The following is a 57,671-nucleotide window of genomic DNA, read 5'->3' on the forward strand; positions in this document are numbered from 1 at the left end:
GAATCCACAACGTGCTCAACGCGGTCGCGACGCTCGCGATCGCCCGGCGCCGCGGTCTCGAGGCGGAGGTTCTTCAGGAGGGGCTGGAAACATTTCGCGGAATCAAGCGGCGAATGGAGGTTCGGGGGATCGTGCGCGGCGTGACCGTCATCGACGATTTCGCCCACCACCCGACCGCGATCGCGACGACGCTCGAGGGAGCGAGAAAAACCTACCCGAACCGCCGCATCTGGGCTCTCTACGAGCCCCGGTCGGCAACTTCCGCGAGAAAACAGTTCGAAGAAGGCTATCGCGAGTCGTTCCGGAAAGCCGATCGCTTCATCCTCGGGCCGATCTTCCACAAGAAACGTTACGGCGTGAGCTACCCGGCAGAGAGTCTGATGTCGGTCGATTCGATACTCGAGGATCTCAACTCCGCCGGAGTCGATGCGCGTCAGATCGAAGATTTCGACGAAATCGCACGGCACGTCGGACGCACCGCGGAAGAGGGTGACGTCGTGATCGCCATGTCGTCCGGAGCGTTCGGAGGCATCCACGAAAAGATCCTGAAAGAGCTCGAGTCTGCGAAGGGATGACCGCGCCCTCTGCAATTCGCCCGGTCAGGAATTTATCGAGCCCTGAAGTGGTGAATCTACGTCCAGACCCTTTGACGTATCGGAGGTTTCATTGAATCTGTCTAAAACCGTTCGTGGCCTCGTGGATGCTGGCGAGACCGACAAGGTGGAATCCGCCTGGATGGAGGCCGTCGAGCGCGATCCCTCACCAACCGCAGACTTTCTCGAAGCGGGAAAGATTCTCCGCAAAGCAGGTGAACGAGCGTTGTCGGAGACCCTGCTCGAGCTTCTGGCCGAAGCACAGAAGGAAAAGGAGCTCTGGCACGAACGGCTGGAGACGCTCAAGGAGCTCGCCCGGCTCTCGAAACGACCGGCATCGTTGCGTGATGACATCGTCGAGACCCTCGAAAAGGGATGGGGGGCTCGAAAGAATTACGAGCGGGTCGTGAAGGTCGTCGGTCTCGACGGCGACAACCCGGCAGACAAGGCCGCGAAGATCGAGAGCTGGCTCAACTACGAGCCCGGAGAGACATTTTTCATGACGGGTCGGGGGGTTGGAATCGTGACCGAGCTCAATCCGGAGCTCGGCGTCGCGCGGCTCGACTTCGAGAGCGAGAAGAATTTTCCGGTACCGCTCGGCGCTGCCCCGAGGTTCCTCGAACCGGTCTCGGAATCCCACGTTCTGCGGCGCCGGTTCACCGACGAGGAAGCGGTCCGGCGCGAGGCAGCCGATTCGCCCCGGGAGTTCATCGGGAGAGTCCTTTCCGATTTTGGCCGACCGATGACCCAGTCCGAGCTCAAGGACGCGATGCTCTCCGTGCTTCCGGCGAGCAAATGGACCTCGTGGTGGGCAACCGCGAAAAAAAATCCGCGCGTGGTCATGTCGGGAAAGGGAGCGAAGGCGACCTACGCGTGGGCAGCCTCGACCGAGGCAGCCGACGAGCGGGTCCTGGCGCGGTTCGCCCAGGCAAAACCCGCTCAGAAGATGAAGATCGCCCGGAGGGAAAGCGGCCGTAACGCCGAGGTCGCCGACAAGATGGCAGACATTCTGGCCAGGGATGCGGAGAAACTGGCGGAACGAGATCCTGCAGCTGCCTGGGAGATTCTGGCGACGCTGGAAAAGCTTCCCGGTCAGCACGACACCGAGCTCGATCCCGACCAGCTTCTCCTCGATATCCCCCCCGCTCGCATCACCTCCGGAATCACCGACCGCAGCCTGCGGGAAAAGGCGATCGGACGCATCGCCGAGATTTCGGAGAACCCCGCACGCGCCCTCGAGGAGATCTTCTTCAGCGAGACCGACTCGAGAGTTCTCACACTGATCTTCACGCTCCTCGACGAAGGGGGCCATGAGGCGGTCGCACGTCGGGTAGTCGAGCAGACGCTACGCTACCCTCGCCGGTTTCCCCGCGCCTTCATGTGGTTTGCAAATCGCGCGGATTCCGCTTCGAAACTCCCCGAGCGTGCCGACTACAACATGATCTATCAGCTCAACGAGCTGCTCAGCTCCGAGATGCCGCCGGCGGAAAGACTCAAGGTCAAGGAATTCTTCGACAAGGGCCGGCTCGCAATGCGAATCGTCGGAGAACGGGATCAGCCGGACGAAGCGCGGCGCCTGCACGCGGCGCTCGACCGGTTCGGTCAGCTCGAGCCCTTCCGTCGCGACGGGCTGAAAGCGGCGATCGAGATGAAGCATCCTTCAGTCCGCGACGTCCCAGACGACGAGCCGATCGTCGCTCTCGCCTCTTCGATCGCCCAGAAACGCGACGAGCTCGAACGGATCCGAAACGTCGAGATCCCCGCAACTCTCAAACAGATCAAGGAAGCGCGCGAGATGGGCGACCTCCGGGAGAATTTCGAGTACAAGGCCGCCCGCGATCGCCAGGAGTATCTCGCATCCCGTGTCGCCGCGCTCACAGCCGAGCTCAGCCGAGTGCGTGTCCTCGACCCCGCGACCATCGATACGCGCGTGGCGCGACCCGGCACCAGCCTTCTTCTGAAGGACCCCGCCGGCGAAGAGCGCCGCATCTCGATACTCGGGCCGTGGGAGTCGGATCCGGACAAAGCGATCTACTCGCTCGAGTCGGAGGCGGCCAAAAAGCTGCTGGGACAACCGGTCGGCTCCCGGGTCTCTCTGTTCGGCATCGACTACGAGATCGTCTCGATCGACCCGTGGCAGCAATCCGCCTGACGCGGTAGAATCTGCGCGCGGAAAATTTTGGAGGACCTCGACCCCAGATGACCTACATCATCGCCGAACCATGCATCGGCACCAAGGACACATCCTGTGTCGATGTCTGTCCCGTGGACTGCATCCACCCGAGAAAGGATGAAGACGGCTTCGCGGAGACGGAAATGCTCTATATCGATCCCGAGGTCTGTATCGACTGCGGCGCGTGCGAGCCCGCCTGCCCGGTCCAGGCAATCTTCCCGGAAGATCTCCTTCCCGAGAAGTGGGAGAAGTACCGGGAGATCAACACCGATTGGTATAAGAAGTAACCAATCCAGATCTTGCTTTTCTATTCTCTCTGTGAGAGCCTTACCAGTAAGGACAAACGTTGGACGTGAGAGCGAGGGGCGTACCGCCCCTTTTTTTGTGTCCGGCGAACGGCGGATTCTTTGAAAGCGAATCGCGGCAGCATGGAGCTCCCTGGGTTCATTCCTATCGCTCAGTACCAACCCACGAGCCTCTGAGCACGCCTGTCGCCCCCAGGGAGCTTCATCCTGCTGCGATCCGTTTCCCTCCTGTATCATCCGCCTTCGAGGGCGGATACTTCCACATGACCATCACTTTCATCGGCCCCGGCGCCATGGGGCGTCCGATGGCTGCCAATCTTTCGTGCCGGTTCCCGACGCGGATCTGGAATCGGACGACCAGATACGTCGCTCATCTCAATCGCACGGAGTGGAACTGAACCGAATGCCGGACCAGTCGCATATCAGAAACTTTTCGATCGTGGCGCATATCGACCACGGAAAGACCACGCTGTCCGATCGGATTCTCGAGACCACCGGCGCGGTGACTCAACGCGAGCTGGGCGCTCAGATGCTCGACGACATGGACCTCGAGCGAGAACGCGGAATCACGATCAAGGCTCGCGCGGTCACGATCAAATACAAAGCCGACGACGGAGAGATTTACTCGTTCAACCTGATCGACACGCCAGGCCACGTCGACTTCACCTACGAGGTCAGCCGAAGCCTGGCCGCGTGCGAGGGTGCCATCCTGGTCGTCGATGCGACCCAGGGGCCCGAGGCGCAGACGCTCGCCAACGCCTACCTCGCAATCGATAACGATCTCACCCTCATCCCGGTGATCAACAAGATCGATCTTCCGTCCGCCGAACCGGATCGCGTCCGTGAACAGATCTCCAACGTAGTCGGCATCGACGGAAATCGCGCCATCCTCGCTTCGGCGAAGGCAGGCACCGGAATCCACGAGATCCTCGAGCGAATCATCGAAGAGATCCCCGCTCCGTCCGGAATCCCCGACGCTCCGCCACGCGCACTTCTGTTCGACTCCTGGTACGACTCCTATCGCGGAGTCATGATCCTGGTCCGTGTCGTCGACGGAGAGCTCCGGAAGGGAATGAAGATCCGCTTCGTCTCGACCGGCCGCAGCTACGAGATCTCGACGCTCGGCATGTTTGCTCCCAAGCCGATCGAAGTCGATCGGCTCGGTACCGGCGAGGTCGGATTCATCGGCGCGAACATCAAGGACATCGTCCAGGCGCGCATCGGTGACACGATCACCGAGGTCAAGGCGGAGGTCGTGCCGCTGCCCGGGTTCGAGGACGTCAAACCGATGGTCTTCGCCGGAATCTTTCCGATCGACAGCGACGACTACCCCGATCTCAGGGATGCCGTCGAGAAACTGCGGCTCAACGATGCGTCCTTCAGCTTCGAGCCCGAGACCTCGGGTGCGCTCGGATTCGGATTCCGGTGCGGCTTTCTCGGACTCCTCCACATGGAGATCATCCAGGAGCGCCTCGAACGCGAATTCGATCTCGAGCTGATCACGTCCGCCCCCGGCGTCCGCTACGAGGTCACCACGACCTCCGGCGACCTGGTCGTCGTCGAGAATCCTCAAAAGCTTCCCGATGCGGGATCGATCGCGAAAACGGAAGAGCCCTACATCGAGGCGACCATCATGACCTCCGATGAGTTCGTCGGACCGATTCTCGCTCTCGCAACCGAGCGCCGCGGCATCCAGAAGAAGCTCGAGTACGTCTCCTCCAATCGCGTCATGATCGTCTACGAAATGCCCCTCGGTGAAGTCATCCTCGACTTCTTCGACAAGCTCAAGTCCGTGTCGCGCGGCTACGCATCGCTCGATTACCACTTCGTCGGCTACCGCGAGAGCGATCTCGTCAAGCTCGACATCCTCGTCAACGGAGAGCCCCTCGACGCGCTCAGCCTCATCGTTCACAAGGACAAGGCCTACGAACGAGGCAAGCAACTCGTCGACAAGATGAAGGAGTTCATTCCACGCCAGATGTTCGAGGTGGCTCTTCAGGCCGCGATCGGAAATCGAATCGTCGCACGCGTTTCGGTCAAAGCCCTCCGAAAGAACGTCATCGCGAAGTGTTACGGCGGTGACATCACCCGGAAGCGGAAGCTCCTCGAGAAGCAGAAGGAAGGGAAGAAGCGGATGAAGCGGGTGGGGAAAGTCGAGATTCCGCAGGAAGCCTTCCTCGCGGTTCTCGAGATCGACTGATGATCGCATCGCTGAACGGCCCGATTGCCCGTCTCGAGCCCGACCGGGTCGTCGTAATGGCCGGCGGCGTCGGCTATCTCGTCCACATTCCGCTGTCGACGTTCTACGTGATCGAGGGGAAAAAGGAAGCCAGTCTCGAGATCTACACGCACGTCAGAGAGGACATCCTCGCGCTTTACGGTTTCGCGACCAGCCGCGAGAAGCAGGTCTTCGAGAAACTCATCACGATTTCCGGAATCGGTCCGAAGCTCGCCCAGTCGATCCTCTCCGGCATCGACGTCAACGAACTGATCGACGCCGTGGTGAGCAACGACAGCAAGCGGCTCAACGCGATCCCGGGGGTCGGCAAGAAAACCGCCGATCGAATCTGTCTCGAACTGAAGGACAAGCTCGACCTTCCGGGTCTGCCGGAGGGCCGGACAACGTCGTCAGGCGTCGGGCGCTCCTCGCTCGCCGAAGACGTCGTCTCCGCACTGGTCAACCTCGGTTACAAGGACACCCTCTCGAGAAAGGCGGTCGAGGCCGCTGCCGCGGATCTCGATTCCGAGCCGGAGTTCTCCGAGCTCCTCCGCTCTTCGCTCCGCCACCTCTCTGGCTAGTCCGTACCATCGGTTCTCGCCTGCCTTCGACCGTTCCTTCGCTTGCCCCTCGCCTCTCGCCTCTTCTTCGATTGTGACACCCGTCACATTGCGTCCGGCAGGCTTTCGGGATAATTTCACTCCCGAATCGTCGTGAACCAACATTCACCAGAACGGGTACGGCCACGTATGGAGAACCAGAGGACGCTGGAGCGCCACCCGATCGATCCGCCGATCGATGCCCTGCTCGGGGCGAACGCCGTCCAGATCGGCGACCTGTCGTCGATCGGCGCCAGGCTGCGCCACCCGCAAAAGCTCCAGCCCGGCCTCCGCGCACAGCTCCACCTCGAAGGTGGCGTTTCCTGCGAAACGGAGCTCGTCTGGTGCCACCCGTCGGTCTCGACCGTCGCGTTCGAGAGCGGCGTCAGGATCCTCAACGATTCGAACAAGGTCGAGGCTCTTCTCGACAAGCTCGTACGCGAGGGGAGAACAAGCCGGGTCGAGGATCTTCGGGGCTCTGCACGGTACGGAGTGACAGGCGGAGTTCATGGTCATTTCGGCGATGTCCAGGTGCGTATCGTCGACATCTCCTCGAAAGGAACCCGGGTGGAGACGGCCGCGAGGCTCGACCCTGGAACCGAAGCCCGCCTCAGGTTCGTCCCCGAGGGGAGCGATCTCTCAATCGAGGTCAACTCGGTCGTGGTCTGGCGAAGGCTTTCAGCGGTCTGGGGGAAGGACAACTACCGCTACGACGCCGGGATCTTCGTCAAGGAAATGCACGGCATGATGCGCGCCGCGATCGGCCTTCTGGCCGAGATGGACCGCTGCTCGAAAGACACGACCTCGCTGCTGCTGAAAAGCCGTTTCGCACGATTCGAACTTCCGGAGCCGAAACCGGGTCTCGATCAGGAGTCGGGCGGACGTCTGACGCTGATCCGCTGCATCCGCGACATGTTGCGATCCAACCCGGTCGAAAAGTCGCGGTGGATGGAACGGTCGAAGACCGCGATGGGTCATCCGATGATCAAGGGCGTCGCGGGCCCGATCGCCGAGGACGCGGAAGCTCTCGCCGTGTGGGAGTTCGTCGAGCGCTCGATCGATCCCTCGATCGTTGCCGCAGCAATGGCCGACTGAGGTGGGTGGCGCCGAGTTGGTAGCCCGTACGGGATTCGAACCCGTGTTACCGCCGTGAGAGCGGGGGATCCATTCGGGACTTCTGAGGCCAGAAGGGCTGATACGGCGGTTGTCTCAGATCATCTCAGTGAATCCGTCGCAGTACTGGAATGAATCCGACGGGACGGCGAGTTAACCGTCACCGTTGCAGGCGCACGAATGGCCCGTTCGTCTAGGGGTCTAGGACGCCGCCCTCTCACGGCGGTAACACGGGTTCGAATCCCGTACGGGCTACCAACTCTTTGCCGACATCGACGCAAAGCACCCGACACCTTGCCTTTGGGGGCATCAGGCTGTATCTTGAAATGTCAAGATGAGCGCGATCAAGATCAGCTCGGTCGTTCAGAAGCAGACCTGGGAAGACCTCAAGGAGCTTGCGGACGAGTCGCACCAGAACCTCTCGGGTCTGCTCGACGAGGCGATCCGCGATTACGTCCGGCGTCGCCGCGTCCGGCCGGTGGTGCTCGATCATCTCGAAGACTCGATCGCCGAGAACGAGGAGCTCGGGAAACTCCTTGCCCGCTGACCGGGTCGAGTTCCTCTCCGTCGACGAAGTCCTCACGATCCACGAGCGCGTCATCGAAGTCTTCGGAGGACGAGCCGGGATCCGCGATCCGGGAATGCTGGAAAGCGCGCTCCATCGCCCCCGCACGGGCTACTACCGCGATCTCGCAGAAATGGCCGCTGCGCTCTTCGAGTCGCTTCTGATGAACCATCCGTTCATCGACGGCAACAAACGAGTCGCATTCTTTGCCACGGATGTCTTTCTCCGTCTCAATGGCTGGAAGATCTCGATCGATCCGCATGAGGCAAACGATTTCCTGATCGGCCTTCTCGAGGATCATTCCGCGGACTTCGAACATCTGCTGCCCTGGCTTCGCGACCATCTGATGCAGGCGTAACCGCTAGCGGCGCGTGGGAAAGGAGGCTCCGTCGCCGGTATCGACTGCGAAGCGTCCTCAATCGAAGGACAGCGCGACCACCCACCGGTTCATTTCAAACTGGTGCGCCCAAAGGAGTTTCGCGCTACCGGGTCTTCTGCTCCCCGGCCGCAACGTACACCGGAGCGATGTCCACCGGAAGATCGGCGAGCCGCGCGATGACCGACTCGATCTCCGAGGTCGTGACGCCGTACCGCCCCAGCAGTCGCTGCGCGCGGTCGTAGTCGCCCGTAGCCTCGATCATCAGCAGTTCGTTCGCGAGCGACCGGATGGCGCTCTCCATCACCTCGTTCACCACCCTGAAGCGGCCACGCGACTCGAGAATCGCCCCCTTCTCCCGCAGCCAGTTCCACTGGATGGCATTTCCGCGCCCGTGAGCGGAATCCAGACCGAAGCGCATGCTCCGGAACATCATCCCGGCATACGTCGCGAAGAGCTCTTCGCGGCCGAAATCATTCTGGAGGTCGTTGTCCATCGCGTACATCAGATTCCAGACCCCGAGGACGTCCGCCTTGCACTCCTCGATCGGCGAGTAGGCATCCTTGAGCAGGAGACGCGCTTCGACCCGACCGTCCGGCCCGTCGATGATCCCCGGTCCGAGTCCATGCGACAGCTCGTGAAAGAGGACGTGGTTGAAGAACGCATCGAAACCGACCAGGCGCACCTGCTCCTGATCGAGGATCCGTTCCGCGATCGGGAAGCCCGCCTGCGCGTATTTCGCCTCCATCACATTCTTCAGGAGAACCTTCTTCGAGCCCTTCGCCTCGCGGACCCGCTCGTCGTTCGGAAGGTTGAACGCGGCCGTCTGCACGCCCGCCCGCGTGTCGCCAGCCGTGAAGGCTTCCTGGACAACCTTGATCGGAGACTCCGCCCCTCGGTTTGGATTTCGGTGCTCGGCGGGAATCGGCAGATTGGCCTCCATCCGCGGGAGGTGTGAGACGTAGCGCCGCAGCCTTTCGCTCTCCTCTCTGTCGACAACCGTAATGAACGTTTCGAACGCCGCCTTGTAATTGTTCAGGTTGTCCTCGTACACCTCGTACGGTCCGATGACCACCTCGAGCGCCGAATCGAGATCCATCCACGCGAGATCGCTCTCGTAATAGTCATCGGTCAGAAGCGCATCGGCTCGTCTCTCGAGATACTCACGGAGTGACGCATTCGCGGTGATGGCCGCCGCTTCCCTCATCTTTTCGGCCGCCGGCACGAGGTAGTTCGCGAACTTTTGCGAGTACGGTACGGCGACGAGCCGCCCGTCACGCCTCTCGATCATCGTGAAGAGTCCCTGCACGTTTGCCTGGTTCGCCGGAACGTTGCGGACCCATTCTTCGAGCTCTTCCGTGGTGATGTCCGGGGGATAGAAGCCCGCACCGTCCGGCTTGGGCCCCACGCCCGCGATGAACGGTTCCCCCCCGGCCAGCCGGTCCCAGGGGCCGTACATGATCCGGAAGTAGTCGTACACATCGCGCCATTTCGCCGAGGTCTTCGCTTTTTCGTAAAGCTCGGAGCGCAATTCGAGATTCTCGTCGGAGACCTGAATGAGAAAGATTTCGTCGATCAACTTCGAGGCCTCGATCAGCTTCTGCAACACCCGCGTCTCCCGCTCGTCGAGCAGATCGCGATCGTAATCGATGACTACCTGCGGAAGTTGCTCGAGCCGCGCCGAGACGTCGACGGTCGTCCGCAACGACGAGTCGTCCGACGGATCAGGAGCGTCGATCGTTCCGGTCGTGCATGCGGCTGCTGCCAGAAGTGCCAGTCCGGTAATTAAAGTTCGATTCATCTCGTCCCTCCAGGTTTGCTTTCCCGGATCATATCGGATGGAAGCAGGATTCAGGAGTCAGGAGTCAGGAGTCAGGAGTGAGGAGTCAGGAGTCAGGGTCGAGCGCAGAGAGGAAGCATGACAGGAACGTGCCGGAGATGACGATTCGACATTCCCTCGTTTTCCCCCACTCCTCATCCTGAGCCGCCGAAGGACGGCGAAGGATCTGGCGGCAGGCTCGTGAATATAGGGTGAGAGCATGCAGAGGTTTACCTTCGCGTTGTCTCTTCTTTCACTCTTCAACCCTTCACTCTTCACTCCTGCCTTACAGCACTCCCTGCTTCTCGAGAAGCTCGGTCATCTGCGGAACCGACTCGAACTGGTAGGCCTCGATACCCGCCTCCCTCGCCGCCCTCACGTTCTCGAGCATGTCGTCGATGAAGATGACGTCGCCGGCACGCGCTCCGAGCATCTCCAGCATCCTCTGGTAGATCTGGCGATCCGGCTTCGATGAGCCGCAATGATGGGAATAGACGATGCGCTCGTCTTCGAGGAACAGGTTACGAAACCGCCGCGCGATCTCCTCTTCATGAACTTCGTTGCAGTTCGAAAGGAACGCAACACGATACTGCTGCCTCGCGCGGGTTAGCAGCTCGTCGATGCCCTCGACCGGTCTCGCGAGAAATCCGTTCCATATCTCGCGAAGCTCGCGGGAACCGCCGAGGTAGCCTGCACGGTCGCGCAGGAAATCGTGAACCTCGTCGAACCCGACCCTCCCGCGCTCGAAATCGGCCAGAATCCGGCTGAACACCGTGACCAGCTCCGGTCCCTTGGCCCGCGCGCTCTCCTCGACGCGACGCATCGTCCGATCGTAGTCGAGCGTGATCAGAACGTTGCCGATGTCGAAAACGAACCACTCCTTCTTCATCATCACATCCTGAGAATGCCGAACTTGGCGGGCTTCATCGGAGCGTTCATCGCCGAAGAGAGTCCGAGCCCGAGGTAGGTTCGAGTCTCGGAGGGATCGATGACCCCGTCGTCCCAGAGGCGCGCCGTCGAGTAGTAGGGGCTTCCCTCCGTCTCGTATTTCTCGAGCACCGGGTCCCTGATTGCCGCTTCCTCTTTGGAGGAGAGCTCTTCACCTTTTCTCGCCAGCTGATCGCGCTTGACCGTCACGAGAACGCCGGCCGCCTGTTCGCCTCCCATCACGCTGATCCTGGCGCTCGGCCACATCCATAGATAGCGAGGGGAGTACGCTCGGCCGCACATCCCGTAATTTCCGGCGCCGAACGATCCCCCGATGATCACCGTGAACCGCGGCACGGTCGAGCTCGCGACGGCATGCACCATTTTGGCTCCGTCCTTCGCGATACCACCTCTCTCGTAATCGCGTCCGACCATGAATCCGGTGATGTTCTGGAGGAACACGAGCGGGATGCGCCGCTCGTTGCAGATCTCGATGAAGTGCGTCGCCTTGAGAGCGGACTCGCTGAACAGAACACCATTGTTCGCGAGGATGCCGACCAAGTAGCCGTGAATCCGTGCGAACCCGGTGACGATCGTCGGAGCGTAGCGGGCCTTGAACTCGTGAAACCGCGAGCCGTCGACGACCCGCGCGATCACTTCCCGAACATCCCACGGAGCGCGCGGATCGGAGGGGATCACGCCGTAGATGCTCTTCGGGTCGTGGAGTGGATCGACGCTGGCGAGCCGGTCGGCGTCGGTCTTCCGGTGCGAACCGAGGTTCTCGACGATCGACCTGACGATCTCGATTGCATGGGGATCGTCCTCCGCCATGTAGTCCGCGACGCCCGAGACTCGCGTGTGGACGTCGGCACCGCCGAGCTCCTCCGCGGTCACCTCCTCCCCCGTGGCGGCCTTCACGAGCGGGGGCCCCCCGAGAAAGATCGTCCCGGTCCCCTTCACGATCACCGCCTCATCCGACATCGCGGGAACGTATGCCCCACCCGCCGTGCACGAGCCCATGACCGCGGAGATCTGCGGAATGCCCGCCGCCGACATTCTCGCCTCGTTGTAGAAGATTCTTCCGAAGTGCTCGCGGTCGGGAAATACCTCGGCCTGGAGCGGAAGGAACGCGCCCCCCGAGTCGACCAGATAGATGCACGGGAGATGGTTCTCCTGCGCGATCTCCTGCGCGCGCAGGTGTTTCTTGACCGTCATCGGGAAGTAGGTGCCACCCTTCACCGTCGCGTCGTTGGCGACGATCATCACCTCCCGGCCCGAGACGCGCCCGACGCCCGTCACGATCCCGGCACCAGGAGCTTCGCCGTCGTACATTCCGAATGCTGCGAGTGGCGAGAGCTCGAGAAATGCGGTGTCGGGGTCGAGGAGGAGGTCCAGCCGTTCACGGACCGGAAGCTTTCCCTGTTCGCGATGGCGTGCGAGGTACTTCTCTCCCCCGCCCTCTCGCGCGACGTCCCGGCGTTCCCGGAGCTCGGCGACAAGCTTCTCCATCCGCTCCGCGCTCTTGCGGAACTCGTCGCTCGATTCATCCAGATGCGTCTCGAAAATCTCCATGTCGACGAGCGGCCGGTGACCCGGACCTTCGCCCGGAGACGGCTCGCGAGCAGGACTCTCGCAGATCTCGATGCTCACGTCCAGCCCGGGGAGCCCCGCCGCATCGCGCCCCTCGCTGTACCCACCCTTTCGGTTGCCACGGTGACCACACCCTTGGAATCTGGCCCACGATACCGGAGGAGTCGTCCGGACTCAGCGATAGACTTCTTTGCGATGCCCGATTCGTACGATCAGGATCACGAGCTCGCCGGCGGAAACCTCGTAAATCACGCGGTAGTCGGCGACTCTCAAGCGACGCAGCCCAGAAAATTCTCCCTTCAGAACTCCCCCGGCCGTCGGCTCATCGCGGAGCCGGTCGATGGCGTCGATGATGCGTAACCGATCTGTCCTGGAAATCTTCTTCAGTGATTTTGCCGCGCTCGCCTTAATCCGAAGTGAGTAAGTCATCTTTCACTTCGTCCCAATCGAGCAGGGGGTCCGAGGGGTCCTGCAGCCGCTCGAGCCCAAGCCGCAGGTCCTCCACGTCATCCATGAAGTACTCGACGGCAGATCGGATCATCTGTGCACGACTTCGCCTGAGCCTCCTGGCGGCCTCGTCCACGCGGCGTACGAGCTCATCCGGCAATCGTGCGCTGATCTGAGTCATAGAAACATCCGTAATTACAATGACATTAACTGGAGTCGCCTGGCCGGCATTCCTCGAAAAGGCCGGAGCAGCTCATGCGACTGAAGCCCTCGGCGGAGCTCACGATCGAGCAGCGAATCCGGATCATCCGTCACGTGCGTCAGAAGACCGAGATCCTTCGCCTGCTTCGCGCTGAATACGCGGTTCTCGAGAAAGAGCTTCGAGGCGGCGGAGGGCCGCGCGATTCTACGCCATCGGCTCGTTCCGCCGAAGCCGGTCACGATGCCGATGCGCGCTCCCGGGTGCGAGAACCGGGACTCCGGCGTCGCGATCCGGAGATCGAACGCCATCAGAAGATCGAGCGCGCCGCCGAAGCAGTCCCCGTCGACGAGCGCGATCGTAAGCGGCTCGAGATGCTCGATCGTCTCCATCAGCTCCTGCCCCGCCCGCGAGAACTCCCACGCATCGAACGGAGTGAACGCCAGCATCTCTTTCATGTCGGCACCAGCCGCGAAGATCTTCTCGCGGCCGCTGCGGAAGATCACCGCGTCGCTTCCGCGCAGGGATTCGAAGCGGGCGCGAAGGAGCCCGATGTTCGCCCGAGAGAGGAGGTTCATCCCCCCGTCGTCGAAAACGATCTCGGCGATGTCAGGCGTGGAAGGCACTTCGATCGGTCATGCAAGCGCGAGGCGGGGCGGCTCGGCAGGCGCCTCGCCCTCCCTGATTGCGCGGGGTCACCGCTCAGACCCGGACCGCGGTCCGAATGGCCTCGACCGCGGCCTGCGTCGTCGTTCCCGGGAGAAAGATGTCGCGGATTCCCATCTCCTTCAGCTTCGGGATGTCCTTTTCCGGAATGATCCCGCCGGCGAACACCGCGATATCGGAGGCGCCTTCCTCACCGAGTCGCTTCATGATCTCGGGAAAGAGGACGTTGTGAGCACCCGACAGAATCGAAAGTCCAATCGCGTCGACATCCTCCTGAACCGCGGCCGCCACAATCTGCGCGGGAGTCTGCCGCAGGCCGGTGTAAATGACCTCCATACCCGCGTCCCTGAGGGCTCGTGCGATCACTTTCGCTCCCCGGTCATGACCGTCCAGGCCGGGTTTGGCAATCAGCACTCTGATTTTTCGGTCAGCCATTCATCTCCTCCAGCGCCGGCTCTCCGCCCGTCTCACTCCTCGTCCCGGAAGGTCGAGATATCATGATAACTCCCTTCCCGGTAGAGCTCTGTCGCCAACTGCTTCGCCCGTCTTTGTAGTCGAACGCAGTCGAGCTCATGGCCGTCGATTATAAGCGCTGGCAGCGAACCGGCCGCATCGCGAGTCTGACCGCGCGGCGTTATACGATTCCCGCCATGCTTTACCGCAAACGTGTCACCTCATCCGCTTCACTCGACCGTCTGACCGACCTCATCGAGGCTCGCCTCGCCCCCGGCGCGGACAAGGAGACGATCGACCAGCGAATCACCGATCTGTTCCAGGAGACCTGGTGCGTGATGTTCACCGATCTGGCCGGATTCTCACGCAACGTGGCCGACTTCGGGATCATCCACTTCCTCCAGACGATCTACGAAGCGGAACGGCTGCTCACTCCCGTGATCGAGGAGCACGACGGCATTCTTCTCAAGGTCGAAGGCGACAGCCTGCTCATCATCTTTCGCAATCCGACCAAGGCGCTCGAGGCAGCGGTGGCAATGCAGAGGAGCACGTTCGAGTACAACGAGTCCCGCGAACCCGCCGAGAGAGTTCTTCTCTGTATCGGGATCGGGTGCGGCCTCGTCCTGCGAGTCGGCGAAGACGTTTTCGGCGCCGAGGTCAACGCGGCGTGCAAGCTCGGCGAGGACGTCGCGAAGGCGGGCGAGATCGTCGCAACCGAGCGATTCGTCTCCTCGGCGATCATCGATCAGGACGCACTGGAAGAGCTCGCCGGCCTCCCGGCCGGGATCGAAAAGGCCTACCGCCTCAACTACCAGCTTTCGAAGGAGTGATACTGTGAAATCTCATACGCGACATATCGTCATGAACGTTCCCTCCCGGATGGGTTTCGTCAACATCACCGGACGGGTCGAAGCCGAGCTCGCCGAAAGCCGGATCACCGAAGGGCTGTGTCTGGTCAACGCGATGCACATTACGGCGAGCGTCTTCATCAACGACGACGAACCGGGTCTGCATCGCGACTACGAGCGCTGGCTCGAATGGCTCGCGCCTTTCGACCCGAGCCCCGAGCGTTACCACCACAACCGTACGGGCGAGGACAACGGCGACGCTCATCACAAGCGCCAGGTCATGGGACGCGAGGTCGTCGTCGCGGTCACCGAAGGAAAGCTCGACTTCGGCCCATGGGAGCAGATTTTTTATGGGGAGTTCGACGGCCGGCGCGACAAACGGATCATGGTCAAGATCATCGGTGAGTGAGCCGGACTGGTGAACCTCCGCATCTTCGATTCGGACGAGGATCTCGTCGCGGGCCTCGCGGAGGCGATCCGGGCCGCTCTGGCAAGCGAGATCCGCCCGAGGATCGTGACGACGCTTCCCGAACAGCTCAACGAGACTCTCCACGCCCTGCTCTCCGATCTGGGTGCCGAATGGATCCGCGATCCCGCCGGTGCGCACGCGGAGCTTCTGGTCGCCCTCTGGAAACGGGGAGTGATCGCTGCATCGGCCCCGCGATGGTTCATCGTCGCCGGCAGCGACGCCGAGCTCGATCAGGAGGAAGCATTCCGTCTGCTCGAGGAAGCTCCGGAGGAAACCAGCATCTGGTGGTTCATCACACGGGACCGGTGGCAACGGCTCGGAGGACTCAACCGGCCGCTTTCGTCCGGCACCGACGCCTAGTGCTCGAACGACCAGGTAGGAGCCTGGCTGTGCCGGTGATGCTGGACATCGCGCAAGTTGTGACGGTGCGGCTCGGCAGGCGCCTCGCCCTCCCGCTCGTTGGGGGATGGCGTGGTTTCGGGAGGGTTTTTCGAGAGGCTTGCGGGCTGGAAGCCCGCAACACGGCAGGCTGGAAGCCTGCGCTACGGGGCACATTGTGGCAGGCATGTCGCGATCCGGCTCGCAAAGGATGTCTCCGGTCTGGATGTAAACGATGTCTCCGGTCTTGCCCTCCTGGATCCTGCCTCCTGGCTCCTGATTCCTGACTCCTGCTCCCTGATCCCTGCTCCCTGATCCTCTGATACTCTCGCTGCCGTGAACATCCTCGCGGTCGATGCCGGCGGAACCAAGACGCTCGTCCGCCTCGCCCGCCTCGATGGTGCCTCGAGGAAGACTCTCGCCGAGGAGGCGTTCGAATCGAAGGCGTGGGGGTCGTTCGACGATCTTCTGGCAGACTTCCTTTCGAGACATCTGGACGCGCGCCCGAAAGCTGCCTGTCTGGCCGTGGCGGGGCCAGTGCATGAAAGCACCGTTCAGCTGACCAACCTCACGTGGTCGATCGGAGCAGCGGAGCTCGGTGTCCGATTCGGCATCGAGCAGGTCCGGCTGCTCAACGATCTGCACGCGGCTGCCCTGGCAATCCCCGAGATCGACCCCGCCGATCTCGTGGTGCTGCAGCAGGGAACGGTCGATCTCGCGGCGCCTCGCATCGTCATCGGCGTCGGAACCGGTCTTGGAGTCGCGCACATCGTGCGCCACGAAGCCACCAACGTCTTCATTCCTGGTGAAGGAGGGCACGCTCTGTTGTCGCCGTTCGATGCCGAGACCGGCTCTTTCATCGCCGGGTTTGCCCCCGGGGGCGGCTGGCCATCGCGGGAGACCTTGATCTCAGGCCCCGGCCTCTCGAAAATCCACGGAAAACTCGCGGGAACCTCCATGCGCGGAAGCGAGGTGACGCGGCTTGCGAAAAATGGAGATCCGAGCGCCGTCCGTGCCGTCGAGATCCTCGCCACGCTGCTGGGCGCCACGGCCGGAGATCTCGCGATCACAACCCTCGCCTCCGGGGGCATTTTCCTTACCGGCGGAGTCGTCGTCGGTAACGGAGACCTTCTCCGTGCCCCGTTCATCCGTGCCTTCAATCAAAAGCCACCATTCGAGGAACGGATGAAATCGTTTCCGGTCTATCTCGTCCCGGGCAGGACTCTCGTCCTCGACGGGGCCATGGCCGTCGCGACATCTCTGGCAGCGGCAACGCCGGAATCCTGAGGAGAGCCGGGTCGTCCAGGGGATCGTGTTCGTCGCCGGTACGGAAATCGCACTCCGGTCGCGGATAATGGCGAAGCCGAAACTCCTCATCGTCGACGACGATCCCCATCTCCGGAAACTCCTCACGATCTATCTCCGTGACAAGTGGGATGTCTCGGTCGCCGGTGAGGGGGAGGAAGCCCTGGAAATCTGGAAACGGGAAAAGCCGAAAGTCGTCCTTCTCGACCTGATCCTCCCCTACTACGGCGGTTTCCGTCTCTGCCAGGATTTCAAGGGCGCGGATGGCTTCCGTTCATACGTGATCATGATGACCGGCGAAGAGGGAGCCGACACCCGTAACATCGCGACCGAGTGCGGCGCCGACGATTTCCTCCTGAAGCCATTCGATCCCGCCGAGATCGTTCAGAAGCTCGACAGTCTGCAAAGCTGATCGAGTTGTCGCGGATCCCGTGCGCACCATCTTCGAGCACTGTTGGAACTGGCTGAAGAGCGAATTGGAGCCCGAAGTTCAGCGCTAGCAGTGATTTCGCGTCGCTCCGGGCTCCGAGTGAAGATCTAGGTGACCGCGGGGGCGTGAGTTCTCGCCGGGGCAACGTGGGTCGCACCTTCGATCTCGAGCTCGATTCCTCCGACCCAGCCGGCCGCGACGTTGTAGATCAAGGCCGAGATGATCCCGGCGATGAAGCCGGTGATGCCATAAACGATCGGCGCGATGATGATCGCGCTGAAACCACCCATCATCATGCCTCCGAATGCCTCGGCACCTTCGGCGCCCCACATGAGTGAGACGAGAGCGAGGAGCACTCCGACGATCAGACCGAAGACCGCATAGATGATCCCCATGATTTTTCCGAGTGAAACGGCACCCACCTTGCGAACGACCATGAAATCCTCCTTGCTGCTTTTGTTGCGTTTGAACTCCTTAGACCGGTCAGGCCCGAAACGGGCAGGATCATATTAGCGCGAAGAGGGCGGAGAGGTCAGAATCCAGAACCGAGCACGGCGCGCGCCGCGGTGATGTCGTCATGAAGGAAGCGGTCACGCTCGAGTGGCGGAACGACCGCGCGGATCCCGGCATGGAGGCGCTCGATCGGCTCCGATGAGCGGAGCGGCCGCCGGAACTCGATCGCCTGCGCGGCACAGATCGCCTCGATCGCCAGAATCGACCGGACATTGTCGACGATTCTGGCGAACTTCCAGGCCGCGGTGGGACCCATCGACACATGGTCTTCTTTGTTCGCCGAGGTCGGTATCGAATCGACCGAGGCGGGGTGCGCGAGGGCACGACACTCGGCGACGAGCGCTGCCGCCGTCACCTGCGCGATCATCAATCCGCTGTTGAGGCCTCCCTCGGTCACGAGGAACCCCGGAAGCTCGGAAAGCTGCGGGTTGACCATCCGTTCGATGCGACGCTCACTGATCGATCCGAGATCGGTCATCGCGATCGCTCCGAGGTCGCAGGCCATCGCGACCGGAGCACCGTGGAAGTTGCCTCCCGAGAGGACTTCTCCCTCGTCGGCGAACACCAGCGGATTGTCGGTCGCCGAGTTGATCTCGATCCCGAAGGTCCGCTCGACGAAATCGAGCGCGTCGAGAACCGCACCGTGAACCTGCGGAATGCAGCGCAGCGAGTAGGCATCCTGCAGCTTCCCGCAATCCCTGTGCGACGCGCGGATCTCGCTCCCCTGCATCAACTCGCGCATCCGTGCCGCAACGCGGCGCTGTCCGGCGTGAGGCCTCGCTTCGTGAAGCCGCGGATCGAAAGCGACATCGGTTCCCTGCAGAGCGTCGAGCGTCATCGCGGCGATCTCCAGCGATCGCTCGAACAGTCCCCGCGCCTCGGCGATCGCCAGCCCTCCCACCGCGCAGATCGTCTGCGTTCCGTTGATCAGCGCCAGGCCTTCCTTCGCTTCGAGCTCGATCGGTTCGAGTCCGGCGTCCCGCAGCGCCTCTTTCGCCGGCCCGACGCCGTTCCGCGTGCGAACCCGACCTTCTCCGACCAGCGCGGCCGCCAGGTGAGACAGCGGAGCGAGATCACCGGACGCCCCGACCGAGCCCTGGGACGGGATCAGCGGCAGAAGCCCGCGTCTCCGCATCTCGAGAATCCGTTCGACCACTTCGATGCGGATGCCGGAAAAACCTTTGGCGAGAGCGTTCGCTCTCAGGACCATCATCACGCGGACGACGTCGTCACTGAAAGGCTCGCCCACACCGGTGCAGTGCGAAAGAACGAGGTTCCGCTGCAGCTCCCGGCTCTGACTCGGAGAGATGTGAACATCCGAAAAGACACCGAACCCGGTGGTGACGCCGTAGACCACCCTCCCGTCAGCCACCACCCCGTCGATGACCTTCCGGGACGCGTCCATCCGCCGCTTCGCCTCGTCCGAAAGAACGATCGATTCTTCCCCGGCTGCGATCGCCGGGAGATCGGCGACGTTGAGCGAAGCACCATCGAGCTCGATCGTTTCTCGCGCCATCCGTCCCTATTCTATGCGCGACCGTTTCACGGCCGGTTTTCGAGATCCGAATCGCCTGCCATGAGGAAATCGACGTAGCGCTCCCATCCGTAACGGTCGACGGCTCGAAGGGCTCCCTCCTCGAGCCAACCCTCGCCTCCGTCGAAGTAGCGGTTCACCGCGTTCGCGAGCGCCTGCGGGTCTCCCGCCGGCACGAGCAATCCGTTCTCCCCCTCCTCGACGACCTCCGCCAGCCCTCCGACATCGGTCGCGATCACCGGACGCCCGAACCAGAACGAAGTCATGACGACGCCACTCTGCGTCTCCCGCAGATACGGAACGAGAACGACGTTCGCGGCCGCAAAACGCGCCGCCACCTCCGTCTCCGGGATGAACTCGAAATCGAAACGGACGCGCGACTCGATCCCGAGCTTTGCGGCCAGCTCGCGATACTCCGTTCCGTCACCGAACCACACCTCCCCGGAAACGAAAAGGAGGACGTCCTTCTCGACCCGTTGCCACGCCCTGAGCGCCACGTCGAGCCCCTTGAAGGGACGGATATGGCCGAAAAAGAGTGCGACCTTCGAATGCGTGATCGAAAGGTCCGTCCTCGCCGTCTCACGCGAAGGAACGACACCCGGAATCTCGTGAATCGGGAGAAAGGCGCGGATGACGCGCGGCGCGCCCGCCCCGAGTCGCTCTTCGATCGCATCCCCTTCGGTATTCGCGTGAACGATCGCGATGTCGGCCCCGGCGATTGCTCGATTCGTGAGCCAGCTCTTCCACCAGGAAGGTTCCTTGTCCCGGACGTTATGACACTGAAACACGACCTCGGTCTCGTTCGGCAGCAGCAGACTCATCACGATGTAAGGGAGCGCCCATACCCAGATCCACCAGACGAAGATCACCCTCGCCGGCCTCTCACGCCTCAGTCTCAGTCCCTCACGAATCCAGGTAAACGGATTGAAGATGTCGAGGCTGAACCGCGCATTCGCCGGAGTCCTCGCGACGAGGGATGGATCGATCGGATCGCCACCCGGATAGAACCGGCGAGGATAGATCCGGGAGAACGACACGATCTCTACGCCCTCGCGCTGGCCGAGAGTCTCGGCGAGACGGGTGCTGCAGTACGCGACGCCCGATCGGAACGGATAGACCGGCCCGATGACGACGCTTCGCCGCTCCCCCATCAGCCCCCGACGATGATGCGGCAGAGGTGTCCGGTCAGGATCGCGAAGTAGTTGCCGACCGCGTACCCGATGAGCGCCATCAGAATCGAGACAGGGACGAGGCTTTCACGATGATAAGCGGCAACGACAGGAGCCGACGCCGCTCCGCCGATGTTGGCTGCCGACGCGATCGCTGCCGTATGGACGTCGACCTTGAAGATGTACGCGCCCATAAGACAGAAGAGGCCGTGAATGATGATCCATATCAGAGCGCCGAGAAGGAACCACGGGGCATCTCCGAGGTCGGCGAGATTCGCCCCCGCACCCATGACCGCCACGAAGAGGTAGACGATCGCCATCGCAACGTCGTGCGTGCTCGGTATCGCTCGCGCAGGTGTGAGGGAGAGCAGAATGCCGAATGTCGTGAAAAGCAGCACGCGCCACGTCGACGTCGACGTTACCTCGGTCACCGGCAGCATCGGTGCGATCCACTCCGAAATGCCGAGAACCGTCAGCGCGATCGCCGCCATGTAGAGAAAGTGGCGCATCTCGACCGGCGTTGCTTCGACCTTCTCGGACTCGATCTGCGCTTCCATCCTCTCGAGGCGGCTTTCGTCAACTCCCGTCCACCTGTTGAACTTTTCTGCGAATCCCTTTGATGCGAGCAGCAGCGGCAGCCAGATCACATAGATCGCGTTGTCCGCGATGATCGCGAGCCCGAAGATTCCATCCGGTGTCTCGAGAGCAGCCTTGGTCGCCGCCATGTTCCCCGTACCGCCGATCCACGAACCCGCCAGCGCTCCGAATCCCGTCCACGCGTCAGGACTGAGATTCGTGTGGACGATGAGATAGGCGATCGGCGCTCCGACGACGACGCCGAGCGTTCCCATCAGCATCACCAGCACACCCTTCCCCATGATCCTTACTGCCGCAGCGACATTGACTCCGACCAGAAGCAGCGTAATGAAGACCGGGAGACCGTACGTGCGCACGAGCCCGTAGCCGGGCGAGGAGCTCGGGATCACACCCGTATTGCTCAGCAGAACCGGGATCGAATAGATCCAGAGAAGCGGTGGAAGGAAATTGAACATCCTCCATCCGGATCGCTTTTCGAGCCAGAAGAAGAAGGCGCAGAGTCCCGCGAGAACCGCGAGGACAGCACCGGGGGACGTGATCAGGGCTGACGCCGCGGTCTCTTCCATCGGGCAATGATAAGGCAGGAGGCAGGAGGCAGGAATCAGGATTCAGTAGAACCGGGCATCGGGGGTCGGGGCTCCAGCCCGTGGGGGGTCGCGCAGAATCCAGGAAACTGACCTGAATCCAGACGGCTTCTCATCCGGAGCCATCGCTATATTCCGGTGAGGCGGAAATGACAACCGCAGCCCAGAAAAGTCGTCCATGCTCAAACGACGTCATCCCTGGTAGGTGGTCGGCGGGAAAGCGAGGGACCGCGCTTTCCTGAATCCTGAATCCTGAATCCTGTCTCCTGTCTCTCAAAGACGCCGGGCGATGGCAGCTGCCAGCTTTCTAACGACTTTCTCCGCTTCCCGGTCGGCGCTGAGTGAGGTGTACTCGATCGTTTCGGAGGCGGAAGCTCCGAGCGGCCGTCCGGTGGCCACGTCGTACACGGTGACGTTGATTCGCGAGCTGTACGCGGTGTCGGTACGCCCCATGTAGCGGAGCTGCCGTTCGCCCGCCGGATCGATCCGGACGACGATCATCCTTCTCAGCCCCCCCTTCTCGAAAGCGTCGAGAAGCTCTCCGGTCGACGCATCACGCCGCACCAGATCTTCGGTCGCCGGCAGCGTCGCCGCGTCGTAGATCGGCGCATCCGAGCTCGAAAGCCGCTGGGTCATCAGTGAGGAAACGACGGGGACCAGCGCGGCGTCGCCGGTCACGACGATTCCTGCGCCCTCGAGTGAACGAGGCGGCGGGGCCGGCTCCCGCTCGGCCACGCGCGGCTGAGAAGTCTGGCTCGCCGGTCGCGGCTCCCGCGGAGATGCGACCGCTGCAGCTTCGCCCCGATCATCGGACTCGCCACCGGCCCGAAGCGGTTCACTTCGAGTTTCAGCCGGTGCAATCTCTTCGATCCGGCTCGTCGCACCGTAGTCTGTGCCGCTCTCCACCGGCTGCGTTGCCGTCCCGGGGAGATCCGAGCCTGGTACCAGAACTCCTTCGGTCGAATCCGCAACGGTCTCCCGGGTCGCCGGATCATCGGCAGAGCTCCGTCCGCCGAGACCGTACCAGGCAGCCAGCCCGAGGGCACCGAAAAGAAGGAAGAGGAGAAGTGCGGCGATCCAGATCCCGCGTCGCGACCGGGCCGGCCGGCCCGTCGCTCCCGGTGGTGGAGGCGGCGGAAGATCGTGCCTCGTCGGCGCGGTCTCCGCGGTTCGCAGATCCGGCTGGGTCGTTGCCGCCGATCCCGCGACGACTCCGGGAGCCGTCGGAGCCAGCGAAGACTCGCCCTGCCCATGGGATCCGGCGTCCCCCTGCACGTCGAGATTCGTCGTCTCGCTCTCCGCTCCGAGGACGACGGTCGGATCGTTCGTACCGGCGGAAGCGCGAGGAACGGCGGCCAGCGTCGTCAGACCTTTCATCAGCGAGCGAACGCTCTGCCCCTCGAGATAGTCCTCGAGATCCTCGACGAGCTCATGCGCGCTCTGGTAGCGTTGATCGCGTTCCTTCTCGATCATCTTCGTGAGAATCGCGCGCGCCTTGTCGTCGACATCCGGGTTGAGAGTCGAGACGTCCGGAGGATCCTCGTCGAGGATCTGGCGGATCAGCATGATCGGACTCTCCGATCGAAATGGTGCGCGCCCGGTCAGCATCTCGTACCAGCTCACTCCGAGCGCGTAGATGTCGGTCCTGTGATCCGCCTGTTCGCCGCGACACTGTTCCGGCGCCAGGTATCCCGGCGTTCCCATCAGCATGCCGGTTGCGGTCAGCTTCGCGTCCGTTGAGGACGGAAGCGCCAGACCGAAGTCGGCGATCTTGACGGTGCCGCGCCGGTCGAGCATCAGATTCGCCGGCTTGATGTCGCGATGGATGATCCCCTCGTCGTGCGCTGCCGCCAGGCCTCTGGCCGCCTGCAGGATGATCTGCGCTCCCAGAGGATTGTCGATCTTCCCCTTCTCGTTGACGATCGAATCGATCGACTTCCCTTCTACGTACTCCATGACGAAGTAATGCGTCCCTTCGTCCTCGCCGATGAAGAAAATCTGAACGATGTTGGGGTGGGACAGTCTCGCCGCCGACTGCGCCTCACGCTTGAAGCGCGAGAGAAATGTCGGATCTTCGACCAGGTGGTCTCCGAGGACCTTGATAGCGACGAAGCGGTTGAGCGAAGCTTCGTGACCCTTGTAGACGACACCCATGCCACCGCGGCCGAGCTTCGAAACAACTTCGTAGTGTCCGATTCTCTTCTGCATTTTCATCCTCTCGGGGCCTCGTCGGTCGTCCATCGGGTGCCGGATCGAGCCGGGCTCGCCGTTGATGATACCGCGACGGTCCAGCCTCGACCGGTTCCGCACCGGTTCGAACTATCCGGGAAGGTTGGAGCCCGCTTCTCCGTTTGAAGTACTCGTCCGGAGTCACGCAAACCGATCGGAGGATTCGTCCATGAGAAAAACCATTCTGTCCGCCCTGTGCCTGTTGATCGCCTCATCCGTGCTCGCCGCCGACGACAAGGGCGGCCTCCGCTACACGGTGAGTGTCGCCAAGTTCGACAACCAGGCGGGTTATTCATCGCAGTGGGATCTCGGTGATGCATGGGCCGCGGTGCTGACCGACGCTCTCAACGAGACCGGACGCTTCATCGTCCTCGGGGAGACCGACATGCGGCAGGCCGCCATGGACGAGCAGGACTTTGCGGCTTCCGGCCGAACCGCCGGCGGCAACAAAGCACCAGCAACCGGCCAGATGACCCCCGCGCAGATCCTCGTCAAGGGAGCCATCACCCACGTCGAGGACAATTCCGCGGGCGGTGGCGGCGGAATCTCGATCAAGGGGATTCGAGTAGGCGCACGCGGCGGCAAGGCCGAGATCAACACGACGCTCTACATGGTCGATACCTCCACCGGCCAGGTGCTCGCCTCGAAGAGCGTCGTCGGTGAAGCAGGCTCACGCGGTCTCCGAGTCGGTGTCAACCGGCATTTCGCCGGTGATTTCGATGCCTTCAGCAACGACAACGTCGGCAAGGCGGTCCTCGCCTCCGTCGAAGACGCTGTCGACTGGATGATCTCCGAGCTTCCGAACATGAAGTGGAACGGCACCGTCGTCATGAACCGTGACGGGAAGATCTACATCAACCGTGGCGAGCGCGAGGGCGTGAAGGTGGGCCAGGAATTCGTCATCGGTGAATCCGAGGTCATCCGCGACCCCGACACCGGCGAGGTGCTCGACGAGATCATGGACGAGATCGCACGAATCCGCGTCGAAAGCGTCCGGGAAAAACTCTCGATCGCCTCGGTGATCTCCGGCAACGCCGACGAGATCGGTCAGGGAATGACGATACAGACACCGTAAGAAGCGGCGTCGGGTCGTAAGAAAAAGGGTCGAGTCGTAAGAAGCGAGACAGATTCGTAAGAAACGGAGTCTGGTCGTAAGAAAGTATGCTGGCGCCGCCTTTCGGCTCCCCATCTGCGTCAGATTCGAAGCGCGCCCGACACGATCTCCGGGCGTGTTCGATTCTGTCGCCCGCTGAAGCGGGCTCCACATTTTGAGGTGCCGCGCTCCTGTCCCCCGGCTGAAGCCGGGGGCTAAGACCTGGCGCCGCCTTTCGGCGGCTTGGCGGCTTCGTCGATTCAGCGAGTTGGAGACGATCTGCCCGATGCGTCAGGTTCTGTCACCCGCGCTCCGGCCGAAAACGTGCAGATCAGCCCGCGCCCCGGTCGAACGGCCGACCGGCCATCTTCGAGGTTGAATCTCCGCAGGAACGTTCTCTCCGATGAGCCCGCGTCAGCGGGCGAAAGACCTTAGCCCCCGGCTTCAGCCGGGGGATAGTTGTGCTCCATTAAGAAATGTCGAGCCCGCTTCAGCGGGCGAAAGAACCTCGACCCCCTCAAAGACGTTCAGTCTCGCGAGATCTCCACTTTGCATCAGCCCGCTCTGCGGGCGAAAGACCTTAGCCCCCGGCTTCAGCCGGGGGATAGTTGTGCTCCACTAAGAAATGTCGAGCCCGCTTCAGCGGGCGTCAGCAGGTCGACCGCTCGAAGAGGCTCATCTCGCGAGATCTCCACTTCGGTCAGCCCGCACCGCGGGCGAAAGACCTTAGCCCCCGGCTTCAGCCGGGGGATAGTTGTGCTCCATTAAGAAATGTCGAGCCCGCTTCAGCGGGCGACAGATTTTCGCTGACCCCGGGTGCCGCCCCGAAATTATCCCGCGCGCGAACCGGTAGCGGGCTACGTGCGCACCGGCGAACGAATACCCCGAAGGCTCCGATCGCAGGAAGAGAAGCGTCCGCTCGACCGCGGCGAGGTCTGGCGCGAGGCGAGAGCGATCATCTGGGAGCGGCGGGGGCGCCTCGCCATCGGTTTCGTCGTTCTCATCATTGGACGTCTCGCCGGACTGGTCCTTCCCGCCAGCTCGAAATGGATCATCGACGAGGTCATCGGCAGACAGCGCTTCGAGCTCCTCTACCCGATCGCAATCGCCGCCGGAGTCGCCACCATCATCCAGGCCCTCAGCGGATTCGGACTCTCCCAGATCCTCGGTGTCACCGCGCAACACTCGATCACCGAGATGCGGAAGGCGGTGCAGCGACACGTGATCCGGCTCCCCACGGCGACCTTCGACTCGACGAAGTCGGGCGTGCTGATCTCGCGCATCATGAGCGACGCGGAAGGGCTGCGAAATCTCGTCGGGACGGGTCTGGTGCAGCTCTTCGGCGGCTCGCTCACCGCGGCGATCGCCATCGGGGTCCTCTTCTGGCTGAACGCGCGGATCACCCTCGTGATGATCGTCACGATGGGGGCTTTCGCCGTTCTCATGGCCTTCGTCTTCCGAAGCGTCCGCCCGATCTTCCGGGAACGCGGCGCCATCAACGCCGATGTCACCGGAAGGCTCGCCGAAACGCTCGGAGGAATCCGGGTCGTCAAATCGTACGTCGCCGAGCCGCGGGAGGACGAGATCTTCTCCAGGGGAGTCGACAACCTCTTCGACAACGTGAAGAAGTCGATCACGGCGATCTCCGCGACCAACGCCGCCACGACCATCCTCTTCGGGATCGCCGGAATCATCATGATGGTGATGGGGAGCCGCGCCATTCTGGCAGGCGAGATGACACTCGGCGACCTGACGATGTTCATCATCTTCACCGGCATGGCAGCGGGACCGATCATCCAGATGGCGTCGATCGGCACGCAGATCACCGAGGCCTTCGCCGGGCTCGATCGGATCCGGGAGATCCGGCGCGAGCCTATCGAGCGTGACGCGGAGGATACCGTCACGGTCGACACGATCCGGGGCGACATCGAGTTCCGCAACGTCTGGTTCGAGTACGAACCGGACAAGCCGGTTCTGCGCGACGTATCGTTCGTCGCACCCGCCGGAACGACCACCGCGCTCGTCGGCCCGAGCGGCTCGGGCAAGAGCACGCTCATCGGTCTGGTCATGACGTTCAATCAGCCGAAGGAGGGGACGATCCTCGTCGACGGAATCGACCTTTCGACTCTCTCGCTCAGCCGTTATCGAAGCCGGCTCGGCATCGTCCTCCAGGAAAACTTCCTCTTCGACGGATCAGTGCTCGACAATATCCGCTACGGCAGACCGGATGCCTCGGTCGAAGAGGTGAAGCGGGTCGCCCGGATCGCCCACGTGGATGAATTCGTCGAACCCCTCGAAGAGGGCTACGACTCGATCGTCGGCGAGCGCGGCATCAAGCTCTCCGGCGGCCAGCGGCAGAGGATCGCGATCGCCCGCGCCATCCTCGCCGATCCGACGATTCTGATCCTCGACGAGGCAACCTCGAGCCTCGATTCGGAGAGCGAGGCGAAGATCCAGGATGGTCTCCGGTCGCTGCGACGGGGGCGGACGACCTTCGTCATCGCGCACCGGCTCTCCACGATCCGCAGCGCCGACCAGATTCTCGTCCTCGAGGAAGGCCGCGTCGTCGAACGGGGGACGCACGCCGAGCTGATGGCTCTCGACGGCCGCTACCGCACGCTGCACGATACGCAGTACTCGCTCGAGACCGATCGATTCGTTAACCCGGGCGAGGAGCTCGGCGAGCACGAGCCGGAGACCGAACCCATCCCCTCGAAGCTCGTCGGCGAACGCGACCTCTGAGCTGTAAGCCGAAGACCGACCTCGATCACTGGGCGTAGAAGGCTTCGAACCCCCGAAGCAGCTCCCACAGGTCACCTTCAAGGAAACCTCGAAAGGCGAATGCATGCTGACGATCCCGATCCCGACGCTGCGCGCCGCCGGGCTGCTCCGAATTCGTTATGATCATCATCAGCGCCATGAAAAAACTACTTCTTCCTCTCCTTTTTCTTTTTCTTGGCTGCACGGCGGACGCGCCCTCCTCGACTGCTTCGCCGTCCCCGGATGAAGGATCAGGCGTGCTGGCCATCCGCAATGTCTCGGTAATTCCGATGACCGACGAGGGGGAACGCCTCATCGAGAACCAGACCGTCATCGTGCGCGGTGACCGGATCGAGTCGGCAGGAGCTGATGTCGCGATCCCCGCGCGTGCGCAGGTGATCGACGGATCGGGACACTATCTGATTCCGGGGCTCGCTGAGATGCATGGGCACGTTCCACCTCCCACCGCGGAGCCGCACATGGTCGAGGACGTCCTCTTTCTCTATGTCGCCAACGGAATCACGACTGTACGAGGAATGCTCGGCGCCCCCGGCCAGCTCGCACTCCGCGAGGCGACGCGGTCGGGGTCATTGCTCGGCCCGACTCTCTATCTCGCCGGTCCGAGCTTCAACGGAAACTCGGTCTCCTCTCCCGAGCAGGCCCGGGAGATGGTGGAGGCACAGCACGCCGAAGGATGGAATCTTCTGAAGGTTCATCCCGGTCTGACGCGTCCCGAGTACGACGCGATGGCGGACACGGCGAACGAGCTCGGGATTCGTTTCGGCGGGCACGTCCCCTCGGAGGTCGGACTCCGCCACGCCCTCGAAAAGAACCAGGAGACGTTCGATCATCTCGACGGATACATCGAGGCTCTCGAAACGGTCCCCGTCAGCGACGACGCGATTCGCGAGCTCGCCGAGTCGACTCGGGAGGCGGGAGCGTGGGTGGTTCCGACGATGGCTTTGTGGGAGACGCTTCTCGGAACCGCTGAGCTCGAAGAGCTGCAGACGTACGACGAGCTTCGCTACGTCCCTTCGGAGGCGATCGATCAGTGGTCCCGCGCCTTCGAAAACCGGCGGGCGGCACCGGGATACGACGAGGCGGAAGCGCGGCGCATCGCCGCTGACCGCATCCGCGTGCTACGGATTCTCCACGAGGAGGACATTCTCGTTCTGATGGGAACCGATGCCCCACAGCAGTTCAGCGTTCCCGGATTCTCGCTCCACCGGGAGCTCGAGTGGATGGCGCGGGCCGGCATGACGCCGTACGACATCCTCCGAAGCGGCACCCTGAACGTCGGCCGCTACTTCTCGAACGAGGACGAGTTCGGCACCATCGCTCCGGGGCAGCGCGCGGATCTCGTCCTTCTCCGCTCGAATCCGCTCGAGGGCCACACGGCGCTGGCCGACATCGAGGGTGTCATGGTTCGCGGCCGGTGGCTCGACCGCGATTTCCTCGACGCGGGTCTCCGGGAGATCGACGCGCGTTACGAATGACGTTTCGAGATCTTCAGAACAGATCAGGTCGCAGCCGCTGCGTTTTGCTGCGCCTTCATCACCGAAAAGACGGCAGCCTCCGCGTCGCCTCCGCCCATCGAAATGAATCCGTGGCCCAGCCCCGAGAGCTTCTCGACCCACGCGATCGTTCCGGTTCGCCGGTCGAGCCCGTAGAGTTTCCCCGAATTCGCAGCCACGATGCGATCGGAGGAGACGACACGCGCGTGGCTCAGGTTCCCGAGCGACCCGAGGGTCGTCCGCCAGTTCTCCGATCCGGTTGAAGCGTGCAGGGAAACGACCCGGTTTCCGATCGTCAGAATCACGTCCGAGTCATCTCGTCCCGTGTCCGCGAAGAATATCGCTCCATATCCGGTGCCCTTCAGCGGATTCTCCCAGAGAACCGACCCGGTCGAAATCCCGATCGCGATCACCTCCCCGCGCGTACCCACCCAGACCCGATCACCGAGGTGCCTGACCGTAGCGATCGAGCTGCTCCGGATCTTCCGTCGCCAGAGCTCCCGACCAGTCGCCGGTTCGATGGATACGACGTGACCTTTGATTCCGATGATGATTGGACCGCTCGACATGATGACGACCTCCGGACCAAGTTTATCCCTGGAGAAGAGTGAAGAGTGAAGGGGGAAAAGAAGAGTGAAGAGTGAAGAGTGAAGAGTGAAAGAAATGCGGGACGCCGGGCGAGGGACGAGCTTGCGCGATGCGACATTCCACCGGGAGGGGTTGGGCGATTCACGATCCCACACCCAGATTCTTCGCCCGCGCTGCGCCGGGCTCAGAATGACGAGTGCTTCACTCTGATCCCTGATCCCTGACCCCTGATCCCTTCTTTTCACTCTTCACTCTTCACTCTTCACTCTTCTTTTCACTCTTCACTCTTCTCTCTTCACTCTTCTTTTCCGACCCGGGTTCGCCTCTTGAATACCGGAGGTGATCCCATGACCATCCGATCTCTGGTACTTTTCGCCGCTCTCGTTCTTCTCGTTTCCTCCTGCAGAACGCCGTCCGATCCCCCCGCACCCGATCCCGGCCCCACGCCGGCATCCGGGGAGGCTTCCGCGCGGGCGGACCAGATGGAGATCACTCCCGTACCGCCGCCCGAACCGAATCCGCAGACCGCTCCTTCTCCCCCGCCCGCCCCCCCGAACCCGATCATCGCGCGGCTTCGCGAGGAGATCGCGGGAAAGGAGCATCTCCCGGCCGAGCAGGTCTTCGAGAACATCCAGATCATGGAGGGGATCCCCGCCGGACGGCTCCTTTCGATCATGGAACGCGGCTTCGCGCCGGCTCTCGGCGTCCGCTGCAGCTTCTGCCACGAGCCCGGCAACTGGTCGTCCGACGAGAAGGAGCAGAAGAGAACCGCCCGGGAGATGTGGAAGATGGCTGCCGACATCAACACGCGCATCGAGGGGATCACCGGAGAGAAGGCGATGGTGAACTGCTCGACGTGCCATCAGGGGAACTCCAGCCCGCCGGGACACGGCGCCAGGCGCCCGGAACGATAGACACTGCCGGCTCGACCGAGTACGGCGCAATCGTTGAATATCCGCTTTCGCGAGAGGTGACTCGAAATGCGTCGATCGCTGATGACAGTTCTCGCTCTGCTCACTGCCGGGCCGCTCTCCGCCGCCGACTGGACGATCGGGTACGAGGGAAGCGACCAATGGGCTCACGGATTTCTCACGGTCTCTCAGCCGGTCTCGAGGCTCGGGGAGGGCGACCTGATCGCCTGGGGAACCGCCAGCTACATCCGCTACGACGTCATCGACGGTGGCGCGCGCCGCAACGTCTCGGCACCGGGCGTCGGCGCGGGCGTCCTCTGGCGATGGAGCAGCCGGCGCAGCTTGTTCGCGCTCGGGCCTGGTTACGAATTCCGCTGGATCAACCGTGAAGGTTTCGAACGGCGGACCGAGCACGGGCTCACGCTGAGAGCGGACGGGCATCACTGGTTCGGCGAATCTCTCATCCTCACAGCGAATACCACCTACTACGACGCGATCGAGTGGACGGCCGCACGGTCGTCGCTCGAGTACGCACTCGGGGAGAACAGTTTCCGAATCGGTCCCGAGATCGCGTATCAGGGGAATGACGACATCAGTGTCAGGGAAATCGGCGGCATCCTCCGCTATCCGGTCAGCGATCAGACCTCCGCGTGGGTGCGCGGCGGTACCGCCAGAACCGAGCTCAGCGACGGGACCCGACGGGACGATCCCTACTTCAGCGCCGGAGTCGGATACACGCTCCGATACTGAGACCGCCGCCCGGGGAAAGCCCCCGGATCGCCGGACTGTCGACATCGGTCATCCGGCTCGATTATCCTCCCCCCATCGTGGAATTCGTTCTGCTGCTGGCCGCGATGGCCTTTCTGATCGCGAACCACAATCGAAGCCGGGAAAACCGGCAACGGATCGCGAATCTCGAAGAGGAGATCGCGGGAGTCCAGGACTCGCTCGAGATCATCCGCAACCGGATGCGGGAGACGCTTCTAGCCGCGGATGCGCTCGCGGATTCCGAACCGTCGAAAGCCGCCACTCGGAAGCAGCCCGCCGGAGCGACACCCGATCAGCAGCCGGCTCGGCCCGTCGCGACACCTCCGGCGGCTCCGACGCCTGGATTCGTCGCCAAAGCTCCTTCCGCGCCGGAGAAACCGGTTCCGCCGGAACGTCCCGTCGTTGCACCGGAACAACCGGCCGCCGCACGAAACGCCGAACCGGCCGGAGCAACCGCGGGTCCTCAGGCACCGGCTCCTCCCGCGGCGAAACCGCCCCCGCCCCCGCACGAGCCAGCACCTCCCCCGCCACCATCCGGCCCGAGCTGGTCGGATCGCTTCCGGCAATTCGACTGGGAGAGCCTGATCGGCGTCCGGCTCTTCTCCTGGATTGCCGGCATCGCGCTCGCTCTCGCATCGGTCTTCTTCATCAAGTACTCGTTCGACCAGGGGATCCTGACGCCTCCGATCCGGATGGCGATCGGCCTCGTCACGGGAATCGGTCTGCTACTCGCCTGCGAGCTGCGCGTCGCCCGCGGTTATCGGCATACCGCGAACGCCATGGACGGCGCCGGAATCGCGATACTCTACGCGACGCTCTTCTCGTCGAGCGCCATCTGGAAGCTTCTCCCGACCTCGCTCACCTTCGCGCTGATGATCCTCGTGACGGCGGTTGCCGTCCTGCTCTCGGTACGGCGAGACTCACCGTTCATCGCCGTGCTCGGTCTCGTCGGCGGCTTCGCAACACCCGCGATGCTTTCGACCGGAGAGAACCGCCCCATCGTCCTCTTCTCCTATCTGTTGATGCTGAACGCGGGCCTCGCCTGGGTCGCGTATCGGAAGCGGTGGCCGCTGCTGTCGATCCTCGCGCTCGCATTCACGACTCTCTATCAGTGGGGCTGGGTCGTCCGTTTCCTCAACAGCTCGACGATCCCTCTCGCGATCGCGATCTTTCTCGCCTTCCCGATTCTCGGGGTCGCGGCCTTCTTTCTCGGAGCGCGCGAGAAGAACGTATCGAACCTTTTCGGGCGGAGCGCGGCGACCGCGGCGATCGTCCCGGTCGCGTTCGCTGCCTATCTCGCCGCGGTTCCGGCGTACGGCGATCAGTTTCACCTCCTCTTCGGCTTCCTCCTGATCGTCGGCGCTGGACTCGCGCTCGTTTCGGCGAGCTCCCGCGCCCCTGAAGTACTCCATCTCATCGGAGCCTTTTCGGCCGTGCTCGTCGTCGCGATCTGGACCGGCATCTCCTGGTCCGCCGCCGCATGGCCGGCGATCCTTCTCTGGATCTCCTCGCTCGCCATTCTCTACGCGCTCGTTCCGATCGCGATCCGGCGCTTCGGAGCTCGCTTCGGTCTCGCCGAGTACTCTGGCGTCGGCCGCTCGGCGACGTGGGCTGCTCCGCTGTTCCTCTTCGTGTTTCCCGTGATCGCGGCAATCGAAGCGAGGACGCGGTCGCCGCTACTTCTCTTCGCAACGCTGTTCGCGCTTCTCCTGGTCATCGCATTCTCCGCGATCCGGCTTCGCCAGCCTGCGCTCGTCCATGTCGCGGCTGGAGTAGCGCTCCTGACCGAGATCGTCTGGTCGGCGCGGTATCTCGCTCCGGAAACGCTCGCGTCTGCACTCGTCGTCTACCTGGCCTTCACGGTGCTTTTCGTCGGGATCTCGATCTGGATGAGCCGCCGGAATGTCGCGCTCCGTTACGGGAGTGCGCCCTACCTCGTGGCGGGATTCATCATTCTCTTCATGATGGCCGGTGGCTCGGTGGCAAGTGTCGCGCTCCCGGCGCTCACGCTTCTGATGTTTGCGATCCTCGCGGGGCTGTTCATCGACGGAAGGGGACCACTTGTGGTGACGGCGGGACTGCTCCTCTCCTGGCTCGTCCTTCAGATCTGGTGGTCGACCGCGGACGTCGTCGCGAATCTCATCCCGGCGCTCGCGATCCTCGCTGCGCTGTCGATCTTCATCCTCGCCGGCTCGTGGTGGCTGAACCGGAAGGAGTCGGAGAGCGGGCGGATCAACGCAGCATTCGCGCTCGTCGGACACCTCTTCCTCGTTGCCGTCGCGATGCGACCCGATCTCGCCGTACCTCCCGGGCCTCTGTTCGCGGTGCTCGCGCTGCTGACCGTCGCGATCGCCATCGGGGCTCTGCTTCTGCGCGACACCCTGCTGCTGATCGCGAATCTGCTCTTCGCGCAGGTCGTGCTCGCATTCTGGGCCGCTACGGCCTCGACCCCCCCGTATCCGTCGATCGCAATCCTCGCAACGTTGCTGGTCGCTGCATTCGGAGTCGGATGGAGCGAGCGGATCACCGCGCTCCGACAATGGAGCGACGAGGAAAGGAAGCATCTGATTCTGGCGATCTTCGCATCGCTCTTCTCGGCGCAGCTCGTCACCATGGTCGCCACGTCCGCCGGTGAACCGCCGCTCGCCCTGATCGTCGCGGCTCATCTGATCGTGATCTCCGGGATTTTCTTTTACGCCGTCCGATCCGGCTGGCAGCTCGCCCCCGTTCTGGTTGCGGTCACCTCGGGTATTGCGATGTTCCAGTACCGGGACGGTTACGTTCCTTCGGACTGGAATCAGGAAATGATCCTCGCGCTCGCCCTCTATCTCCCGTTCATCATCTACCCATTCGTTCTCGGCCGGCGCGCACTCGGGTCGATCCAGCCGTACTTAGCGGCGATCGTCGCGAGCGCGGCGTTCTTCTGGTTCGCTCTCGTGAATCTGAAGGAGCATGGGTATGCGGACGTCATCGGAATCCTGCCGATCGCGCAGGCGGTGCTACTGTCGTCGTTCCTTCTGCAACTTCGCCGAATCGAGCCTCCCGCGGAGCGAAACCTCGATCGGCTCGCACTGGTCGCCGGCGTCGCACTCGCATTCGTCACCGTGGCGATTCCCCTTCAGCTCGAGAACGAATGGATCACGATCGCGTGGGCGCTCGAAGCGGCCGCTCTCGTCTGGCTCTTCCCCCGAGTTCCGCATCGCGGACTTCTGATGTGGGCCGCTGCGCTGGTCGCAATCGTTTTCGTCCGCCTCTCGCTCAATCCGGCAGTGCTCAGCTACCACCCGCGAAGCGATACGCCGATATTCAACTGGCACCTCTACACCTATCTGACGTGCGCGCTCGCATTCTTCGCCGTCGTCCGGCTTCTGAAGGACGACAGCGTTCTCGCCCGGCGACTCCGGGCAGGGGCGGCCGCGGGAGGAACGATCCTTCTCTTTCTCCTGCTCAACATCGAGATCGCCGACTTTTTCTCGAAAGGTCCGACGATTACCTTCAACTTCTCGGCAGGTCTCGCCCAGAACCTGACCTACACGCTCGGGTGGGCGGTTTTTGCGATCGCGCTCCTCGTCGCCGGGCTGGTTCTTCGAAGCCGGCCTGCGCGAATCGCGGCGATCGGACTACTCACGCTCTCGGTATTCAAGGGATTTCTCTCGGACGTGATGCAGCTCGGCGGACTCTACCGGGTTGCCTCCCTCGTCGGCCTCGCCATCGCTCTCGCGATGGTCGCGGTGCTTCTTCAGAAATTCATTCTCTCGAAGCGAGAGGATGCTCCACGCCCCACCCCGGAGGCCGCGGTTTGACCAGACTCGCAATTCCGCTCCTTCTCGTCGCACAGATCGCATCGGGAGCCGAGATGGAGCGGACAATCGAGCCGCAGGCTCCCGGTCCCAACCGCATCGAGGTCGACGCGCCGCTGCTCGAAGACGCTCAACCTCTTCGCTACTCCGGAAATCGCTTCATCAGCGGGCTCGGAGACCTTCGGATCAGGGACCGCAACGGCGCGGAGATCCCGTACATCCTCGTCGCCCCGCGCTCGGCTCCCACATGGTTGCGAGCGAGCGTCCTCCCGATTCGTGCGACGAAGAAGACGAGCGGCTTCGAAGCAGACCTCGGTGCCCCCCATTCAGTCGACGCGATTCGCCTTCCCGATCTTCGCGCACCTTTTCTCAAACGCTTCCGTCTCGAAGGAAGCGGCGACCGGCAGCGCTGGACGCAACTGGTCTCCGAGGGGACGCTGTTCGACCTCCCAGCCGAATCGATGGTGCTGCGGGAGGCCGAGTTCGAGCCGGGTGAGTACCGGTATCTCAGACTCACCTGGGATGACCGCACCAGCGGCGTCATGCCCCTCCCCGATCGCGTCGAGGTCCGCCGCGCGTCGATCGGGAATCAGACCCATTCGCTCCTTCCGGCAGAAGTGACTCGACGCACCAGCGAGCCCGGCGCCAGCAGGTTCCACATCCGGCTGCCCGGCTCGAATCTTCCGCTGCGTGCAATCCGGATCCGAACCCGTGAAGAGACTCTCTCCCGACGTGCATCCGTCTTCGAGTCCCGTCTCATCGGCGCCGAAGCGACGCCCGTGTCGATTGGAAGCGCCACACTCCGGAAGATTCAGCAGGACGAGGGAACCGCGGAGGGCACGCGGATTCCGGTCGAGCCACCCATCGGACCGGATCTCGAGCTCGTCGTCGACGACGGTGACAATCCGCCTCTCGATCTGGAGGCGGTCGAGCTCGAGCTTCCCCCGCTCCCGTGGATCTATTTCGAGGCTCCGTCGGCCGAGCCGCTCATCGCGGTCTGGGGACGTCGCTCGCTCGAGGCTCCGGAGTACGATCTCGCCGCGCGCAGGGAGAATCTCGACCTCGACCGCGTACCCGTCGCCTCCTGGGGACCCGCCATGGAATCGGACGCTGGCGATGCGTCCCCGCCTCGGCCGGTCACCTTCGACGGAGCACCGGTCGAGAGGTCGCAATTCCGCTGGATGAAGCCGGTTCCTCCCTCGGAACCGGGTCTGACATCGCTCCTCATCGATGAAGACGTTCAGGCGCACTCTCGCGATCTCGCCGACGTGCGGATTGTCGGAGACGACGACCGGCAGATCCCCTATCTCGTCGAGCGTCGGGACGAACCGATGGAGATCCCGCTACGTCTCGGCCCGAGAACCGACGAGGGTGAGGGATGGTCGGGCTACACGCTCGAGCTCCCATGGCCGACGACGCCGCCGGGTACGAAGCTCGTTGTGCGGACCGGCGAGCGGGTGTTCGACCGGAACGTACGGATCGTCACGGCCGGCGACGGTTCCCGGCTCGACGGAAGGACGCTCGACGAGACCCGGTGGGCCGGCACCGTGCCGGAGCGGGAGGCGCCGCCTCTCGTCCTTCAACCCTATCTGCACGGCTCGGACGTGGTCCGCCTTCTGATCGACGAAGGGGACAACGCGCCGCTCGAGCTGAGCGGTGTCAGCCTCCTGATCCCATCCGTGCGATTCCGGTTCATCCGCGGGGTCGAGCATGATGACCTCGAGCTTCTCTACGGCGCGCCTTCGCTCAGGAAGCCCCGTTACGACATCGGACTGATCGCACCGAGGCTCTTCGGCGAGCCGGCCAACGAGATCGCGCCCGGCGAGGAAGTCGCGCTGCGCGAAGATGCCTCGGAAGCCTCCGCGCTCCGCTGGTTCTGGATCGTGATCGTCGTCGCCACCGTCGCGCTCCTGCTCGTCATCGCGCGTCTTCTGAAGCCGGGCCATCTGTAGAGATCAGGATTCAGGGATCAGGATTCGGGGATCAGGATTCAGGAGCCAGGGATCAGGGATCAGGAGCCAGGGATCAGGGATCAGGGATCAGGAGCCAGGGATCAGGGATCAGGGATCAGGAGCCAGGGATCAGGGATCAGGGATCAGGAGCCAGGGTGGAAGAGTGAAGCACTCGTCATCCTGAGCCGCCGAAGGACGGCGAAGGATCTGGGGGCCGGTCGTGAATTGACGTGATGCCCTTTCCGCGTCGAATCAGTCCCGAGCCTCCGACCAGATCCTTCGCCGTCATTCGGCGGCTCAGGATGAAACGACCACGAAATTGCTGGACTTCGACCCTCTTGCAGCGCTTCGCTTGGACTGATGTCCCAACCTGCGAGGTCCCTCGCTTGCCCGCCCGACCTCCCGCTCGGGATGACGTCGGTTTGAGTACGTGAGTGCGCTTGTTTCTGCACTCACGGGTTTCATTTCCGCTTCACCGGCGCAACGCGCCGGTCTACTCGCTTCTAGATGACGAGTGTTGAAATCGCGCGAGAACAAGAGACCAGGCATTCGTGCAGAATGTCCAGCATCACCGGGAGGGCGAGGCGCCTGCCGGTGAAATGTTGGATCGCCCAAGCTCGTCCCGCGTCCCACGCCCCGCGTCCCGCATTTCTTCACTCTTCACTCTTCACTCTTCACTCTTCCTCCTCCGGGCGCCACCGAACGCGATAGACCGGCTCGGGCCGGAGCTCTTCCATCAGCGCATCCCGGATCTCCTCGCTCTGCGGAACGGAGTGAACCCAACGAGGCTGCTCGAGAAACGCGGCGAGCGGGTCCTCTTCCGATTCGTCCTCGTCCCTCGCCTCGTCCTCCTCGGCCATGCGCAGAAACACAGTGAGCGGGTCGGGGGTGATCCACCGACCCTCGAGCGCGGCGAACGCTTCCCACAGACCAACCCGAGGAACGACGAACGAACCGTCATCCTGCTCTTCGACTCCCTCGTGGAGCAGAACGTCCCCGTCGACACTGATCCGGAGTGACGCCGGCAATGGATCGTAGACGAGCTGAGAGACGCGCTGGAGCGAGAGAGATTCGTCCTCGCTCACGCTGAAGAGCCCAATCAGCTCGTCCAGCTCGATCTCGAACTCGTCGAGCAGAATCCTTTCGGTCTCGGTCAGGATGGCGTCGATTGCGAACATCGCCGAGACGACGTCGCGCGTCCTGTGCGGATGCGCTTCGATGTATTCGTAAATTCTCGCAACCGCGCCGTAATAACGGCTCACGCTCTGAAGCCAGACGGTCATCCTCCGTTCCAGCGCCCGCTGCTGCTCGACGGACGCCCCGTTCGAGGTACCGGGATAGATCGAGATCTCGCGCCAGTCCTCACCGCCCGTCACGAAGACGGAGATCGATGTATCGCCGAAAAAGAGACCGATCTCCCGCGGATCGAGTACCGCCGAGTGCTGCACCTTCGTCAGCACGCCTTCGGTGCGCGTCCACGTTCTCTGCTCGCGGTAGGGGTTCACGGCGGCAAACCTCCGGCTCCACTGATCAGTCTCGTCGGCAAGTGCGTTCGCGAGCGCCGTCGTCGACGCGGCAGCCGCGGGCCTCGTCTCCGGATCGACCGGCTCGATCTCGACCGTGACGCTCACCCGCGCCTCCTCGTCCGAGAGCATCTCGATATCGATCGACTCGGTGAGCGGATCGGTAACGCAGGCATTCAATCCGATAAGGAGGATCAGTGCGAAGAATTGCAGCGGGTGGCGGAAGCGGATTCGAGATGTTTTCATCGGGTCGATTCGTACGACGAATCGGAAGGCTCGCAGGACACGTCGAGCTCGTTGCGGGATCATAAGGGATTGCATCCCTCTGCGCAGCGGGATTACTTCCGCAATAACGAATCCCGACCGGTCGTTGCCAATCTCTGGGCATGATCCGGATCCTCTACATCTTCATGGGGACAGTGAGCGTCGGGCTCGGAATCGCCGGTATCCTGCTTCCCCTCCTCCCGGCGACACCCTTCATGCTGCTCGCCGCCTGGTGCTACACCCGAAGCTCCCCGCGCCTGAGACGCTGGCTCGTCAATCACCCGGTCCTCGGTGCGCCGATACGCGATTTCCGGGACAACCGTCCGCTCCCACGCGGCAGACTGATCTCGATTCTCGCCATCCTCTGGACCTCGATCGGCGTCTCCGTTCTGATCGTCGACCCTCTGCTGATCAAACTCCTCCTCCCGGCGATCGCCGCCAGTGTGACGGCGTGGCTGCTGGTCCGGCAGACCCGTCTCGCCAGAACCCCGTCCCCTCCAGGCCGATTGGCCAACTGACCGTCCGATTTTCAAACGGTGGTCTGGAATTTCGACTCGCTCCCTGACCCCTGATCCGATTCAAGCTTCTGATTAAGAAGTATTTACGTTCATACCAGGATCGGAGCGATTCTTGGAACTGGTACCGGCAACACCGAACGGAAAAGGAACGAACCGCTCGACGAATCAGAAAAAAGGGAGAACAGGAAAATGGCGACTAAAGACATCACGCTGGTATGTACCGACACGAAGCGAGCACTCATCGACTGGTCGCGAGCGAGCTCCGACGATTCGAAAGTCGTCTCCGCCTGGAACATGGAGCTCTGCAAGGAAGCGATCACAATGGCCGACAGCCTCGACATCAACCTCAAGCGGGTGATCTTCGACAAGACCGTCGAGGCGGACGAGTTCCTCGAGGTCATCGCCTGGCTCGGCCCGGATTTTCTCGGCGACCTCGTCATGATCAACTCGCGCGACTCCGGTTACATGAGCGCCTCCTCGCCCATGGGTGGACGCGTCATCTACCGTCTCGAGAAACACGACGTCGACTTTTATCTCGAAGCGCTCGGAATCGAATCGTCCGAACCTTCGATGGAAACCATAGTGCCCGTCAAACTCCGCCTCGTCGGCTGAGTTTTCCGCATCTCCTGTCGAACGAAGGCGCCGCGAAAGCGGCGCCTTTTCGTCTTTCGGAGGGGCGACAGATGTCGAGGCTTCGGGCTGATCTCTCGCGTTCGACTCAGACCGCCCGGCTTCGGTCGGATCTCAAGAGGATCACCAGCAAACCACCTGTCGCCGCGACCGAAACGAGCCGCAACACCGGAACCGCCTCCGCCAACGGCCCCACCGACAGCCTGCTCACGCTCTCGAACGTCTCCATTCCGAACCGCGGTTCCGGTCCCCAGCGGAAGAGAAAACTCCGCAGCTCAGGACTGCTCAACCCGCCGTAATCCCGCAGCAACGCTCCCTCCGTGATCACGACGTCCCACACGAGGAACCACATTGCGAAGCCCGTCGCGACGAACCGTCCGCCCCGCTCCAGAACGAAGCCTGCAACCACCGGGAACAGCAGCGGCGCGAGCACGAACCAGTACCACCCCTCCTTCCCCGCGAGCGGCATCGCCAGCCCGAGCGCTCTGGCATCGGCGATGTGGGCGAGGGCATGCACGCACTGGCTTGCGGCGAACAGAACCAGCGTCACCGCGCTGACCGCAAACCAGTAGCGATCATCACGCTCCATTCGCCGGCGAATGAGCAGCAGCGCGATGAGCAGCAGCGGCGGCAACACATAGAGCCCCATTCCGGCAACCGTGAGCGCGTTGTTGTGCTGACCGCTCATCCAGATGCCGCTCGCGATCGTGACCTTCACCATCCCGGCATAGTCGATGTCGACGCTCTCCGCGGTCTTCTCGACGGGGTTGAAGACCGCGAGCCCGAGCGAGGTACCGGTGCGATGTCCGAGCTCGGAGATGGTCGAGAGCCCGCTCAGCGCGCAGAGAACCAGAACCGTCGCCATTCGCCCCTGGCCCGGCTTCCGGCGCCACCAGACGAGCGGAATCAGCACCGCCATCGGCCACGTGTAAAGTTTGACCGCGATCGCCCCGGCCCATGCGAGCCCCTCCGCGAGGATCGCCCACCACCGCTCCGAGCCGCGAATCGTCAGCGCAAGCGCCGCCGCGGCGAGGAAACATGCGAGAGCATCGTTTCCGGCCCGCGCCACCAGCGTCTGCCACGTCGGAATGAAAAGGAGGATCGACGCGGCGACCAGCCCCGCCATCCCTCGCAGCATCCATCCGATCAGCCCGGTGACCGCGATCGTCGCAACCGCCAGCGCTCCCGAGAGAAGGCGAAGCGCTCTCAGCTCACCCCTGGGAGTCAGATCCGGGACGAGCTCGCGGACCGACGCGGCGAGAGTGTACCAGGGAGAAGGCTGCTGGGCCTCGTAGTTCGGGAGGACGTAAGTCCGCCGCTCGGCTTCGGTCAGCCGGCGCGGCGGCGGAAGCTGATAATCGCCAGCGACGAGCTCCGGCCACCCGGCTCCAGCGCGCGCGAAATCCGGCATCCACCCCGGCTCCCGCGCAAGGCTCTTCTGCAGATAGAGCGGAATCGAGAGCTCGTCGGGAGTCGGGTTCCGCCCCTCCTCGGCGACGAACGCGACGCGCGCCACGTGATAGATCTCGTCGAGTCCGGCGTAGGGAGGGAGCGCCGCGAGCTGCATCATGATCCGCGAAGCAGCGGCGAGGATGAGCAGGCCGAATGCGACCCGTTCCATTCGCGACATGGTGCCGGATCGTATCACCCGGTACGATGATGCTGTTCGATGTCCGGAAATGAAAACGGCGCCGGGAACGATGAGTACCCGGCGCCGTGAATGATTTCGGACTGGTAGGCTCTAGCGGACTCGAACCGCTGACCTCCACCGTGTCAAGGTGGCGCTCTAACCAGCTGAGCTAAGAGCCTGTGTCGGACCCGCTGTTTTTCGCGGAACGCTTCCCGTTAAGCCCTCGCGGAGAGTCGAAATTCCCCGCGCACGATGGAAGCGGATGGTAGGCGCTGCCGGACTCGAACCGGCGACCCCCACCGTGTGAAGGTGGTGCTCTAACCAACTGAGCTAAGCGCCTGAAAGCTGCTCCGCTCGCATCTTAACTCAACCGGAACCCGGGCGCATTTCCAGGGAAGGTTGGAGGTTTGAGGTCTGAGGTTCGAGGGACGAGGCTCAGGCAGCTCGCTCTTCGTGATCGATTTGATCGCGCGAGGACGCGCGGTTCCTGAGGCCAACCTCAAACCTCCAGCCTCGAACCTCCAACCTTCGAGCGTCGCGATGGGGGTCGTCGCGCAAGCTCGCGACAGGGCTGAGAAACCTACGACGATTCCTACGTGCCTCAGCGTCGGGATCCTGCGATCCCGTAACTGCGCTGATCCCTGATCCCTGATCCCTAAGCCCTAGAACCTGATCGAAATACCCCCGGAGAGGAGCAAGGGATTGATGTTGATCTCGTCGGTCGTCGTACCGCTGCCGAAGATCACATTCGCGGACGATTCGAGCGGAACGTACTTCGCGTCGATGTTGAGCCCGAAGGTATTCCCGAACCAGTAATTGAGTCCGATGTTCGCGGCGAACCCGGCATCCTCGTCGATCGCGATCCGGTCGAAACCCGCCTGGTCGACATTGTCGCCCTCGACGTCGTCCACCAGTACGTACGCGACGCCGCCGCCGATGTAGAGATCGAACGGTCCGTCCGGATTGAAGTGATACTGCAGCACTGCGGTCACCGGGATGACCTCGACGTCGGTCGTATTGATGAAGGTTCCCGACTGATCATTGGTCTCCGTGGTGATGACATCGGGCTCGATGAGCGAGAGTCCGATCTCGGTCGAGAAGCGGGAACCGAGATAGAAATTGACCGCAACTCCATAACCGGTGTCGTCCTCGAGCTCGAGTCGGACATCGTTTCGATCGGACGAGCCCTCGATTTCCTCGTGGGTGTCGGTGTCGAGCCAGGTGAAGCGGGGGATCAGCTCGACCTGGCCGTAGGCTGGGATCGCCGAGGCGATCAGGCCGAGAACCATCAACGGAATCAATGTGCGTTTCATGAGTCGTATCCTCCGCCGCCTCGGGAGTGCAAAATAACCGCCCGGAAGCCCTGGTGACCCAGGTCACGGAGAAATCCCCGCCCTGTGAAATAATCAATGCCTTTCCGCTCATACGGAAAACGGAGGCTCTCATGAAACGGACCCGCCTGCTGGCATTCGCGATCGTCACCGTTCTGATGGCAGGAACTGCCGTCGCCGGCTCCTTCATCGTTCCCCCTGACGAGATTCTCGTCGACCGCGCTCGTGTAATCGCGTCCGGCGTCATCGTCGACAGCTGGTCTCAGTACGATTCCGACGGCAGTATCGAAACGATCTACCGCCTCGCGGTCGACGAGATCCTCAAGGGCTCGACCGATCCCATGATCGAATTCCGCGAGCACGGCGGCGTGATCGGCAACCGGTGGGAGGCAAACAGCGCGATGCCCGTCTACGAGCGGGGCAACCGCTATCTGATCATGTTCGATCGCTTCCGCGACGGACGGCTGACGACGCTCGATTTCGTCCTCGGAAAGTTCGAGTTCCGCGACGTCGATGGCGCCCGTCTCCTCGTCCGCCAGGCCGCGGAGATTGAAGGATGGGATTCCTCGGGAACCGTCCATCGGGAACCGGCACGACACGCGGACCGATTTCTTCGGATGGTGCGTGAACGGGTGGCCGCCGGTCCTTCAGGGGAGCTTTCGGCGGATGCAACGATCGCACCGTCTCCGATGGCGAATGACCTCGACACGGTCTCCGCGGCGCAAATCGGCTCGGGCGCCTGGAGCTCCGGCTCGATCGTGAACTACACGGTGAGCGGAACGCCCGCTTCCGGCGACGACATGCTTGAATTCGACGGCGAGGACCGCATCATCGTCGACGATCCGCATGGTGAGATCACTGGCTCTTTCCCCCAATCGAGCACACTCGCCACCGCCTTCTTCGGCGGCTTCATCGAGGCAGATCGCATTGACATCAGCGGCTCCGACATCGTGGTAAACGACGGGGTCAGCTCCTCGACGATCAACCAGAACGTCTACAACACGATGATGACCCACGAGATGGGCCACACGCTCGGCTTCCGCCACTCGAACCAGAACAAGTTCAATGAACCGAACAGCGCGTGCGACCCCGGAGCGCCGTGCACGACCGACGCCGTGATGAATTCATCGGTCAGCGGCGCATTCAATGGCAACCTCCAGCCGTACGATTCCAACGCGCTGAGCGCAAACTACGCAACGCTCTCCTCGTTCGAGCCTGACTATCTGACGCATACAGTGAGCAGCGGCAACGAGATCCCGTTCCACCGCGGCGGAGGCACCACGACATGGTTCATCTCCGCCCCCGCGAGCTGTACCGGGCCGACCATTACCGCGCAGCCCACAGCCAATCCGACCACGATCACCGCCGGAGAGTCTTCGACACTCTCCATCTCCGCAACGGACTTCACGAGCATCGCATGGTTCCGCACGGGATCGTCGACTTCGATCGGAAGCGGTACGTCCATCACCGTGAGCCCGACGGCGACGTCCTCCTACTTCGCACGCGTGACCAATGCCTGCACTTCGATCGACAGCAACTCCGTCACCGTCACGGTCGTCGAGGGCTGCACGAACGTCGCGATCTCGACGCAGCCGGCGAGCCGGACGATCGAGTACGGCACCACGACCTTCCTCTCGGTCAGCGCGACCGGTACCTCCCCGACCTACCAGTGGTTCGTGGGTAATTCGGGAGATACCTCGAATCCGATTGCAGGCGCGACCAGCTCTGAGATCAGCGTCAGACCATTGACGACTACCAGTTACTGGGTCCGGGTATCCAACAGCTGTCCGAGCTCGGAAAACAGCACGACGGCGACCGTCACGGTACTCGACTGCCAGCCAGCGAGAATCACGAGCCAGCCACCCGACCAGACCGTTGAGAGCGGTCAGCGGGCCACGCTGAGCGTGAGCGTTTCCGGCTCCTCAACATTTACGTTTCGATGGTATCAGGGGAACGCGCCGGACACCTCGAACCTCGTCTCGAGCTCCCAATCGTTCCTCACACCGCCGCTGACCCAGCAGACCACCTACTGGGTCCGGGTGAGCAACGACTGCGGAACCGACGACAGCGGGACCGTGACCATCAACATCGTCGCCGCCTGCGAGGCCCCGGTCATCACGCAGCAGCCGCAGAGCACTTCCGTCCAGGCGGGCGGCTCCGCAACGCTCTCCGTCATGGCAACCGGGACGGCTCTGCAATATCAGTGGCTCGAGGTCAGTGGCACTACGCAGACCCCGATCTCCGGCGCCACCGGAGCAACCTTCACCACACCCGCGTTGACCTCCACGAAGAGTTATGCCGTCAGAGTCTCGAACAGTTGTGGAACCCGGACGAGCAACACCGTCACGGTCACCGTGACTCAGTGCCAGCGTCCGATGATCACGAAGCAGCCTCAGGACATCACGATCCCGAGGGGCGCTGGATTCACCCTGACCGTGGAGGCGACAGGTGAAGGGTTCCTCCAGTACCAGTGGTTCGTTGGCCAGTCGGGTGACACCTCGAGACCGATCTCGGGCGGCGTCGGGCCGGGCCTCTTCATCGGTACGCTCGACAAGACGACGAGCTACTGGGTTCAGGTGACCAACGGCTGCGGCTCGACCAATAGCGCGACGGCCACCGTCAGTATCAGCCCGCGGCGTCGCGCCACGCTTCACCGGTAGTCGAAGAAACGGTTGCCGGTGGCCGGTGGCCGGTTGTCGGTGGCCGGTTGCCGGTGGCCGGTGGCCGGTTGCCGGTTGCCGGCCACTCGTCCAGGTTGATTGTTACCACCCTGACGGACCAGACGCCGGAGCGTAGCCTCGACAAACCCCTCTCCCCGCCCCGTCGTCCCGAGCGGGCGGCGAGCTTGCGGATCGTTTTGATTCGGCGTACCTGCGGGCGGGCAGGCGAGGAGCCTGCCCTGAGGGGTGAGGGGCGGGGGGAACCGAAGGGACCTCCAGAGCGAGTACAGTGAATCCAAATGCAGCGCCGGAGGCGCGGCATAAAGTAGCGCGGGGTGGAGCGGCCGAAGGCCGCGGAACCCCGGGTCATGAGGGCAACCAGATCTCGAGCCCCGGAGGGGCGACAGATGCGTCGTCGCCGAGGCTGACGGCTTCTGAAATCTGTCGCCCCTCCGGGGCTCCGTAGACGTGGCGTGACGTTAACCCGGGGTTGCGGTCGGCGCCTGGAGGCGCCTCCCTTCACCCCGCGCTACTTTCTGAGCGCCCCTGCCGGGGCGCAACGATCTTCAGATTGTTGATCCCGGCGTGACCTTAATCCCGTGCTTGCGGCCGGCGCCTGGCGGCGCCTCCCTTAACCTCCCCCCACCGGGGGCGCACCGGTGCAGTCCCCGGAGACTCGCCACTTCGCTTTGTCTGACTCCTCCAACCTCCAACCTCCAACTTCCAACCTGCGGCTTCCAGCCCCATGAAATAAGTTACCCCTCCCGCGCGTCCCTTCCACACGGGAGGAAGCCATCAGAATCGGAAAACTCACTGCAACGCTGATCGTGGCCGTCGTTGCCGGTCACGCATCCGCGGCCTCGTACGTCGTTACTCCGGACGAATACCTGATCGACAGGGCCAGCTCGATCGTCTCCGGCACGGTGATCGACCGCTGGTCCCGGGTTGCGGAAAACGGAAGGATCGAAACCGTCTATCGCGTACTCGTCTCCGAAACATTGAAAGGAGATCCGTACGGCACGATCGAGCTCCGTGAGTGGGGCGGCGTCATCGGAGACCGGTGGGAAGCTTCGAGTGCGGCGAGGGTCTATGAGCCGGGCCGGCGATACCTGATCTTTCTCGACCGCTTCGCCGACGGTCGATTCACCACTCTGAGCTCGAGCCGCGGGCGTTTCGAGTACCAGGAAGGTCACGCGAGTGCATTGTCCGATCCCGAGAGCGTGTCCCTCCTTGAAGGTGGAGCCAGCGAGACGAGACCACGAGGGGCCGAAGAGCTCGAGCGGCTCGTCCGGCGACGATTGAGCGAGTACCGTGGGATGCGTCAGTCCTCATCGCTCGCCAAAGCATCCGGACTCGGTTCGCTGAACGTGGAGGAGGCACTCGACATTGCGCTCGCTGCCTGGAACGGACCGCTCGTCCGCTATTCCGCGCCGCGGACACCGGCGACCTCGAACACCCGCGATCCCTTCGACGGTGAGGACAGGATCATCCTCGGCGATCCGCACGACGATCTGCCCGGTACGTTCACCGGCACCGGCCTCGTCGCGGTCGCGTTTACCGGAGGGCGGGTCCTCGGGGGACGGCTCATCATCGAGGGCTGCGACGTCATCGTCCAGAACGGTGTCACGCATGAGAATCTGAAGCAGACGAGCTTCAACACCATGATCGTGCACGAGCTCGGCCACTCCCTCGGATTCCGTCACTCGAATACCGATCGCTTCGGCGACCCGCCCTGCGAGACCGGAGCTCCCTGCAGCAACATCGCCCTGATGACCTCGCTGCTACTCGGAAGCCTGAACGGAGTGCTCCAGGCGTGGGATCTCGATGCACTCGGCAACAATTACGCGCATTCAGGCATCGTTCATCCCGAGTACCTCATGTATCGGACGGAAGGGGACGGAACCTACCTGATGCATCGGGAAAATCCCGAGGCTGTCTGGCTCGTCGCCGCCTGCAATTCACCCGAGGTGGCGAAGCCCTCTTCGAGCTCGCTGCGCCTGACTCCCGGAGACTCCGCGACGCTCGCGGTGGAGGAACGTGCCGGCGAATCAGTCGTCTGGCTCGCATCCACAGCGAATGAGAGCGAGCTCGAAGAGATCGGCCACGGCGCACGGGTCATCGTGACGCCCTCAGTGACGACGACATACACCGCGCATGTTTCGAACGGGTGCGGAGCAACCGAGAGCGAGAGCCTGACGATCGAGGTGGCTTCGCGGTGGAGACCCGTGAATCGCCGCTGAACGGCTTGTCGATCCGTTCGGCGCGGCGCGGGAACGCGAATTCGACATCTGACGCCCCTCCGGGGCTCTTCAATTTTCTCGTGCACCGTGGCCCGGGGTTCCGCGGCTTCGCCGCTCCACCCCGCGCTACTTTCTGACCGCCCCTCCGGGGCTGGAGGCATGGCCGTGAGTCAACATGAACAGCGTCTCGAGGGTTGATTCACGATCCCCCGCCCAGATTCTTCGCCCGTGCTTTCGGCCGGGCTCAGAATGACGTGGCGCTGCTCTCGCCGCATACCAACACTCGTCATCCTGAGCCGCCGGAGGACGGCGAAGGATCTGGGAGAAGGTCGTGAAGCAACGGGACCATCGTCTCGAGCGTTGACTCACGATCCCCCCCGGATTCTTCACCCGTGCTGCGCCGGGCTCAGAATGACTCGGGTCATAACTGGCAACCGGCAACCGGCAACTGACAACCGTCTTCCCCGGCGAGGAAGTTGCACCGGGCTCGGGAGATTCGAGCGAGTCACGCGAACCCTCCATGACCAACTATCTGATCAGACGGCTTCTGCAGATCCTTCCGATCACTCTGGGTATCGTCACGCTCATCTTCCTCCTGATCCATCTCATTCCGGGCGATCCCGCAATCCAGATCGCCGGCGATGGGGCCAATCCGGCGCAGGTCGCCCAGGTGCGTGAACGGCTCGGACTCAACAAACCTCTCCTCCAGCAATACCTCGACTTCGTCGGGGGACTCGTCAAAGCGGATCTCGGGAGGTCGTTCGTCACCAACGAGCCGGTCACCGAGGAGATCGTGGATCGCTATCCGGCGACGATCGAGCTGGCGCTCGGCAGCATGCTGATCGCGCTTCTCGTCGCGTTTCCGCTCGGGATGCTCTCGGGCATCAAGCGCAACTCGATTTTCGATAACGTCGCACGCGTGTTCGCTCTGATCGGCGTCTCAATGCCCAACTTCTGGCTCGGTCCTCTGCTCATCATGATCTTCGCCGTCTACCTCGGCTGGCTTCCCGTCTCCGGAAGAGACGGCATCGAGAACATGATCCTCCCGTCCCTGACGATGGGTCTTTCTCTCTCCGCCATCCTCACCCGGATGATCCGGATCAGCATTTCCGAGGAGCTCGGCCAGCTCTACGTACTGACGGCTCTGGCGAAGGGAGTGAGCCGGACCAAAGCGATCTTCAAGCACGCGCTCCGCAACGCGCTGATTCCGGTCGTTACGATCGTCGGCCTCCAGTTCGGCGCGCTGCTGACCGGAGCGATCATCACCGAGCAGATCTTCGCCTACCCGGGCCTGGGCCGATTGCTGATCCAGTCGATCACGAGCCGTGACTATCCGATGGTGCAGGGGGTGATTCTCGTCATCGCGCTGACCTACATCGTGGTCAATCTCATCACCGATCTCTTTTACGCCTTCATCGACCCGAGGATCTCGTACGAATGAGAATGCGAAGGATCAGGGAGGCGTTCCGCAACAACTTCGCGCTCAAAGTCGGCGTGGCCGCGACCCTGCTGGTCATTCTGATGGCACTGCTGGCGCCGGTAGTCGCTCCGCACCATCCCTCGATGCAATACGACGGGGCAATTCTCGAGAAACCATCCGGCGAGTATCTGCTCGGAACCGACGAGCTCGGGCGCGATGTTCTCTCGAGGATTCTCTACGGAGCACGAGTCTCCCTCCGGGTCGGCTTCAGCGTCGTCCTGATCGCATCGAGCATCGGCATTCTCCTCGGTGCGATGTCGGGGTACTTTGGAGGGATTCTCGACACGATCATCATGCGGATCAGCGACATCCTTCTCGCGTTCCCGGGGATTCTTCTGGCGATCGCGCTCGTGGCCGTCCTCGGGCCGAGCCTCAACAACGTCGTTTTCGCTCTTTCGATCGTCGGATGGGTCGGTTATGCGCGGCTCGTGCGCGGGCAGGTGCTGAAGGTCCGTGAAATGGAGTTCGTCACGGCCGCGGAAGCGCTCGGCGCGCGATCACCTCGTGTCATTCTGTGGCATGTCCTGCCGAACGTCATCAACCCGGTGATCGTCATGGCGACGCTCGGTCTGGCCGGCGCGATCCTCGCCGAGGCGGCGCTGTCGTTTCTCGGGCTGGGGGTCCAGCCGCCGACGCCGTCGTGGGGATCGATGCTCGATTCCGGCCGCCAGTACATCGGCGCTGCCAACCATCTGACGATCTTCCCCGGCGTCGCGATCATGATCGCCGTCATGGGGCTGAACTTCCTCGGAGACGGAATGATCGACGCCTTCGATCCGAAGTACCGGAAAACCGTCAAGGAGTAGCAGGCGACGCCCTGGAGGGTCGCCTGCGGTCTGTCGCCCGCTGAAGCGGGCTCCATTGAGGGGCCCCGCGTTTCTGTCCCCCGGCTGAAGCCGGGGGCTAGGTTCTGTCGCCGCCTTCGGCGGCTTAGTCGCTTCGTTCGAATTCAGCGAGTCCGAGGCGCTCCCTCCGTCGTGTTTGATTCTGTCGCCCGCTGAAGCGCGGGCTTGTAAATAATTCATCCTGGAAGCTTTGAGTTCGCGTGATGTCCGGCTTTCAGCCCGCTTCAGCGGGCGGCAGAACGCCGAACATTCGAAAAAAGCGGCAAGACTCGCGGGCTCACCATCTCCGGCAGCCCGCGCCAGCGGGCGACAGACCTTAGCCCCCGGCTTCAGCCGGGGGACAGAGTCGGATTTCTATAAATGTCGAGCCCGCTTCAGCGAGCGACAGAATCGAACAGCCGGGTTAACATCCGCCACCAGCATGCGCGCACTCGTATCAGGAGCGCTTCATCGCGCTCGACAGGGAGCCGGCCGCGCCCGGGCGATCTTCCGGGAGCTCGTCCGCATCGCGCGTGTCGTCGCGAGAATCCTCTCGCAGCTCGCGACCACAGCCTGGCGGACAGTGTCCAGTCGATGGCGCCGCCGTCCCGAACCTCCTTTCCGGATCGGCGTCGACGTCAGTCCCTACTACGAACCGCTGACCGGGGTCGGCTGGTACCTGCACGAAATCCTCACCGAGCTCTCGGCTCGCCCCGACGTCGACATCATCGCCTACGGCGAAGCCGCCGTGACGGACGGATCTCCCGGCCTGCAGGTCGAGCTGCCCACCGGAATCCCGCTTCATCAGTTCGATCTGCGCGGAATGCAGCTCCCATGGCTCGCCGGAAGAATAGCCGCCGCTTCGCAGCGGCTTCTCGTCTACGCGGACGGTTGCGACGTTCTGTGGGGTCCGAACTACTTTCTACCGCGGCGGCTCGAACGAAGCGGCAAGCCGGAAGTGTTCACGATTCACGATCTGACGTGGAAGCGATTCCCTGAGCTTCTGCAGAAAGAGACACTCGAAGCGCTCGAGAAGAAAATGCAGCGGACGATTCACGACGCGGCTGCGCTCATCACGGTGTCGGAGGCGACGAGACACGATGTGCTCGAGAATTTCGACCTCGCTCCATCTAGGGCGCATACGGTCCTTTCCGGCATCCGGCGATTCGATTCGTCACCGGATACTTCTCGCACGCAACGCCCCTACATCCTCTTCGTCAGCACGATCGAGCCCCGAAAGAACCTCGACGTCCTGATCGACGCGTACGAGCTGCTTCGATCGCGCGGCGAATACCAGGGTCGTCTCCTCGTCGCCGGTCGCGTCGGCTGGAAGAGCGAAGAAACGATTCGAAGGCTCCGGACGAGCCGCTGGTCAGCCGACATCACCCACCTCGATTACGTCACCCGCCCTGAGCTCGCCAGACTCTACTCGGGTGCCGACGTCTTCGTTCTGCCTTCGCGTTACGAGGGTTTCGGGCTTCCGATTCTCGAGGCCATGTCTTTCGACACGCCCGTGATCTGCGCGGACGTCTCGTCGATGCCGGAAGTCGGCGGCGATGCCGTTCTCTATTTTCAGCCTGACGACGCCGCTGAGCTCGCCCGGCGGATCCGGGAGATCGTGGACGATCCCCCCCTCCGCGCCGTACTCGTCGAGCGGGGGCGAAAGCGTGTGGCCGAGCTCACCTGGACGCGCGCGGCCGAGGAGACTCTGCGGGTGATGAAGAAAGCGGCGAGCAGATGAGCCGCGATCCGCGACTCATCGTCGACGGACGGCCGCTGGTCGGGAACCGGACCGGCATCGGCGTCCACGTCGCCGAGGTCCTGGCGCGGCTCGGGTTCGATCCGGCGCCGGTCGTCGCGGCACACGCGCCGATCGAGAATCTCTCGCGCCTCGAAGGCGTCGAGCTCCGCGTCGACCGATCACTCAACGGAATCACCTGGCAGCAGTTCCGCCTCCCCTCGGTCGCCAGGCGAGTCGGAGCCGGCGTCCTCTGGGGCCCTCACGGTACGATTCCATGGACGATCCGGATACCCGCCGTCGTCACGATTCACGACCTGACCTCGATCATGATGCCGCGCCTTCACTCGCTCAGGACAATTTTCTCGTTCAATCTCTTCATCGGACGAAGCCTGTCGATCGCGACGAAGATCGTCGCGGTGTCGCGGCATACCGCTGAAATGGTCGAGCGGGGCTTCGATGTCCCTCGCGCAAAGATCGAGATCGTTCCGAACGCAGCGTCGTCCTTCTTTTCTCCGGGACCGGCTGACGAGCTCCCCGTGGGGCTCGACCCCGGCTCCTACATCCTCTTCGCCGGAACGGTCGAGCCGCGGAAGGGTGTCGCCGATCTGCTCGACGCCTGGGAAGCGCTGAGCCGGCCACGTCCCCGTCTGGTCGTCGCCGGTGGACGCGGCTGGAAGCTCGATGCGCTCGAGCAGCGGATCGAATCGCTGGGGCCCGAGGTCGTTCGGACAGGACGCGTCACGGACGCGGCGCTCCGAAGCCTCTACAGAGGCGCGCTGGTCACAGTGTATCCCTCCCACTACGAAGGATTCGGGATCCCGGTGCTCGAGGCGATGCAGTGCGGCTCCCCGGTCATCACGACGACTGGCGGCGCTCTCCCCGACGTTGCCGGGGAGGCCGCGATCCTCGTCGAGCCCGGCCGGCCGGCGGAGCTGCTGAGCGCGATCCGTCGAGTCCTCGAGAGCCAGGATCTTCGGCATGATCTCGCCGCACGCGGACAGGAGCGATCCCGCCATTTTTCCTGGGACGCGAGCGCCGAATCCTACGCGACGATCTTTCGGGAAGCCGCACGGAGCAGAGGCTGATGGCGCGGATCGCGATCGACTGCCGCAAGATCGGCGACTTCGGGATCGGGGTCTGGATCAGATCGCTCCTCACGGGACTCGTGGAGATCGATTCTCCTCACCAGTTCCTCGTCCTCGGTCCCCATCATCTGAAAGACGACGTTCCCGGAGATTCGCGATTCGTCCACGTCCCGCTGGAGAGTCCTCACTATTCATTCCGTGAGCTCGTCGTCGTCGGGAGAACCGCGGAGAAGCACGGGGCCGGTCTCCTCCACTCGCCTCACTACGTCGTGCCGATGACACGTCTTCCCGTCGTCACGACGGTGCACGACCTGATTCATCTGCGCGTTCCCGGCCTCTCCATCCACGCCCGGACGTACGCTCGAGTCATGTTGCGCCGTGCGGTCCTCTCCTCGGAGAGGGTCCTCGTCCCGACCGAAGCCGTTGCGAACGAGATCGTCCGGCGCTGGCCGAAAGCGAGGAAACCGATCGTCACGGGATGCGGAATCGATCCCCTTCTCGAACGGACGGAAGCGGGTGAGCGGATTCCGGGTCTCCAGCCCCGCCGATACTTCCTCTATGTCGGCAACGACAAGCCCCACAAGAACGTACAGCGGCTGGTGGAGGCGTTCCGCCCGATTCACCGGCGCCATCCCGAGACTCTCCTCGTACTTGTCGGCGGCGACTTCAGGAGATTCGATGATCCCGGAATCGTTCATCCCGGTTTCGTCACACCCGGAACGCTTCGAACTCTCTACGAACAGGCGCTCGCGGTCGTTCAGCCTTCGCTGTTCGAAGGATTCGGACTTCCCGTTCTCGAGGCGATGTGGTTCGGGACGCCGGTCGCGATCGCCTCGATTCCTCCTCTTCTCGAGGTAGCCGGCGACGCAGGGCTGACGTTCGATCCCGAATCGGTCCGATCGATCGAGGACACCCTCGCGCAGCTCGTGAACTCTTCCGATCTGCGGCGCCACATGGCAGAGGCGTCGCGAAGCCAGGCCGCTCGCTACACCAGAGCTGGCCAGGCGTCGAAGGTCTCGGAAGCGTGGGGCGAGGTGCTTTCATAGGGATGTCGGGGTAGGGGCCGGGATTCTGTCGCCCGCTGAAGCGGGCTCGACGTTTGAGGGTGCCACGCGTTCCTGTCCCCCGGCTGAAGCCGGGGGCTATGATCTGGCGCCGCCTTTCGGCGGCTCCGTCAGCTGCGTCCGATTCGGAGCGCGTCGGAAACGATCAGCCGGTGTGTTCGATTCTGTCGCCCGCGCCGCGCTCGCGAAACCGCCCGATGAACGAGAGTCTTTGCTGGCCCGCGGTCCGCGGCGACAGAACGTCGACCGCTCTCAAAGATCTTGAATCTCGCGAAGATCTCCACTTCGCATCAGCCCGCTCCGCGGGCGAGAGAACTTAGACCCCGGCTTCAGCCAGGGGTTGGGAGAGCCGCCGCAGAGAATGTCGAGCCCGCTTCAGCGGGCGACAGATTCTCGCTATTTACGTGGATCGCGATCCGAGGTAATGTCTGGAGTGTCCACAGCACCCGCGCGATTTGTCCGGCGACAAATCATGAAACATAGTTACAGCGCGATCTTTCATCACATCGTTTTTTCGACACGACAACGCCAAGCTGCGCTCGACTCCGAGCTCGAGCTACGCCTCTTCCCCTATCTCGGGGGCATCTGCCGGGGGCTCGACGCAAGGTTACTCGCCGTCAATGGAGGATGCGACCACCTTCATTTGCTCGTTCTTCTACCGGCAACCCTGGCGACGGCAGAGTTCGTCGGGAAGCTGAAGGGAAACTCCTCGAGATGGCTCCGCGGCATTCGCGGAAGTCTGTGGCCCGGCTGGCAGCGCGGATTCGCTGCGTTCAGTGTCAGCCGGTCTTGCATTGCGAATGTCGAACGCTATATTCGGCAGCAAAAGGAACATCACAAGAAGAAGACGTTCGAAGAAGAGTTGATCGCTCTGCTCGAGGCACACGGCGTCAAATTCGACTCATAATTCCTGGAATCGGATTCTGTCGCCCGCTGAAGCGGGCTTACATTTGAGGGTGCCACGCGTTCCTGTCCTCCGGCTGAAGCCGGGGGCTATGGTCTGGCGCCGCCTTTCGGCGGCTCCGTCAGCTGCGTCAATTCGAGCGCGCCTGACGATCAGCCGTTCGTGTTCCATTGCTCGTCCTCGTATCCACGCACTTTCCACCTCCTCGAGACGACATCTCATGAATAATCCGAGTTAAGTTCCAAGTTCGGACCCGACCCCGTACCGGTTCAGAAAAGTCGTGACTGGCGGGAAGCGCGGCTCTCCGGATAGCCGAGATGGCGCACGGCGTCGCCCGAAACGACGCGCCCTCGCGGACCCCGGTGGAGGAAGCCGATCTGGATCAGATAGGGCTCGTAGAGGTCCTCGATCGTTCCCTTGTCCTCGGAGATGGACGACGCCAGCGCGCTCAGGCCGACCGGTCCGCCGTCGAATCGTTCGATGATCGTGAGCAGAATCTTCCGGTCTATCTCGTCGAGCCCGAAATCGTCGACTTCGAGCATCTGGAGCGCCTCGCGCGTCCCCTCCAGATCGATCGCTCCCTCGTGACGCACCTCGGCGAAGTCCCTCACGCGGCGCAACAGGCGGTTCGCGATTCTCGGAGTGCCCCGGGAACGTTTCGCGATCTCGTTTGCTGCTTCGCGCGTGATCGAGATTCCGAGAATCTCGGCGGAGCGCTCGACGATGATCCTGAGTGAGTCCATGTCGTAGAAGTCGAGTCGATGAACGATTCCGAACCGGGAGCGAAGCGGAGCGCTCAGCAGCCCGGCGCGGGTCGTCGCTCCGATCAGCGTGAACGGCGGGATCTCGACGCTGATCGTTCGGGCCGCGGGGCCCTGACCGATCACCAGATCGAGCTTGAAGTCTTCCATCGCCGAGTAGAGGATCTCCTCGACCTGAGGTTGAAGCCGGTGGATCTCGTCGATGAAGAGAGCGTCGTTGGGCTCGAGGTTGGTGAGGATCGCGGCGAGATCTCCGGAGCGCTCGATCACGGGCCCCGAAGTGGCGCGGATCCCGGCGTTCATCTCGTTCGCGATGATGTGAGCCAATGTCGTTTTTCCGAGCCCGGGCGGTCCGAAAAGAAGGACGTGATCGATCGGCTCCCCCCGGCGTCGCGCCGCTTCCACCGAGATCTGGAGATTTTCCTTCACCTTTTTCTGACCGATGTACTCGGAGAGCTGCCGCGGGCGAAGCGACAGCTCGACGGTCAGGTCGTCGGGCTCCGGGATGGATGAAAGGATTCTGGATTCGTTATCAGTCATCGGATGTCGCCGTGGCTGGTGCCACCTCATCGGCCGACTGTGCCGATGTCTGTTCGCAGGGGAGCCGGATCGTGACGGTGGTTCCCGAGGCCTCTGCCGGCTCGACGACGATCGAACCGCCGTGCTCCTGAACGATGCGATACGAGATGGCCATTCCTAGGCCGGTTCCCGAAGCCCGGGAGGTGTGAAACGGACTGAACATTCGGTCTCGCTGCTCCTGTGACATGCCGACTCCCTCATCGCTGAATGCGACGCAGTAGCGGGTTTGCTCCCGCCAGCCGCGGACCAGAAGCCGCCCGCCCGAGGGCATTGCCTGAATCGCGTTTCGCGCGAGATTCCAGAAGACCTGCCGGATCTGATTCGGATCCGCTTCGACCGTGGCGAGCGGGCCTTCGATTCTCAGCTCGATGCGGTGACTCTCGCTCAACTCGGGCGAGTTTTTCAGGAGATCGAGGGTTTCTTCCAACCCGCTTGCGATATCGAATGATTCGAAAGTCGGCTGCATCGGACGGACGAACTTGAGAAAGTCACCGATTGTCCGGTCGAGACGCTCGGATTCCTGCAGAACGATCGAGAGAAGCCGTCGCTCCGACTCGCTCAGATTCGATCCCTTGCCGAGAACCTGGGCCGATCCCGCGATGGCGGCGAGCGGATTGCGGATCTCGTGGGCGATGCCTGCTGACAGCTCGCCGACCGCGGCCATTCTGTCGCGAAGCTGCAGTTGCCGCTCGAGCCTTTTTCGTTCGGTCAGATCCTGAAAGATGATCGTGATTCCGAAGGGCTCTCCGTCGAGTGTGGCCAATGGCGTGGCTGCGTATCCGACGGTACGCGTCGATCCATCGGAGTGTTTGATCTCGGTCTCACCCTTGCTCAGCCGCGTGTTGCGGAGCTCGTGAGAGGCGATTTTCCATTCGAGATCGTTGAAGAACCCGATCTCGACGATCGACTTTCCGAGGATGTATCGCTCGTCGAGGCCGAAGATGTGACAGGC

The 57,671-nt window shown here is 62.8% G+C and carries 49 protein-coding genes and 3 tRNA genes (2 of these 52 cut by a window edge); 31 read left to right on the forward strand and 21 right to left on the reverse strand.

Annotated elements, in window-relative coordinates; translation table 11 throughout:
* The 9 genes from mpl to KY459_04740 form a co-directional block, all read left to right on the forward strand.
* Positions 1–575, forward strand: the end of a protein-coding gene (gene mpl, locus KY459_04700) for a UDP-N-acetylmuramate:L-alanyl-gamma-D-glutamyl-meso-diaminopimelate ligase (protein MBW3564003.1). It extends 871 nt beyond the left edge of the window; only the last 575 of its 1,446 coding nucleotides appear in the window; its start codon lies off the left edge, out of view; its stop codon occupies positions 573–575.
* 91 nt (positions 576–666) lie between these two features.
* On the forward strand, positions 667–2,745 hold the full coding sequence (locus KY459_04705) for a GreA/GreB family elongation factor (GenBank protein MBW3564004.1): 2,079 nt from the start codon (positions 667–669) through the stop codon (positions 2,743–2,745).
* A 47-nt stretch (positions 2,746–2,792) separates the two neighbouring features.
* The gene (locus tag KY459_04710) at positions 2,793–3,053 is read left to right on the forward strand and encodes a ferredoxin family protein (protein ID MBW3564005.1); all 261 of its coding nucleotides are present in this window, start codon (positions 2,793–2,795) and stop codon (positions 3,051–3,053) included.
* A gap of 421 nt (positions 3,054–3,474) precedes the next feature.
* Positions 3,475–5,271, forward strand: coding sequence for a translation elongation factor 4 (gene lepA / locus KY459_04715; GenBank protein ID MBW3564006.1), 1,797 nt, complete (start codon positions 3,475–3,477; stop codon positions 5,269–5,271).
* Positions 5,271–5,870, forward strand: coding sequence for a Holliday junction branch migration protein RuvA (ruvA, locus tag KY459_04720; protein MBW3564007.1), 600 nt, complete (start codon positions 5,271–5,273; stop codon positions 5,868–5,870). The genes lepA and ruvA overlap by 1 nt, the downstream gene beginning before the upstream one ends.
* Before the next feature lie 168 nt (positions 5,871–6,038).
* A complete protein-coding gene (locus KY459_04725) occupies positions 6,039–6,983 on the forward strand; it encodes a PilZ domain-containing protein (GenBank protein MBW3564008.1) in 945 nt (314 codons plus the stop codon).
* Between the two features lie 200 nt (positions 6,984–7,183).
* Positions 7,184–7,259, forward strand: a tRNA-Glu gene (locus KY459_04730).
* Between the two features lie 76 nt (positions 7,260–7,335).
* Positions 7,336–7,548 (forward strand): hypothetical protein, encoded by a 213-nt coding sequence (locus tag KY459_04735; GenBank protein MBW3564009.1) that lies wholly within the window; start codon positions 7,336–7,338, stop codon positions 7,546–7,548.
* Positions 7,538–7,924, forward strand: a complete 387-nt coding sequence (locus tag KY459_04740) for a type II toxin-antitoxin system death-on-curing family toxin (GenBank protein ID MBW3564010.1) — start codon at positions 7,538–7,540, stop codon at positions 7,922–7,924. Before KY459_04735 ends, KY459_04740 begins: the two co-directional genes overlap by 11 nt.
* A 124-nt stretch (positions 7,925–8,048) precedes the next feature.
* On the opposite strand, the gene KY459_04745 is transcribed toward KY459_04740, so the two are convergent.
* The 7 genes from KY459_04745 to KY459_04775 all read right to left on the reverse strand — a co-directional run bounded on the left by KY459_04745 (position 8,049) and on the right by KY459_04775 (position 14,025).
* Positions 8,049–9,743 (reverse strand): peptidase, encoded by a 1,695-nt coding sequence (locus KY459_04745; GenBank protein ID MBW3564011.1) that lies wholly within the window; start codon positions 9,741–9,743, stop codon positions 8,049–8,051.
* A gap of 304 nt (positions 9,744–10,047) precedes the next feature.
* On the reverse strand, positions 10,048–10,650 hold the full coding sequence (locus KY459_04750; protein ID MBW3564012.1) for an HAD family phosphatase: 603 nt from the start codon (positions 10,648–10,650) through the stop codon (positions 10,048–10,050).
* A gap of 2 nt (positions 10,651–10,652) precedes the next feature.
* The gene (locus tag KY459_04755) at positions 10,653–12,260 is read right to left on the reverse strand and encodes a methylcrotonoyl-CoA carboxylase (GenBank protein ID MBW3564013.1); all 1,608 of its coding nucleotides are present in this window, start codon (positions 12,258–12,260) and stop codon (positions 10,653–10,655) included.
* Positions 12,261–12,452: 192 nt separating this feature from the next.
* The gene (locus KY459_04760; protein ID MBW3564014.1) at positions 12,453–12,707 is read right to left on the reverse strand and encodes a type II toxin-antitoxin system RelE/ParE family toxin; all 255 of its coding nucleotides are present in this window, start codon (positions 12,705–12,707) and stop codon (positions 12,453–12,455) included.
* Entirely contained in the window at positions 12,685–12,906 is a 222-nt protein-coding gene (locus tag KY459_04765; GenBank protein ID MBW3564015.1) for a ribbon-helix-helix protein, CopG family, read from the reverse strand. Before KY459_04765 ends, KY459_04760 begins: the two co-directional genes overlap by 23 nt.
* 14 nt (positions 12,907–12,920) lie before the next feature.
* Positions 12,921–13,550, reverse strand: coding sequence for an enoyl-CoA hydratase/isomerase family protein (locus KY459_04770; protein MBW3564016.1), 630 nt, complete (start codon positions 13,548–13,550; stop codon positions 12,921–12,923).
* Positions 13,551–13,626: 76 nt separating this feature from the next.
* Entirely contained in the window at positions 13,627–14,025 is a 399-nt protein-coding gene (locus KY459_04775) for a cobalamin B12-binding domain-containing protein (GenBank protein MBW3564017.1), read from the reverse strand.
* Positions 14,026–14,240: 215 nt separating this feature from the next.
* Here KY459_04775 and KY459_04780 point away from each other — a divergent pair, with 215 nt between their 5' ends.
* From KY459_04780 to KY459_04800, 5 genes are all read left to right on the forward strand, one after another.
* Positions 14,241–14,873, forward strand: a complete 633-nt coding sequence (locus tag KY459_04780) for an adenylate/guanylate cyclase domain-containing protein (GenBank protein MBW3564018.1) — start codon at positions 14,241–14,243, stop codon at positions 14,871–14,873.
* A 4-nt stretch (positions 14,874–14,877) separates the two neighbouring features.
* Entirely contained in the window at positions 14,878–15,300 is a 423-nt protein-coding gene (locus KY459_04785) for a secondary thiamine-phosphate synthase enzyme YjbQ (protein MBW3564019.1), read from the forward strand.
* A 9-nt stretch (positions 15,301–15,309) separates the two neighbouring features.
* On the forward strand, positions 15,310–15,720 hold the full coding sequence (locus KY459_04790) for a hypothetical protein (GenBank protein ID MBW3564020.1): 411 nt from the start codon (positions 15,310–15,312) through the stop codon (positions 15,718–15,720).
* Between the two features lie 354 nt (positions 15,721–16,074).
* Positions 16,075–17,025, forward strand: a complete 951-nt coding sequence (locus KY459_04795; protein MBW3564021.1) for a glucokinase — start codon at positions 16,075–16,077, stop codon at positions 17,023–17,025.
* A gap of 67 nt (positions 17,026–17,092) precedes the next feature.
* On the forward strand, positions 17,093–17,455 hold the full coding sequence (locus KY459_04800; protein MBW3564022.1) for a response regulator: 363 nt from the start codon (positions 17,093–17,095) through the stop codon (positions 17,453–17,455).
* Between the two features lie 125 nt (positions 17,456–17,580).
* Here the strand turns inward: KY459_04800 and KY459_04805 are convergent, their stop codons facing one another.
* The 5 genes from KY459_04805 to KY459_04825 form a co-directional block, all read right to left on the reverse strand.
* Positions 17,581–17,910, reverse strand: coding sequence for a hypothetical protein (locus tag KY459_04805; protein ID MBW3564023.1), 330 nt, complete (start codon positions 17,908–17,910; stop codon positions 17,581–17,583).
* A gap of 95 nt (positions 17,911–18,005) precedes the next feature.
* Entirely contained in the window at positions 18,006–19,502 is a 1,497-nt protein-coding gene (gene hutH / locus KY459_04810; protein MBW3564024.1) for a histidine ammonia-lyase, read from the reverse strand.
* A gap of 26 nt (positions 19,503–19,528) precedes the next feature.
* Complete coding sequence (locus KY459_04815; GenBank protein MBW3564025.1) at positions 19,529–20,671, reverse strand: glycosyltransferase family 4 protein; 1,143 nt, start codon at positions 20,669–20,671, stop codon at positions 19,529–19,531.
* Positions 20,671–21,852, reverse strand: a complete 1,182-nt coding sequence (locus KY459_04820) for a DUF819 family protein (GenBank protein MBW3564026.1) — start codon at positions 21,850–21,852, stop codon at positions 20,671–20,673. The genes KY459_04815 and KY459_04820 overlap by 1 nt, the downstream gene beginning before the upstream one ends.
* Before the next feature lie 291 nt (positions 21,853–22,143).
* Positions 22,144–24,078, reverse strand: a complete 1,935-nt coding sequence (locus KY459_04825; protein ID MBW3564027.1) for a serine/threonine protein kinase — start codon at positions 24,076–24,078, stop codon at positions 22,144–22,146.
* 190 nt (positions 24,079–24,268) lie between these two features.
* On the opposite strand from KY459_04825, the gene KY459_04830 reads away from it, so the two are divergent.
* A complete protein-coding gene (locus tag KY459_04830) occupies positions 24,269–25,174 on the forward strand; it encodes a hypothetical protein (GenBank protein MBW3564028.1) in 906 nt (301 codons plus the stop codon).
* Positions 25,175–26,071: 897 nt separating this feature from the next.
* The gene (locus tag KY459_04835; GenBank protein MBW3564029.1) at positions 26,072–27,934 is read left to right on the forward strand and encodes an ABC transporter ATP-binding protein/permease; all 1,863 of its coding nucleotides are present in this window, start codon (positions 26,072–26,074) and stop codon (positions 27,932–27,934) included.
* A 25-nt stretch (positions 27,935–27,959) separates the two neighbouring features.
* On the opposite strand, the gene KY459_04840 is transcribed toward KY459_04835, so the two are convergent.
* Entirely contained in the window at positions 27,960–28,112 is a 153-nt protein-coding gene (locus KY459_04840) for a hypothetical protein (protein ID MBW3564030.1), read from the reverse strand.
* On the opposite strand from KY459_04840, the gene KY459_04845 reads away from it, so the two are divergent.
* A complete protein-coding gene (locus KY459_04845; protein MBW3564031.1) occupies positions 28,111–29,448 on the forward strand; it encodes an amidohydrolase family protein in 1,338 nt (445 codons plus the stop codon). The genes KY459_04840 and KY459_04845 overlap by 2 nt on opposite strands.
* A 23-nt stretch (positions 29,449–29,471) precedes the next feature.
* Here KY459_04845 and KY459_04850 read toward each other — a convergent pair whose 3' ends face one another.
* A complete protein-coding gene (locus tag KY459_04850) occupies positions 29,472–30,299 on the reverse strand; it encodes a PQQ-like beta-propeller repeat protein (GenBank protein ID MBW3564032.1) in 828 nt (275 codons plus the stop codon).
* A gap of 102 nt (positions 30,300–30,401) precedes the next feature.
* Here KY459_04850 and KY459_04855 point away from each other — a divergent pair, with 102 nt between their 5' ends.
* The 4 genes from KY459_04855 (at position 30,402) to KY459_04870 (ending at position 37,485) form a co-directional block, all read left to right on the forward strand.
* The gene (locus KY459_04855; GenBank protein ID MBW3564033.1) at positions 30,402–30,968 is read left to right on the forward strand and encodes a photosynthetic reaction center cytochrome c subunit; all 567 of its coding nucleotides are present in this window, start codon (positions 30,402–30,404) and stop codon (positions 30,966–30,968) included.
* Positions 30,969–31,034: 66 nt separating this feature from the next.
* Positions 31,035–31,715, forward strand: a complete 681-nt coding sequence (locus KY459_04860; GenBank protein ID MBW3564034.1) for a hypothetical protein — start codon at positions 31,035–31,037, stop codon at positions 31,713–31,715.
* A 77-nt stretch (positions 31,716–31,792) separates the two neighbouring features.
* Complete coding sequence (locus KY459_04865; GenBank protein MBW3564035.1) at positions 31,793–35,536, forward strand: DUF2339 domain-containing protein; 3,744 nt, start codon at positions 31,793–31,795, stop codon at positions 35,534–35,536.
* Positions 35,533–37,485: a DUF3999 domain-containing protein gene (locus KY459_04870; protein MBW3564036.1), complete on the forward strand. Its 1,953-nt coding sequence runs from the start codon at positions 35,533–35,535 to the stop codon at positions 37,483–37,485. Before KY459_04865 ends, KY459_04870 begins: the two co-directional genes overlap by 4 nt.
* Before the next feature lie 674 nt (positions 37,486–38,159).
* Here the strand turns inward: KY459_04870 and KY459_04875 are convergent.
* Entirely contained in the window at positions 38,160–39,254 is a 1,095-nt protein-coding gene (locus KY459_04875) for a hypothetical protein (protein MBW3564037.1), read from the reverse strand.
* A gap of 140 nt (positions 39,255–39,394) precedes the next feature.
* On the opposite strand from KY459_04875, the gene KY459_04880 reads away from it, so the two are divergent.
* Positions 39,395–39,790, forward strand: a complete 396-nt coding sequence (locus KY459_04880) for a YbaN family protein (GenBank protein MBW3564038.1) — start codon at positions 39,395–39,397, stop codon at positions 39,788–39,790.
* Between the two features lie 189 nt (positions 39,791–39,979).
* Positions 39,980–40,402 carry a hypothetical protein gene (locus KY459_04885; protein ID MBW3564039.1) on the forward strand — a complete coding sequence of 141 codons (423 nt, stop codon included), beginning with the start codon at positions 39,980–39,982 and terminating at the stop codon, positions 40,400–40,402.
* Between the two features lie 106 nt (positions 40,403–40,508).
* On the opposite strand, the gene KY459_04890 is transcribed toward KY459_04885, so the two are convergent.
* The 4 genes from KY459_04890 to KY459_04905 all read right to left on the reverse strand — a co-directional run bounded on the left by KY459_04890 (position 40,509) and on the right by KY459_04905 (position 43,363).
* Positions 40,509–42,050, reverse strand: coding sequence for a hypothetical protein (locus tag KY459_04890; protein MBW3564040.1), 1,542 nt, complete (start codon positions 42,048–42,050; stop codon positions 40,509–40,511).
* Positions 42,051–42,152: 102 nt separating this feature from the next.
* Positions 42,153–42,229 (reverse strand) — tRNA-Val (locus KY459_04895).
* Between the two features lie 84 nt (positions 42,230–42,313).
* Positions 42,314–42,390 (reverse strand) — tRNA-Val (locus tag KY459_04900).
* Between the two features lie 322 nt (positions 42,391–42,712).
* Positions 42,713–43,363 carry an outer membrane beta-barrel protein gene (locus tag KY459_04905; GenBank protein ID MBW3564041.1) on the reverse strand — a complete coding sequence of 217 codons (651 nt, stop codon included), beginning with the start codon at positions 43,361–43,363 and terminating at the stop codon, positions 42,713–42,715.
* A gap of 131 nt (positions 43,364–43,494) precedes the next feature.
* Between KY459_04905 and KY459_04910 the strand changes: the two genes are divergently transcribed.
* From KY459_04910 to tnpA, 8 genes are all read left to right on the forward strand, one after another.
* Positions 43,495–46,041 (forward strand): hypothetical protein, encoded by a 2,547-nt coding sequence (locus KY459_04910; GenBank protein MBW3564042.1) that lies wholly within the window; start codon positions 43,495–43,497, stop codon positions 46,039–46,041.
* Positions 46,042–46,868: 827 nt separating this feature from the next.
* On the forward strand, positions 46,869–48,281 hold the full coding sequence (locus tag KY459_04915) for a hypothetical protein (GenBank protein MBW3564043.1): 1,413 nt from the start codon (positions 46,869–46,871) through the stop codon (positions 48,279–48,281).
* Positions 48,282–48,801: 520 nt separating this feature from the next.
* A complete protein-coding gene (locus KY459_04920) occupies positions 48,802–49,722 on the forward strand; it encodes an ABC transporter permease (protein ID MBW3564044.1) in 921 nt (306 codons plus the stop codon).
* Positions 49,719–50,567 carry an ABC transporter permease gene (locus KY459_04925; GenBank protein MBW3564045.1) on the forward strand — a complete coding sequence of 283 codons (849 nt, stop codon included), beginning with the start codon at positions 49,719–49,721 and terminating at the stop codon, positions 50,565–50,567. Before KY459_04920 ends, KY459_04925 begins: the two co-directional genes overlap by 4 nt.
* A gap of 460 nt (positions 50,568–51,027) precedes the next feature.
* Positions 51,028–52,326: a glycosyltransferase family 4 protein gene (locus KY459_04930; GenBank protein ID MBW3564046.1), complete on the forward strand. Its 1,299-nt coding sequence runs from the start codon at positions 51,028–51,030 to the stop codon at positions 52,324–52,326.
* Positions 52,323–53,411 (forward strand): glycosyltransferase family 4 protein, encoded by a 1,089-nt coding sequence (locus tag KY459_04935; GenBank protein MBW3564047.1) that lies wholly within the window; start codon positions 52,323–52,325, stop codon positions 53,409–53,411. The genes KY459_04930 and KY459_04935 overlap by 4 nt, the downstream gene beginning before the upstream one ends.
* On the forward strand, positions 53,411–54,457 hold the full coding sequence (locus tag KY459_04940; GenBank protein MBW3564048.1) for a glycosyltransferase family 4 protein: 1,047 nt from the start codon (positions 53,411–53,413) through the stop codon (positions 54,455–54,457). The genes KY459_04935 and KY459_04940 overlap by 1 nt, the downstream gene beginning before the upstream one ends.
* A gap of 490 nt (positions 54,458–54,947) precedes the next feature.
* Positions 54,948–55,382, forward strand: coding sequence for an IS200/IS605 family transposase (tnpA, locus tag KY459_04945; GenBank protein MBW3564049.1), 435 nt, complete (start codon positions 54,948–54,950; stop codon positions 55,380–55,382).
* Between the two features lie 266 nt (positions 55,383–55,648).
* Here tnpA and ruvB read toward each other — a convergent pair whose 3' ends face one another.
* Complete coding sequence (gene ruvB / locus KY459_04950) at positions 55,649–56,680, reverse strand: Holliday junction branch migration DNA helicase RuvB (GenBank protein ID MBW3564050.1); 1,032 nt, start codon at positions 56,678–56,680, stop codon at positions 55,649–55,651.
* A protein-coding gene (locus KY459_04955) for a PAS domain S-box protein (GenBank protein ID MBW3564051.1) crosses the window boundary here: on the reverse strand, positions 56,673–57,671 show its 3' portion. It continues 717 nt past the right edge of the window; the window shows 999 of its 1,716 coding nt (coding positions 718–1,716); its start codon lies off the right edge, out of view — the gene reads right to left on this strand; the stop codon is at positions 56,673–56,675. Before KY459_04955 ends, ruvB begins: the two co-directional genes overlap by 8 nt.

Source organism: Acidobacteriota bacterium (assembly GCA_019347945.1).
Classification (GTDB): domain Bacteria; phylum Acidobacteriota; class Thermoanaerobaculia; order Gp7-AA8; family JAHWKK01; genus JAHWKK01.

Coding starts and splice junctions, on each gene's coding strand:
- KY459_04710 (MBW3564005.1), top strand. CDS start 2,793: ATGACCTACATCATCGCCGAACCATGCATCGGCACCAAGGACACATCC.
- lepA (MBW3564006.1), top strand. CDS start 3,475: ATGCCGGACCAGTCGCATATCAGAAACTTTTCGATCGTGGCGCATATC.
- ruvA (MBW3564007.1), top strand. CDS start 5,271: ATGATCGCATCGCTGAACGGCCCGATTGCCCGTCTCGAGCCCGACCGG.
- KY459_04725 (MBW3564008.1), top strand. CDS start 6,039: ATGGAGAACCAGAGGACGCTGGAGCGCCACCCGATCGATCCGCCGATC.
- KY459_04735 (MBW3564009.1), top strand. CDS start 7,336: ATGAGCGCGATCAAGATCAGCTCGGTCGTTCAGAAGCAGACCTGGGAA.
- KY459_04745 (MBW3564011.1), bottom strand. CDS start 9,743: ATGAATCGAACTTTAATTACCGGACTGGCACTTCTGGCAGCAGCCGCA.
- KY459_04750 (MBW3564012.1), bottom strand. CDS start 10,650: ATGAAGAAGGAGTGGTTCGTTTTCGACATCGGCAACGTTCTGATCACG.
- KY459_04755 (MBW3564013.1), bottom strand. CDS start 12,260: ATGGAGATTTTCGAGACGCATCTGGATGAATCGAGCGACGAGTTCCGC.
- KY459_04760 (MBW3564014.1), bottom strand. CDS start 12,707: ATGACTTACTCACTTCGGATTAAGGCGAGCGCGGCAAAATCACTGAAG.
- KY459_04765 (MBW3564015.1), bottom strand. CDS start 12,906: ATGACTCAGATCAGCGCACGATTGCCGGATGAGCTCGTACGCCGCGTG.
- KY459_04775 (MBW3564017.1), bottom strand. CDS start 14,025: ATGGCTGACCGAAAAATCAGAGTGCTGATTGCCAAACCCGGCCTGGAC.
- KY459_04780 (MBW3564018.1), top strand. CDS start 14,241: ATGCTTTACCGCAAACGTGTCACCTCATCCGCTTCACTCGACCGTCTG.
- KY459_04800 (MBW3564022.1), top strand. CDS start 17,093: ATGGCGAAGCCGAAACTCCTCATCGTCGACGACGATCCCCATCTCCGG.
- KY459_04805 (MBW3564023.1), bottom strand. CDS start 17,910: ATGGTCGTTCGCAAGGTGGGTGCCGTTTCACTCGGAAAAATCATGGGG.
- hutH (MBW3564024.1), bottom strand. CDS start 19,502: ATGGCGCGAGAAACGATCGAGCTCGATGGTGCTTCGCTCAACGTCGCC.
- KY459_04815 (MBW3564025.1), bottom strand. CDS start 20,671: ATGGGGGAGCGGCGAAGCGTCGTCATCGGGCCGGTCTATCCGTTCCGA.
- KY459_04820 (MBW3564026.1), bottom strand. CDS start 21,852: ATGGAAGAGACCGCGGCGTCAGCCCTGATCACGTCCCCCGGTGCTGTC.
- KY459_04825 (MBW3564027.1), bottom strand. CDS start 24,078: ATGCAGAAGAGAATCGGACACTACGAAGTTGTTTCGAAGCTCGGCCGC.
- KY459_04830 (MBW3564028.1), top strand. CDS start 24,269: ATGAGAAAAACCATTCTGTCCGCCCTGTGCCTGTTGATCGCCTCATCC.
- KY459_04845 (MBW3564031.1), top strand. CDS start 28,111: ATGAAAAAACTACTTCTTCCTCTCCTTTTTCTTTTTCTTGGCTGCACG.
- KY459_04840 (MBW3564030.1), bottom strand. CDS start 28,112: ATGGCGCTGATGATGATCATAACGAATTCGGAGCAGCCCGGCGGCGCG.
- KY459_04855 (MBW3564033.1), top strand. CDS start 30,402: ATGACCATCCGATCTCTGGTACTTTTCGCCGCTCTCGTTCTTCTCGTT.
- KY459_04860 (MBW3564034.1), top strand. CDS start 31,035: ATGCGTCGATCGCTGATGACAGTTCTCGCTCTGCTCACTGCCGGGCCG.
- KY459_04875 (MBW3564037.1), bottom strand. CDS start 39,254: ATGAAAACATCTCGAATCCGCTTCCGCCACCCGCTGCAATTCTTCGCA.
- KY459_04880 (MBW3564038.1), top strand. CDS start 39,395: ATGATCCGGATCCTCTACATCTTCATGGGGACAGTGAGCGTCGGGCTC.
- KY459_04885 (MBW3564039.1), top strand. CDS start 39,980: ATGGCGACTAAAGACATCACGCTGGTATGTACCGACACGAAGCGAGCA.
- KY459_04890 (MBW3564040.1), bottom strand. CDS start 42,050: ATGTCGCGAATGGAACGGGTCGCATTCGGCCTGCTCATCCTCGCCGCT.
- KY459_04905 (MBW3564041.1), bottom strand. CDS start 43,363: ATGAAACGCACATTGATTCCGTTGATGGTTCTCGGCCTGATCGCCTCG.
- KY459_04910 (MBW3564042.1), top strand. CDS start 43,495: ATGAAACGGACCCGCCTGCTGGCATTCGCGATCGTCACCGTTCTGATG.
- KY459_04920 (MBW3564044.1), top strand. CDS start 48,802: ATGACCAACTATCTGATCAGACGGCTTCTGCAGATCCTTCCGATCACT.
- KY459_04925 (MBW3564045.1), top strand. CDS start 49,719: ATGAGAATGCGAAGGATCAGGGAGGCGTTCCGCAACAACTTCGCGCTC.
- KY459_04930 (MBW3564046.1), top strand. CDS start 51,028: ATGCGCGCACTCGTATCAGGAGCGCTTCATCGCGCTCGACAGGGAGCC.
- KY459_04935 (MBW3564047.1), top strand. CDS start 52,323: ATGAGCCGCGATCCGCGACTCATCGTCGACGGACGGCCGCTGGTCGGG.
- KY459_04940 (MBW3564048.1), top strand. CDS start 53,411: ATGGCGCGGATCGCGATCGACTGCCGCAAGATCGGCGACTTCGGGATC.
- tnpA (MBW3564049.1), top strand. CDS start 54,948: ATGAAACATAGTTACAGCGCGATCTTTCATCACATCGTTTTTTCGACA.
- ruvB (MBW3564050.1), bottom strand. CDS start 56,680: ATGACTGATAACGAATCCAGAATCCTTTCATCCATCCCGGAGCCCGAC.